This window comes from Bacillus sp. WP8 (assembly GCF_000800825.1).
Lineage (GTDB): Bacteria > Bacillota > Bacilli > Bacillales > Bacillaceae > Bacillus > Bacillus safensis.
In genome coordinates, this window is record NZ_CP010075.1 from 1,900,171 (window position 1) to 1,957,593 (window position 57,423).

Here is a 57,423-nt window from a genome sequence, read left to right on the forward strand (position 1 = left end):
GGGGTTAACACTTGTTTACATTATCGGATATGTGGACATTTTGCTGGTCGTTTTTCGTCATTCTTCCTATCGTTGCCATCTTGCATCAGGTTGGCCATATTATGGTCGCGTGGATGTTTGGCGCAAAGGTTTCTTTTGCTCTTGGCAGAGGCAAAAAAGTATTGAAAATAGGCGTTGTTGAAATTAGACGTATCTATTTTCTAGATGCATTTTGCCATTATGAAGAAATGAGGAAAAATAACCGATTCTCGCACATTCTTGTCTACCTAGGCGGATCATTATGCAACCTGCTCAGTGTTCTCATCCTGAATACAATGATCGCCAATGATATCCTGCCAGAACATCAATTTTTCTATCAATTTGCTTACTTCTCTGTCTACTATGTATTTTTTGCACTGCTGCCAGTCCAGTATGCAGATCATCATCCGAGTGATGGGCAAGCGATTGTGAACATCATTCGGCACGGTGAACCATGTGACATCATTGACTAACAGGATGGCTTCCGGCTGTCAATTTGATAATGAATCGTTAAAAAGGGAATACCGAATAGCTTCATTTGATGAACTGCTGTGAGACTTTTATCTGTCTCCGGCTTCATATGAAAGCTTTCTTCCATTGGCAGTTTCATGGTGATAAAAGGCGTATGCAAATACAATCCTTCGTCACCGGTACTGCCTTTTGGACATGCACTTTTTAAGAGAAAGTCTTCCTTTTCATTAAAAGGTTTTAAAATGGCGGTCATCTGAGAATATGGAAGCGGCAGCGCAATATTCATATAGCCCGCAGCTGCATCGTGATGATGAGCATAAAGTGCAAAAAAGACCTGCTCCCCTTTTTCGTTGTGACGAATCCACGCCCTGACTTTCTTTCGCTCTTCTTTAGGATGTTGAAATGTAGTCAGACGTCCCTTCATTTCATATGGGATACGAGATGTTCCTAAATAGAGCTGCCCTATTTTCTTAAACATGGGCTGAAGTAAAAAAACAAACGGCCTCACCCACCAATGAAAACAGACTGCTGATTTTAACGTAAATGCCGTCGGATTTTCATAAAACCTCCGAATCACAGGTGATACCCTTTCAGCTGAAAACGTCGTTCCATTTAAATCATCAAGTGAATCGACTAAACCGAGCTTCTCGCGATCATGCATTCTTTCCTTTTGAAAAGAGATCTTATGAAAACGGCCATGCACGCTTGATATCGGAAAGTTCTTCTGTTTCAATTGATCCTTTGGCCCTTCGATCAGCCATCCAATCAGACCTGGTAAAATCACAAAAAAGGCATTGATACTGCCATGAAACCAAATCATCTGATCAATGCTGATATAGGTCACGTGCATGAGCATGCCGGCAGAATATAGAAGAGATAGCACGATCGTCGCCATTAAGATGCAGCTAGAAAACACAACCAGCCTTTTTGCCACAGTCGATCGAAACCTTGTTCTCATACAAAGAATGCCGTACAAATAGAGTGCAATGACATATAGCATAACGCTGAACGTATCAAATAGACGGGAGAAGCTAATCCCAACAGCAATCATCACAGGCGACAGCAAAATCACCCAGCCTGCCCCTTTGTATAAAACTGTCTCTTTTTCTCTCTGTCTCCCTAATAATCCATAGAAAAGCGGGATAAAAAAAGCAGAGTAATGAAAATGAATAGCAGTCAAAAGCACGATGATTGGTGAAAAGGTCATCACCTGTATATCTGCTGTATACAGCCAAAACCAAAGCCCGCCTAAAGCGAGATACATCCATGCACCATCAATCATCAATTCATGAAGCGGAACGGTTCCCCTTTTCAGCAAACGAGTAAAGCCATATAACGCCAAAATGATCGTATACAAAAACCATCCCGATGCAAACAAAGCAGAATGATAGATAAATGCAGCCGTTGCACAAAAAGCAGCTAATGGAAAGGCTTTCATTAAAATACCGAGCAGTACTCCCGGCTTACTCTCACTCTCTTCCTTCGCAAAAAAAGCTAACACTGCAGGAAGGAAAAACAGAATCGCTATCAGTACAAAAAACTCTGCTATCGGACCTGTCATCAAACGGGCGGCGATAAAACAACACATGAAGAGAAGGCTTGATATCAAGTGCCATTTATTCATCATGAGACTCCACCCTTTCAGTAAATCGGCCTTTATATGTAAAAAGAGTGCCAAACAGTCGATTTTTCACATGCACATGAATCGTATACTCATCTGTACGCTCGTCGTAGCCTTCTGTGACATCTGACTCACCATAAAGCCATGAAGGCAGCGGCCACTCACGTCCAAACATCAACAGTTTCTGCTGGCCGGATTGAATGTGAAGGAACCCATACTTTGTTACTGTAAAATGAAGCTCTGACATAAGAAGTCGAGGCTTTCCAAAATAGTCTAGTACTTTATGACTCTTCTCATCAATGATCATATCTGCATCAAAGTGCCTTTCCTTCTTTGGGAAATAAAACGTACGGAACCAGTGCATGCCTTCCTCTCCCTTATTTGTCATAAAGGGTTTATTCACAATTCGGAAGGGAATGTTTTTTCCTCTCTCGGGGAAAAAACAGCGAAAGTGTGGACCAATTTTGAAGAAAAATCGAATGAGCCTCGTTCCGCCGCCTATTTCCTCCATAGTGCCTTCAGCGGTAAACGCACGGTTGTATCTCTCTTTTAATTTTGGATGAAGCTTATCGTAATCCTTTACTTGATGACGATGAACGACCATGTCTACCTCCCCTTTTCCGTTTGATCGAAAATACATCTATACAATCTTTTAAATTAATCATTCCTCCAATGGATAGAATCAAAAATGCACTCATCACAAGCGGCTCATGAAGTGTCGATTGTGGGGATACAATCCCGATACAAAGCATCATCAGCAGAAACACGCTTTGAAGAATGAACAGATATTTCTTTGATAGCTTAGGTATCAGCCACGATACGCCTATCAGGGCATAAAACAACCGAAATCCGGTGCTATGATCAAAAGCGGAATGTGAAAATGGGATGACCGCTTGGCATAGCCAGACGATGGCAAACAGCAAACAAATTCCATAATGGGCAAGGGTTCTCTCCAGTAACAACCGAGGGTGCGTTCCCTTTTCAAGCCACGTCTTTAGTGCGCCAAAACTAAAGGCCGTCATAAATCCCATCATCGGGCGAAAAAGAAATCGATCTGCCCACGCCCATCCTTTTCCTTCTTTCGTTTTGTAATCAAATTGAGTTTGAAACACAATATGATCGTTCGTTTTCACATATTTCCAATAGCCGCCGCCTTCTTTGATAAAAGACAACGGGTGTGACGATTTAAATTTCAGCGAGGATGCCCGTTCATTCCGTTCATCCATCATTCTAGTTCGATATGCTCCTGTCCCTGTGACACTTACACCAAATCCAAGATGCTTTTCATACAAAAAGGTTTGGGGCTGTTCATCTTGAGGTTCATTTAATGAAATGGTTGAAAAGCGCAAATCCCACTGTTCATGAAGCTTTGGATTTTGCGTATATTCCCATACTTTCTCTAAAGGTGCATGAATGGTTGTTTCCACATAAACAGGCTTTCTTTTCATCTGCCTCTACTCCTCTATGTGAATTATTTCACATAATAAGCATACCATGTTTCACAAAACTGTCAAATCTTTATTCGTTTTCTCTCAAAAAAATTATTCCAGAAGGATGCTTCTCTATGATATCGGTTCGCTATAAAAAAAGACCTGTCAAATAGACAGATCTTCTTTTTGCAATACACCCGTGATATAGAGCCGAACCGCATAGCTCACACTCTCTTCAAGCTGTTCTTTTCGTTGAAATCCCTTTTTATTAGAAATATCACCGAAGCCATGCAGTAAGCTTCTCAGTCCTCTGACGACATGCGTCATTTCCTCTTCCTTTACACCAAAGCGTGACATAATCGATTGAACAAACTGAACAAGGCGCTCTGCTGCAATACGTACTTCTTTTTCGTTCATATGTGAAAAGGCAGCTTCATAAAGACCGGGGTGTGTTCGGACAAATTGCACATATTGTGTGGCAAAGGCCAAAACAGCTTCTTCTTTTTCCAGCCCCTCTGTGACTTGCATCCCTTCCTCACAAAGCATGGAGAGCCCCTTTACTGCGAGTGCTGCCTGAATCTCATGAAGGCCGGATACGTGATTGTAAAGAGAAGGCGGCCTGATATTCAGCCTTTTAGACAATGTAGCAATGGTCAAAGCGGAGAAGCCCTCTTCATCAACAAATGCAGCCGCGGTATCCATAATTTTTTCTTGTGTAATTCCCATTCTTGGAGACACGGTTTACTGCCCTCCTTTTTTTAGCTGGTGCTGCCTTTTACGGACGGCAGCTTGAAGCTTTTCATGAGGTTCAATCATAAGGTCACCATGTCCGGCAGCAAGACAGGATAAGCGCAGTGCTAGTAATTTTTCAGCGCTTTTTAGTGCGGTTTCTGCATCCCATGTGGCAAATGCCGGGAACGGAAAGCTCCACCGAAACTCACCCGTTACCGATAAGCCGCCTTTTGTCACAAGTGCATCACCTGCAATGACAACTCCTGACCTTTCATCGTATAAAGAAATGCTGCCAGGTGTATGCCCTGGTGTTGCAATCACTTTGAGCGGCCCAATCTCATCTCCTTCTTCGACAAGCACATCTGGTTTTGTATGAATATTTTTCATAAAACTGCCTTTGATTTTTTGTTGGGGTTCGCCAGGGAGCAACGAAAAGTCACCTGCAAACAAGCGGGCATCACGTTTTGATAAATAGACGACTGCCTCGGGAAAAGCCTTTTTCACCTCATCTAATGCACCGATATGATCCATATGGCTATGAGTGAGAATAATCTTATGAATTGGTTTGTTCTTTTTACGGGCAAATTCGATGATCGAGTTCGCCGCCATTTTTAAAGCAGCATCAATTAAAATGAGTCCTTCCTCTTCCTCAAATACATAGCAATTTACCGGAAATAATCGCGGCATCAATGTAAGCTGGTGCAGACGGTCAAAAGTTGTTAATCTCATGATTGCCCTCCTAAAACTAATGTCGTTAGTTTTATATTAACTAATGGTATTAGTTTTAGCAAACATTTTTTCATCAACCGCAATATAAATATCAATTTGCGCTTCTTTTGGATCAATAGATCTTTCATCATACCATTCAAAATCACCTGTATAAGTGCGGTATTGTCGCTGATCCCACGTCCAAATCTTGTGCCATGCTTCAAGCACAACCTCTTCAATTGGTCCCTTTCTCGTTTGAAATCTTGCGTAGGTGGACGCAGGAATCTCTATGACATGATCTCGATGCTGCCTCGCGAACTGCCCAGCCGTGAATAAATACGAGCCATGTTCATCTTTTTCATAATCTGAATAAAGCCCTATGACTGGGGCTTGTCCCCCATGAAGCTGCTGCGCAAAAAATTCCTGCCAAAGCGGCGCAATCTTCCGCTCTTTTGTTTGCTCTATTTCGTTTGTAGTTCGAACAGACAACCCTTTGATCCATTGTTTTTCTAATGTCACGATATCGTACATACATTCTCATCTCCTTTTCTCCCATCATATAAAAAGAAACCTGACAACTGTGTGTCAAGTTTCTAATCTCTTCATAAATTGTTTTAATTTGAGATCAAACGCTTCCTTGATGTGCTGAGGTGAAAGAATGTCGACGTCCGGTCCTAAATGGAATAGGAAACTGGGCAGCCAATCATCTTGCGGCACGGTCAATGCTGCCAAATAGGTTCCATCTGAACTGACGATCAATTCGTTCTCATCCATCCATTCCTTCACTTTGCCAACTGATGCTTCCGTTAACCTGAGCGTGAGCGTTGTGACTGAAGGTTCTTCATGCCAAGAGTCATTCCAAGGCTTCTCTTCATTTTTGATTCTTTTCGGCCTGAAATATGCTGAAATGGTGATGAGGTCTGTCATTCTTGTCAGCTTGAACAGACGAAAAGCTTTTTTCACACAACAGAACGCATACAAATACCAATGCCTTCCTTTTAAGACAAGCGTATAAGGCTCCACTTTCCGTGGAAGTGTTTCACCTTTTGCATTGCGATAAGTGAACTGGATGAATTGATGCGCGGAGGCAGCGGTATGGATCAGCTGCAGCTTCTTCTCAGCCTGGCTGTCTTTCCCCCATGAGCTTAAATCAATAAAGACATGGTGCTGTTTCTCACTTTCATGAGTTTGTCGCGGAATAAGAGATTTGATTTTTTTCAGTACATGTTCACTTTCTTTAAAGGAATATGCACTCGTCATGCTTTCAAGAGCTGTTAAAATAAGTTCAATGTCATCATCGGTAAATAATTTTTTCTCTAAACGATAGTCGTCAACAAGCGAAATGCCTCCACCTGCTCCTTGTGTTGTCACAACAGGAATCCCGGCTTGATTGATGGTGTCAATATCGCGATAAATCGTCCTCACGCTCACTTCATGAAGTTCAGCAAGGTCTTTCGCTTGAACTTGCTGCTTGCTAATAAGCAGCATCACAATAGATAAAATACGATCGATTTTCATGCCTTTTCCTCTTTTTCATAAATGTAGGTTTTGATTTGATAAAAAAAGAAAGAATGGTAAAGATAAGGAACAGCCAGCATTCGTTTACATCCCTGCACATGCAGGAGGAGGTTGCATCATGACACATCACGTGTGGCAGTTATTCATAATTGGAGGCATTATGCTGATCTGCATCATTTTTCGAATGAATCGTATGAGACGCTATCAGCTTGTGCGCCCAATCAGTCTTTTGATGAGAATGTATGTATTTGGACTCACTGCTCTTATTCTCTTATTAGAAGGCTGGCAAAATCACAGCATTTTCATCTATGCCGCTATTGGTATGCTCTTTGGAAGCAGTCTGGCCGTTCATGCCTATGAGACGATCCGGATGAAAGAAGAAAATGGCCGTCTTTATGTGAAAACGAGTAAATGGATTGAAAGCTTCATTTTATGCTTATTTTTATCTAGACTTAGTTTTAAGATGGGTGAGCTGACAAACTATTCGCTCACAAAGATTGGTGTCGTTGAACTGTATCAGCATATTGTGAGTGATGATGCCATGACCATGCTCAGCTTTTTTCTGTTAGCTGCTTACTATGTCGTTTTTTCTTATCAAATGATGAAAGCAGGTAAACGATCAGCACATATGCATCATGCGTAAAAACCTTCCTATATGAGTAGGAAGGTTTTTATTAGTCATGCTGCGCATGGTGAATCATTTGTTCAAGTACTTCCATCACATGCTGATCTTCAGGGCTGTAAAAAATCGATGTCCCTGCTCGTCTAGATTTCACGAGACGAAGGTTTTTTAAAAAACGGAGCTGATGAGAAACAGTTGATTGCATGAGATTCAGCGTTTCCGCGATATCATTGACCGAGTATTCACCTTGAGACAGCAGGTGCAGAATGCGAATACGTGTCGGATCAGATAAGGCTTTAAACGTTTGGGAGACAAGAAATAAGCTTTCTTCATCCAGCTCCATCCGTTCCTGTTCTTGATTTGTATTCAGTTCTTCCTTCATTTCGCTTCACCTTTCTTGTTAGTCAAATCACGACTTATTCTATGTATCATCATATACTAAAACGTGCGGCGTGCAAAGCGGGCACACTTTAGAAAAAAGATTTATTCAAATAGCATTGACACTTGGTAGCATTCTTTTTAAAATGAGCATTATTTATTCATTTTTTTAGAGGAGCTGATAGGCAAATTGACTGAAGAGCCAAGACTAAAACGCAGCCTGACTGTCTTTCCACTTGTTGTGATCGGGCTTGCTTATATGGATCCACTTGTCGTATTTGATTCATACGGCATTGTTGCTCAGCTGACGAAAGGACACGTAGCTGCAGCTTATATATTTACGCTGCTTGCATTACTATTGACAGCGCTTAGCTATGGGAATATGGTGAAGGCTTTTCCAAAAGCAGGATCTGCTTATACATATGCGCAAAAAAGTATTCATCCTCATGTCGGCTTCCTTGTGGGCTGGACACTTTTACTGGATTATTTATTTCTGCCTATGGTGAATTTTGCGATCGGAAGTGCTTATTTAACTGCAGCCTTTCCTGATGTACCTCATTACATTTGGATCATCATACTTGCTATCGCCATAACGACTGTCAATGTAATCGGTATTCGGCTTACAGCCAACATTACGGCGCTATTTGTGACGTTTCAGGTCATTGTCGCCGTCACCTTTGTTGGGTTTGTTATTTATGGGCTCACGCAAAACGCTGGCAGTGGAGAGTTATTGTCAGCCCGGCCTTTTTATTCAGCGAGCTTAGATCCAGCGCTTATTTTTTCAGGAGCGACCATTTTATGTTTCTCCTTTCTTGGATTTGATGCCATTTCGACGATGTCTGAGGAAACCATTAAACCAAAAAAGACGATTCCGCTTGCCATTTTCTTAACAGTTGCGATTGGAGGCGTACTTTTTACGTTGACGTCTTATTTTTTGCAGCAGGTGTTTCCAAATTTTCATCAGTTCAAACATCCTGATGCAGCCTCACTTGAAATTGCAGAATTCGTGGGCGGCGCATTTCTCCACTCGTTCTTTTTAGCTGGCACAATGGTCGCTGTCATTTCTTCCTCCTTATCGTCACATGCGAGTGCAGCAAGGCTTTTATATGCAATGGGAAGAGATCAATCGTTACCGAAGCGTTTCTTCGGGTATATTCATCCGACATTAAAAACCCCTGTTTTTAATATTTTATTAATCGGGGCTTTCTCCTTAACCGCAGTCGTTGGCGAACTTGAAGTCATTTATTCCTTTATCAGCTTCGGCGCGTTAATTGGATTTACCTTTGTGAATTTGTCTGTTTTTGCGTACTTTTTCGTCAGACAAAAACAAAGAGGTGTTCTGAATACATTGAGATATGCAGTGATCCCTCTATGCGGGACGGCGTTTTGTATTTGGCTGTTAACGAGCATCAGTACAAATGCATTAATCATTGGCATGATTTGGCTGATGATCGGTTTTATTTATTTCTGCTTCAGGCTGAAAACAAGGTCTGAATTTACGTTTGGATATGATTGATTATAAGGTTTTCACTTGGTATCCTGCTTAGGATATGTCATAATAAAAAGGCTGTACTTCCCTTTTAAAAGCGGGGCAAAACAGGGGTGAACTGACCTTGAAAAAGAAAAAAACAGGATGTTTTGCCATTTCAGGCTGTTTCACGATTTTTCTCTTTGTTTTCGTATTAGCAGCCATTGCCATCTCCTTTAATCAAAAGGAGTTAAAAAAGCTGCCGATTGATACGGAATCAATTGTTTTGTCGAGATTGGATGATTACAAACCGCTTGTAGAAACAGAGTTAAGAGATCAAGATTTAGATCAGTATACCGCGTTAATCCTCGGTATGATGTATCAAGAATCAAAAGGCAGAGGCGGAGATCCAATGCAGTCCTCTGAATCTCTTGGTTTGAAACGAAATGAAATCAATGACCCTCAGAAAAGCATTAAACAAGGAGTCCATCATTTTTCGACTATGTACAAGCATGGGAAGAAAAAAGGCGTTGATTTGGAAACCATTATTCAAAGCTATAACATGGGAATCGGCTATATTGATTTTGTTGCAAAAAACGGGGGAAAACATTCCGAGAAATTGGCAAAGCAATACTCCAAAAAGCAAGTGAAACGAAACCCCAAGGTCTATACGTGCGGCGGCAACAAAGATAACTTCCGCTATCCGTATTGCTACGGTGATTTCACTTACGCTGAAAAAGTAAAAGAAAAAACGAAAACAGTTGAAGAAAAGATGAAATTGGCTTCATCATCCACACCATCATCGTAAAAAAAGCACTTCCGTCAAGGAAGTGTTTCAAATTGTTGACAAAGGGCTAAAATGATCTTGATTTTAGCCCTTTGTCTTCTTTTCAGCGTGATAGAAAACCTTTGCAGCTCTAGGAAGGACGAGTACCGGAGCGGAGCGAATTGTACATTCGTGAGCACCGGCACGCAGACCTGACACCGAATGCGAGGGTTTGTCTACATGCTGAAGCACTTCCGTCAAGGAAGTGCTTTTCATTTTATTGCTGTTCTTTCCCAATTTCCGGAAGGATCGTTTTTGCTAAATGCTGATCCATTTCCTCATACTCATCATAATGAATCGTTTCATAAAGCTCTTTTCTCGTTTGCATATCCCCAAGTATCCCCTGCTGCGTTCCCTTTTCCATGATTTCTGTAAATAAACGCTCATACGCTTTTGCAGCGACTCTGAGTGATGACACAGGGTAAATGACCATTTGAAAGCCAAACATTGAAAATTCGTCTGCATGATAATAAGGCGTCTTGCCAAACTCCGTCATATTTGCAAGGAGCGGACCTTTAATATTGTTTGACGCATGCGTGAAATCCTCTGCTGTGATGAGTGCCTCAGGGAAAATAGCGTCAGCTCCTGCTTCTACGTAAAGATTGGCCCTGCGGATGACATCCTCCATTCCATTTACGGACTTTGCATCGGTTCTCGCAATCACCAAAAGCGTTGGTGCCGCTTGTTTGATGGCTTTGATTTTTGCGACCATTTCTTCTACTGGAACGAGTGATTTCCCATTTAAATGCCCGCATTTTTTCGGCATTTGCTGATCTTCAATTTGAACAGCTGCCACCTTGCTCTCAACCATTTCTTTTGCTGCTCTTGCTGCATTTAAAACACCGCCATAGCCTGTGTCCATATCGACCAAAAGCGGCAGCTGGGAAGCTCGAATTATCTCTTTCGCTTTTTCTGCCATTTCTGTTGAATGGATCATGCCGAGATCAGGCAGTCCTTTGCTGGCACAAAAAGCGGCACCTGATAAATAGAGACCTTGAAAGCCCATTTTTTTTGCATAGAGCGCAGACATTCCATCGTGAACGCCTGGAATTTGAAATAAAGCTGATTTGTTCATTTGTTCTTTAAAGGCTGCGGCTAAATCAGCCTGACTTCTTTCTTCATTCACGATCCACACGCTAGCTCCCCCTTATATGACGAATAGGTCCATAAATGCCGGTACTGTTGTTGTTTTTAATTGATTTGGATTTTGGCAGAGTGACACAATTTGATCTACTTGTTTTTGTGGAAATCTTGTCTTTAAATGATAGAGCCATTTCTTTTCAAGCAGCGGAATGCCTTCCTGTCTTCTTCTACGATGACCAAGCGGGTATTCAATTTCAATTCGGTCTGTCATCGTCCCATCCTTAAAGAAAATTTGTACACAGTTTGCAATTGATCTCTTTTTCGGATCTAAATAATCCTCTGTATAACGCTTATCCTCTTTCACAACCATTTGATCACGCAGACGATCAATGGCTGGATTTTGCGCCGTTTCTTCTTCATAATGGTCAGCTGTTAGCTCACCATAAATCAGTCCAATGGCTGTAATATACTGCAAGCAATGATCACGGTCTGCCGGATTATAAAGCGGCCCTTTCTTATCAATAATTCGAATTGCTGACTCATGTGTCGTAATCTCTACCCGGTCAATTTCATCTAAACGATCTTTTACAGCTTCATGCAGCATCACAGCCGCCTCTGCAGCAGTCTGCGCATGGAATTCAGCAGGATAAGCAATTTTGAAAAGAACATTTTCTATGACGTATGATCCAAGAGGCTGGGCGAGCGTAAGTGGTTTTCCTTTCATAAGAACATCTTCAAAGCCCCACTTCTCTGCACTAAGCGGCGTTTGATAGCCCATTTCCCCTTTTCGTGTCATCATTGCCAGTCTCACTCCGCGGCTTGTTGCATCCCCTGCTGCCCATGATTTCCTAGATCCTGTGTTTGGGGCGTGGCGATATGTTCTAAGCGGGGAATTATCAACAAACGCTTGTGATAACACATGCTGGACTTCTTCCTTTGTTCCACCAAGCATTGCACATACAACTGCACTTGTTGCCACTTTGACAAATAGCACATGGTCCAATCCATTTCGATTCAGACAATTTTCTAAAGCGAGCACACCTTGAATTTCATGTGCCTTGACGATTGCATGCAGTACGTCATTCATCGTTAGCGGCTCTTCTCCGTTTGCAAGGCGAGTTCTGCTGATATAATCACTTACAGCTAATATTCCGCCTAAGTTATCTGACGGATGGCCCCACTCCTGTGCAAGCCATGTGTCATTATAATCTAACCAGCGAATCATACAGCCAATATCAAAAGCCGCTTGAACAGGATCTAGCACAAACGAAGTGCCGGGAACTCTTGCTCCGTTAGGTACGACTGTTCCAGGTACGATGGGACCAAGGTGCTTCGTACATTCTGGAAAATTGAGCGCAAGCATTCCGCACCCGAGGGTGTCTATGAGCACATAACGCGCGGTTTCAATGGCCTCTTTGCTCGTAATTTCTCCGTCTACTGCATAGGCAGCAATTTCTTCTAATAGCTGATCTGTTTGATTGGCGACTGCTGTTTTGTTCATGTTCATTCCCCCGTTTTTCCATCATCATTTGAAACCTTTAATCCTCTAGGCCCTAAATACCGGACTCTCGGTCTAAAAATGCGATTATGCAAATGCTGTTCAATAACATGAGCGGCTAATCCGCTAGCTCTTGCAGCAAAGAAAATGGGTGTATAAAGTGAAATAGGAATTCCAAGCACGTAATAAATAGGAGCGGCGTAATAATCAAGATTCGGATAGAGGTTTTTCTGCTCTTTCATGTATGCCTCTCCTGCTACACACATGTCATATAGCGTTGTATCTCCCTTTGATTCAGTAAGCGTTTTCAATGAACGTTTTAAAAGAGCGGCGCGCGGGTCCATTTTTCTCATGTATACTCTGTGGCCAAAACCCATCATTTTTTCTTTTGCGGCTAATTTTCGTTCAATGAGCGCAAGAAATCCTTCCGTTGTTTTTCCTTCAAGAAGCATGTGCATGACAGCTTCATTTGCTCCTCCGTGGAGGTCACCTTTTAATGAAGAGATCGCTCCAGTAAAAGCACCATACATGTCAGAATGCGTGGATGCAATGACTCTAGCTGCAAACGTTGAATTCGGCAGCTCATGTTCACTATATAATGTAAGTGTTTGGTCAAAAGCGGTGATTTCGTCTTCGGTCGGGGTGCGTCCAGTTAGCATGGATAAAAAGTTTTCAGTGTAGGATTTGGTCTGATCTGGAGAAATAGCGGCGTCTTTTGTGAGAATATGATAGCTTCCAGCAACAATGGCCGGCAGCTGGCCTAGTAATCGAACTGCACGCTTCACTTGGCACGCTTCTGATCGATCATGTAGTGCATCATCGTACCCTGCAAGAGCAGATAAGCATGTTCTCATCGCATCCATAGGGTGAGTGGTTTTTGGCAGCTTCGTTAAAATGGTTTGAATCGTTGGATGTAAGTTCGTTTGTGAGGATATATCTTGCTGAAATTGGTGATATTCCATCGCATCTGGTAATCTTCCATAAATAAGCAGATAGGCTGTTTCTAAATATGTCTTGTTTTGTGCTAGCTCAATGAGGTCGTACCCGCGAATCACAATTTCCTCTTGCTCCACATCTAAGTATGATATGGACGTTTCGCTTGCCACAATGTCTTCAAGCCCCGGTTTATACTGCAATTGTTCAGTCATCATATAACCCCCGTTTCGTCCAATTGTTGATCTCCAAACGAGCAAACGGCCAGAAATGATGTGAATCTATAGATGGGAAGATACCGTGCAAGTCGGATATCCAATTTCCATTCTATCCAAAGCACTTCATCTTGTAAATAAAAGAACGTATGTCCAGTTGGACATACGTTAGCTGTAGTATGGAGAAATCATGATATAGACAATGACGCCAGTGAGACTAACATAGAGCCAAAGCGGCATCGTCCAGCGGGCAATTTTACGGTGACGCTCGACCTGCATCTGTGCGCCTCTAAATAGTGTAATCAATGCAAGTGGTACAATAATTGCTGAAAGCAAAATATGTGTAATCAAAATAAAGAAGTAAATTGGACGGATGATCCCTTCTCCGCCGAAGTGTGTATCAGCTGCCATTGAATGATATGTCACATAGGAAATTAAAAAGACAAGTGTTGTTGAAAATGCAGCAAAGATAAATCGTCTATGTGCTTTAATGTTCTTTTGTTTAATCATAATGAGTGCTGAAAGTAAGAAGATAAACGTAAAGCTGTTCATCACGGCATTCAGTAAAGGAAGAAATGTAATGTCCAGATGACTAAATTTATCTGTTTTTGGCATTAAAAATAATAAAGCGATTAATCCGTTTATGGCAATTGTTAAAATGACAACAATGCCGGTGAAATTTTTCGGTTTTTGATTCTGTTCGTTCATGTTTGAAAACCTCTCTTTATTAGTTCCGACTAAGAGTATGTTATTTAACTTTCTCTATAAAGTCAATGAATTCGCTGTCTTCGTCGAATTTTAGACAAACTTGCCGATTACTGGCGTTCTAACGGCTTGAAAGATCTATCCACTTCCTTTAGAATTGGAATTTATGTGGTTTTTATGATTTCTTATATGAAAGGAGTAATGGACTTGTCAATCTTACAGGAAACAACCAAAGATGTGAAGACGTTAGAGCAAGAATTACAGCAATTGCAGTTTCAAATGTATCGAATGCAAGAAAATATGAAAGATATTTCGAAAAAAGCAAAGATCATTGGCATTGATCAGGCGAAAGAAGACGAATGGATGATTGTCTCTGCCATTGAAAGTGCGGATACATGCAAAATCATGCTCAGCGATTGTGAAAAAGCTTTTCGCGGACAATCTGATTTTTCCTTAATCGCGGAATATCCTGAAGAAGGAAAGATTCACATTGCTGATATTAAAGGCCCTCCCGATAATGGATACGGCTCAATCTGTATGAAGCATTTAAAAGAAATCGCAAGAGAGCAGAACATTCCAGTCATCACAGGTGACCTCGTCAAAAGAGATTGGAATCACGTGGACCGCTTGATTCACTTTTATGAAAAGCACCAATTTGATGTCCAAATTAATTGGGAAGAACAAAGCGGGGAAATTTATTGGGTGGACAGCTAACGCCAAAAAACCAGCGTGTGTGATAGAATATACGCTGGTTTTTGTCGAAAATGCAAATTTTTCTGAAAAATATGTGTTTTTTTGACCAAAAAAAGGGTACAATAAAAGCATCAGGCCGCCACCTGATGCTTTCTTCCAAAAAACAATAGATTACTAGTTAAGTACTTTCACTTTGACTGATTTTACGCCCCAATTTTTTGCTTGGGATTTGCTTGGTACATGTACATCAATTTTGTTACCTTTAATTGCGCCGCCAGTATCTGCTGCGGTAGCTTCACCGTAGCCTTCAACATAAACCTTACTTCCTAATGGAATGACATTAGGATCTACTGCAATGACTTTCGCATTTGGGTTTTTGTTTAAGTTTACCCCTGTTGCAGTGATACCTGAGATGCCACCATCATTTGCTGTATAAGCCGTAGCCGTTACAGTCAATTCTTTTTGTACACTTTGACTAGCAGAAGATGATTCTGCTTTAGCTGTTTCCTTTTTAGGAGCAGCTTTTTGTGTTGTTTGCTCTTTTTGGACAGGCTCCTGTTTTTGTACAGGCTCTGAGCTTACCGGAGCTGAGCTTTGACCAGCAACACTTAGTGTTGAACCAGTCACAATTATATCTGAGTTTAAGTTATTCCAAGACTTAATATCGCTAATTGACACATTGAATTTTTGAGCGATTTTCCAGAGGCTGTCCCCCTTCTGGACTTTATACTGCTCCTGAGTTTTCTCTTTTGAAGAGATTGTCAATTTATCACCTACATAAATCATGTCTGTAGATAAATTGTTCCAACCCTTTAGGTCCTTTAGAGACACATCATTTTTTTGAGAGATTCCCCAAAGTGTATCACCTTTCTTCACAGTGATTTCCTTTGCAGAAGCTTGCTGTGCTCCAAATGCTGTTGTTGAGATTGCTGCAACAGCAACCAAGGACATAATAGTCTTCTTCATAAAGTAAATCCTCCCTTGTTAGCTTTTTATGGCGGCTAACGAGTGCTATCGTAACATATGTAAATGTCAATTCAATAACAAAACGATATGTTTTAGATTACAGTTCCTTTACATGAAACATCTCTCTCCATTGGTAAATCAGACCACAAAACAGCTCAATTACCCGCCATATCAAGGTTTTGAAAGGATCAGAAACCTCCTGTTGAAAACGTGTCCAAACGTAGCGAAAAAAAATTATTTTTCTTCTTCAACCTCTTTATTTTTCTCTTTTTCTATAAATAAACGGATTTCTTCTAGAAAAACATCCCCGTATTTCTCTCTTTTTTGAGCGCCTATTCCCTTAATATGGAGAAGTTCTTCTTCTGTTTTAGGCTGAACTGCTGACATTTCCTTCAAGGTTTGATCAGAAAATACAACAAATGGCGGAACGCCCTGCTCTCTCGCCAGCTTCATTCTCACCGCTCTCAGCTGCTCAAATAATGCATCGTTTTCTTGAATCGCCTCTCTTTTAACTGCCTGTTTTTTATACACAGCCTCTTGTCCGACTAACACTTTCTTCCCTTTATGTGTCACTTTTAATGTTGGATAAGCCCCTTCAGACATGTGCAAATACTCTTCTGTAATTAGGAATTCGATGAAATCACTGATTTGCTGGGCTGATTGCTGCTTCATTAAAGCGTATGTAGGAAGACGGTCGAAACCAAGATCAAGCACTTTTTTATTTTTAGAGCCTGCCAGTACTTGAGCAATCATCATTTTTCCAAATCGCTCGTTCATTCTAACCGTACACGATAAAACCATTTGCGCTTCTCGAGTGACCTCTTCACGCTCTCTTTCATCAAGGCAATTGCTGCATTTTTGGCAAGGAGTACTTGTTGATTGATCAAAGTAGTCCATCACAAATTGCTGCAAACATTGCTCAGTATGACAGTAATCCACCATTTGTCTTAGTTTAAGCAGTTCATGCTGATAGCGCACTTCATCTTCTGTTGACTGTTCAATGAGGAAGCGCTGCATTCGTACGCCCTGCGGCGAAAACAGTAAAATACATTCACTTTCAAGACCGTCTCTACCTGCGCGCCCAGCTTCTTGATAGTAGCTTTCAATATCCCTTGGAATTTGATGATGAATGACAAAACGGACATTTGATTTATTAATTCCCATGCCAAATGCAGATGTAGCGACCATGACCTGGATGTCATCATTTAAAAACAGGTTTTGCTGCTCTTCTCTCACATCGTCATCTAACCCGCCATGATAAATGCCAGCTTTGATCTTTTGTTTCTTTAGCCGATTGTAAATGTTTTCAGCTTCTTTTCTTGTAGCTGTATAGATAATGCCGGACTCAAGCTTGTTTTTCTTCATATAATGTGTGATAAAGCGGTCACTATTTTCTCCTTTGACCACCTGAAAAGACAAATTCTCTCTAGCAAACCCAGTAAAAATGGTTTCTTCTTCGTTCATGCCAAGCTGTTCACATATATCTCGGTGGACCTTTTTCGTGGCTGTAGCCGTTAGCGCGACTATCACTGGCCTTTTTGTCAATTTATCTAAGCATTCTTGAATAAAGCGATAGCTTGGCCTAAAATCATGCCCCCACTCAGATATACAGTGCGCTTCATCAATTGCGATTAAAGGGATCGTTAACCGATCAAGGAGCTGAAAAAAACGTTCATTTTGTAAACGTTCAGGTGTGATATAAAGCAGCTGATATTCCCCATCTGCACATTTTTTCAGCCTTTTATTCATTTCAGCTGCAGAAAGTGTGCTGTTTAAAAAGGACGATCGTATGCCCATTTCATTTAGTGCATCGACTTGATCTTTCATTAAAGAAATTAGCGGGGATACAACGATCGTTGTTCCTTCCATCATCAGGGCAGGAATCTGGTAACAAACCGATTTCCCTCCGCCTGTCGGCATAATACAAACGGTATCCTTCTGTTTGTTTACAATCGATTCAATGGCTTGTTTCTGTCCCTGCCTAAAGGTGTCAAAGCCAAAGTATTGTTTCAGGAGTGCTTCTGCTTGTTCTAACATCCAATTCCCTCTCCGTCTTTTGTTTTGTCTATTTTAACATACATTCCTTCTTCATCCGGCGGTCTGTGCAATTTCGTTTTTTCACAAAATAAAAAGCCATTTTCCGAAATGGAAAATGGCTTGAATCATCCTAGGAAAAGCTGCGGATGCCGTAATCTAAGTAAGAAAGTTTTAAACCACCACTCCTCAAAGTGGGTGTTTGCAGAAACGTTCCTGTCTTCCTCTCTAGGAGGCATGACATTCCGGCTTCAATATAAAACTCCCTATTACAGCTTAAAGGTTAAAACTTAATTAACATTACGCGCATCGCAGCCTTTAAACTATACTACACGAAAGTTAATTAAATTTCAAGAGATCTTTTTTCTTTGAAATACTCATGTATACAAGATTTTTGTCCACGAGTACATATGGAAACATTATTCTGAAAAAATTTAACCTTCTCATATATTGCTATTTTTCTTCCTCCACATCAATATCCTGCTCTTCCTCGAGTCTTTCATACGTATCTGAATGCATTTGATCCATTGTTTCTCTATTCGTTAAGTCACGCATTTGATCGGAGAATGAACGGTCAAACTCGTTTGGATCTTGAGTTGTTTCCTCATTTTTCTTTGCACCAATTGAAAAGCGTGTATATGGAACTGCTTTTAAACGCTCATATGGGATCTCTTTTCCTGTTTTCTCACAAATCCCATATGTTCCGTCTTCCATTCGTTTCAGTGCTGCATCGATTTCACCTTCAAGTTGATCATCGACTTGATCCAGCGTTTGTTCTGTCATGCGGTCTAAATAGATGCTCCCATGATCAGCGATATGATTCCCAACACCATTTGATATCTCACTCGATTCAACGAGCATAGATTCTTCTTTCTTTTTTGATCCCTTCACATCTTCTTTTAGTTGAATCAATCTTTCGTATAAATCAGCTTGTTGTTCTTTCGTTAAGCCCACGGTCAATCACTCCTTTCTCATTACCTTCCCGCTGGAAGGGAAAAGAAAACATCAAAAAAGCCGCCGCCTATTTGGCAGCAGCTTTTTTCTCTTACAGATGGCGAAGTGCTTCTTCGATTGGTTTATCTCCTTTAATCAAGTCAAAGGACTTATTTTTCACATTCGATTCTGTTAAGCTCTCCACAAGAACAATGGCTACGTCCTCTCTTGAAATCTCGATGTTCTGATCATCTGGAATATGCTCGGCAGCTTCAATCTTTCCAGTCTTCTCTTCATGCAGCAGGGCACCCGGGCGGACAATCGTATAGGAAAGACCAGACTGTTTTAAGTGTTCATCAGCTTTTCTTTTCGCTTCATAATAAGTTTCCATACTTCCTTGCCCTTTTCCCTGGTTCGGGTCATCGGCATTATAGGAACTGAGCATAACAAAATGCTGGATGTTTTCTTTTTTCGCTGTATCAACGAGGCGTTTTGCCCCTTCTTGATCGACCGCAATGGTCTTATCCGCACCTGTTTTTGAGCCTGAACCAGCTGCAAAGATGACAGCGTCTGCTTGTTTCACAGCATCTGTCACATCTTTTTCAAGATCACCGATGACAGGTGCTGCACCAAGTTCTTTTAGCGCATCAGCTTGTTTTTCATCTCGAATGAGAGCAAGCGGCTCATGTCCTTTTTCTTTTAAATAACGAACGACAAGTCTTCCTGTATGTCCATTTGCTCCTGCAACTAACACTTTCATAGTTCATTCTCCTTTCTGTATCTGTTTCATCTTTAACCTTTTTTGCTATCATTCAAACACTTAAGCAGAAAAAAGCCCTTCCCATCAGATGGGAAAGGCTCAGAAATGTGCGATCTATGAAAATAAGAACGAAGAATGAGAAAAGTGCATATGATCTATGTAATCGCAAGATTGATCAGCAAAGATGTTTTGTCAAAATGGCTTGCACATCACTCAAATCCGTCTCTTTGGAAAAGTCGAGTTCAAATACTTTTGAGCTTGTGACAAGCAGCATACCTGTGTCCTGATCAAACACGCCAGCTTCTTGAATGGCAAAACTTTCAATTGATCGATACGGCAAGGAGACCCTGACTTTCTTCTTAGAAAATACGCGGTTATCGCCAAAGATCAGTCGTTTATTTGTAAAGCAAATTTGGTCGTGACGCAGTCTGTAAACAGCCTCAATTCTTTCCCCTTCAATCAATAAGGATTCGAATTTCTTATCATTTTGTTTACTGACAGAAAAAATACCCACGTAAACCCCCTCTTCCTGCATCAAATTCCTTTATGACAAAACGGCCACACGGCTCTGTGGGTACGTTTTATTCTCACTTATAGAATACGCTATAAATGATCGTTATTCCATTACGAATAGATTAAATTTCATTTAACTTTTTCTTTTTGATCCGATGCTCTTTCCTCTATTTATTTAGACTGTTAAAGCAGGAAAAAAGTTTCAGTTCTTTTCGAGAAAAAATGCTGAATCATTCCAATAAAAAAACAGTGATTATGCCAAATCACTGTTTTTAAATACCTATTCGTCTTTTGGTGTATCAATCGTTCCCTCGGCATACACATCGGAAATCTGTTCAAGCGTAATCGCCATATCAGCATCTTCGTGTTCATGCCATGCATTTTGATTTTGCTGCTCGTCATTTTGCTGCTTTTTCATCATCATCACCCTTTACTGTTTTTCTTAGTATGAGTGATGACCCTCAAAATCATTCAGCCGAAATATCTTCGAAATACTCCTTGTAATACCCGCCTACTTTACCCGTATTATCAACGACAAACAGGAATTCCTCTGTTTCATTTTTCACTTCATATGTGCTTCCAACCGTTAATGCCCGGTCGACCATATATTTTTTCGCATTTGTATGTACACATTTTACTTGTTTTAACGTTTGAGCTGTTTGCCAGTTTTGATGGATCATGATTTAAAAACTCCTTTTTTCATCTATACATTTATTGTAGCCAAATTTTCGCGAAATGCAATGAGTGTTATGGATTGCTTTCAAACATGTCGTGTAATATGATAATTGTATACGTTTACATTTTTGTGCGTATACTGTTTCGTTGCATGTCCGCTTTTCTCACCTAGAACTCGCAGAAAACAATCCATATCTTTAAGGAGGTTTGTTTATTTATGAGCTCTACAACACTTCAAATTAGTTCAAAACTCGAATCTTTTCTCCAAGGGACGAAAAAACTCTACATTAACGGTCAGTTTGTCACAAGTCACGATAATAAAACCTTTGCTACTCCTAACCCAGCCACAGGCGAAACCCTTATTGATGTATATGAAGCAGGTGAAAAAGATATTGATGAGGCAGTAAAAGCTGCAAAAAAAGCCTTTCATGGTCCTTGGCGCTCAATGTCTGCCGCTGAACGCGCCCGCCTCATGTTCAAGCTTGCTGATTTAATGGAAGAAAATCAAGAAGAGCTTGCACAGCTTGAAACTTTAGATAATGGAAAACCGATTAATGAAACAACAAATGCAGATATCCCCCTCGCTATTGAGCACATGCGCTATTATGCAGGCTGGACGACAAAAATGAATGGACAAACCATTCCTGTCAGTCAAGGATATTTTAATTATACCCGCCATGAGCCGGTTGGCGTTGTAGGACAAATCATCCCATGGAACTTCCCGCTGCTCATGGCCATGTGGAAAATGGGTGCCGCACTTGCAACAGGATGCACCATCGTTTTAAAGCCAGCCGAACAAACTCCACTCTCTGCTCTTTATTTAGCAGAATTAGTGGACAAAGCCGGCTTCCCAGAAGGCGTGATTAACATCGTTCCTGGATTTGGCGAAACAGCCGGAAATGCCTTAACTGAACATCCTGATGTGAACAAGCTTGCCTTCACAGGGTCAACAAGCGTTGGAAAATTAATTATGGAGAAAGCGGCTAAAACCATTAAGAGGGTCACATTAGAGCTTGGCGGAAAATCACCGAATATTATTTTACCTGATGCTGATTTAAAGAAAGCCATTCCAGGTGCTTTAAATGGCGTCATGTTTAACCAAGGTCAAGTATGCTGCGCGGGCTCCAGAGTCTTTGTTCACCGGAGCCAATATGATGAAGTGGTCGATCAAATGGCCAAATATGCAGGATCCCTCAAACAAGGCGCTGGTCTTCATCAAGATACACAAATTGGACCTCTTGTAAGTAAAGAACAGCACGAACGCGTATTAGGCTATATTGAAAAAGGTAAATCCGAAGGGGCAACAGCCGTTGTCGGTGGCGATTGCCCTTATGAGGCTGGCTATTTCGTCTCCCCTACTATTTTTAAAGATGTAGAAGATGAAATGACCATTGCCAAAGAAGAAATCTTCGGACCTGTTTTATCTGCAATTCCTTACGATTCCATTGATGAAGTGGTCGAACGGGCCAACCAGTCTGAATATGGATTAGCAGCAGGACTTTGGACAGAAAACTTAAAGCATGCCCACGATATTGCTGCACGTCTTGAAGCAGGAACAATTTGGGTCAACTGCTATAATGTCTTTGATGCCGCCTCCCCGTTTGGAGGATATAAGCAATCAGGTCTTGGCAGAGAAATGGGGTCATATGCCCTTAACAACTATACAGAAGTTAAAAGTGTATGGATTAATCTCCAAGACTAATGACGTCAAGAAAGCCTTTGACCCTGTCATCGGCTCAGATCGTTGACAAAGTGCTAAAATGATTTTTATTTTAGCACTTTGTCTTCTTTTCAGCGTGATAGAAAACCTTTGCAGTCTAGGAAGGACGAGCACTGGCGCGGAGCGAATTGACATTCGTGAGCACCAGCGCACATACCTGACACCGAATGCGAGGGTTTGTCTACACGCTGAGCCGGTGACCCTGTCATCGGCTTTTTTTGTGTTTGCATGTGACAGGCCGGCTCCTGAATATAGTATGAAAGGAAAGGAGCATGGCCGCATATGCAAGATTTTCAATTGAAAGTAAACGAATTTATCGAAGAATTGCACATACAAATGCAGCGAAGACAAAGAGAAGATGGCGCCTTTGTTTTCTGCTTTGAAGGTCCTATGATGACAAATGCTTTTTTGATTATGCTGTTAAAGGCTGTCGGTGATTCAGATCAGGCGTTGGTTCATCAATTAGCAGAAGCGATACGCGAAAAACAAAATGAGGATGGGTCTTTTTCTTTGTATCATGATCAAACGGGACATGTAACTGCCACTGTGCAGGGCTATTGCGGAATGCTCGTATCAGGCAGGTTTCAACAAGATGAGCCTCATATGGAAAAAGCAGCGCAATATATACGTTCAAAAGGCGGATTAAAGAACGTTCACTTTATGACAAAGTGGATGCTCGCCGTCAACGGCATGCACCCTTGGCCGTATTTCTATGCACCACTTTCCTTTTTACTCATCCCTACATACTTTCCGCTGCACTTTTATCATCTTAGTGCATATGCAAGAATTCACTTTGTACCAATGATGATTGCACTCAACAAACGATATACCTCTCATGAGACATTTCCAAGTTTGGCACACCTTGATGCAAACATGTCTAAGAATCCATTTGACTGGTTTATGGCAAGAGAAGAACGTTCCGCTCAACACTTTCTGACTTACATGCGATCGTATACAGCACTCGACAGCCGGCTGGACTTTTTCGGATATGAAGCAGCAAAGCGATATATGTTTGATCGCCTTGAAAAAGATGGCACGCTGTACAGCTATTTAAGTGCCAGTATTTTTATGGTCTATGCACTTATGAGTCTTGGGTACTCCCCGGGACATCATCTCATTTTAAAAGCAGTCAAAGGCATGAAAAAGCTAGTCACTGTCTGTCAGGGCAGAATGTATGCAGAAAATTCCACATCCACAGTTTGGGATACAGCGCTTGTCAGTTACGCTTCTCAAAAAGCTGGCAAAAAACAAGAAGACCCAGTCATCACTAAGTCTTTCTCATACTTGCTGAACCGGCAGCAAATGAAGAAAGCAGATTGGGCGATTCATAACCGTCATGCTGCCCCGGGAGGCTTTGGTTTTTCAGATATCAACACAAATAACCCTGATTGTGATGATACGCAAATTGTCTTAAAAGCCATTCCGCGAACATACGCACCAGTTCAATGGAAACGAGGATTTCATTGGCTTCTTTCCATGCAAAACCGTGACGGCGGATTCTCTGCTTTTGAAAAAAATCAAGATCACTTCCTGCTTCGACATCTGCCGCTTGAATCTGCGGAGGATGCAGCGATCGATCCATCGACTCCCGATATTACAGGCCGGGTGCTTCATCTCATTGGTCTTGAAGAGAAAAACATGTCACCTCCTCTTCACAGGCAAAAAGATCGATGTGTCAAGTGGCTCCTAGATCACCAAGAGAAAAATGGATCATGGTTTGGCAGATGGGGTGTTTGCTATATTTATGGAACGTGGGCAGCATTAACAGGACTAAAAGCGGCCGGCATCCCCTCCACCCATCCTGCTGTTCAAAAAGCGTGCCAATTTTTAAAGCAGATTCAACGAGAAGATGGCAGCTTCGGAGAATCGTGTAAAAGTGCAGAGGTAAAAACGTATGTCCCCCTCCCGTTTGGCACAGTGGTTCAGACGGCTTGGGCAGCAGAGGCACTTTTACAATATGAGAAGCCAGATGACAAAGCGATTTTAAAAGCCATCTCATTTTTGATCCATCATCAGCACACGAGTGAAGCCTTGCACTATCCAGTGGGCATTGGCCTGCCAAAGCAATTTTACATCACCTATCATAGCTACCCATTTGTCTTTCCCATGATGACTTGTTCTACATTTTTAGATGAAATGAGGCGTAAGAATGAATAAGGAACAGTATCGAATGCAGCTCAAAGAGTGGCTTAGCTCCATTCAACCCGCGATTCAAGATGACAACATCCGTCAAAAAGTAGACCATTTATGGTTTTCAATGGATGATGAACATTCCAGTGAACAAGAGTGGTACGAACTGGCAGAACGTATTTCTGAGGACATGAAACCACAAGAAGACATGCGAGTGGTAGCAGCGGGAAATCATAAGCTACCTCCTCTCCCTTACCGGTATGATGCACTAGAACCGTTTATTTCAAAAGAAATTATGTATTTGCATCACCAGAAGCATCATCAATCATATGTTGATGGTTTGAACCAAGCTGAGCTTGCATTAAAAAATGCAAGAAGAACCAATGATTTTAAAATGATCAAGCATTGGGAAAGAGAGCTTGCCTTCAATGGTGCGGGGCACTATTTACATTGTATTTTTTGGTTTTCCATGAGTCCTTCAGGAAAACGAAAGCCCACTGGACAAATGCTTCGTCTCATTGAACAATCATTTGACAGCTATGACGCATTTAAATCTCAATTTTCAGCAGCGGCCAAACAAGTAGAGGGTGTCGGCTGGACCATTCTCGTTTGGGCGCCCAGATCCCAGCGATTAGAGATTTTACAAGCAGAACGCCATCAATTTTTGTCACAATGGGACGTAATCCCTCTTTTAGCCCTTGATGTATGGGAGCACGCCTACTATCTTCAATATCTGAATGAAAAACCGAAATACGTAGATCGTTGGTGGAATGTAGTTGACTGGCGTGAGCCAGAAGCAAGGCTTAAGCAAGCACAGCAAGTGAAGTGGACCCCTTTTTAAGACGATGCTCCATATAGGCTCATGCTTATATGGGGTATTTTTAGTTTACATAATTAAATTATCAACACCTTTATAAAGAACGGGTTGTTTTTTCAGAAAATTCGTTTAAAATAGGAAAGATATGTGAGGAAAGTGAGATGAAGCAATGAATGAACATTCTTTTAACCATTAGTCAATTTGCAGGAAGAACCTTCGCAATCTGGGTCATTATCTTTGCATGTCTTGGATTTGCTTTTCCTGACGTATTTTCTCAGATTGGACCGTATATCCCTTTTTTACTAGGAATCATTATGTTTGGGATGGGGCTTACGTTATCAGGTGAAGATTTTAAGGAGCTTTTTCGTAAACCTCTCTATGTGCTAATCGGGGTTTTGGCGCAGTACACACTCATGCCGCTGATCGCCTTTCTATTAGCTTACGGATTACGGCTGCCATCTGAAATTGCAGTAGGAGTTATTCTTGTGGGCTGCTGCCCAGGCGGTACTGCATCCAATGTCATGACCTTTTTAGCAAAAGGCAATATGGCCTTATCCGTAGCGGTCACAACTATATCGACCCTTCTTGCTCCCTTTTTAACGCCTCTTTTTATTTTTATCTTTGCAAGATCATGGTTACCTGTATCACCGGAGGCATTATTTTTGTCGATTGTCCAAGTTGTGCTTATTCCTATTATCTTAGGGGTTATTGTTAAGGTGTTTTTCAAAAAACAAGTAAACTATGCGGTTCAAGCATTGCCGCTTGTATCTGTTGCTGGAATTGTGGTGATCATTGCAGCGGTTGTCAGTGCAAATAAAGAGCAGATTCTTCAATCTGGTTTGCTGATATTGGCCGTTGTCATTTTACATAATGGGCTCGGTCTTTTATTTGGTTACCTGATCGCAAAATGGTGCAAAATGGATATCCCTTCTCAAAGAGCGATTTCGATTGAAGTAGGCATGCAAAACTCCGGGCTTGGTGCAGCCCTTGCAACAGCACATTTCTCGCCTCTCGCAGCCGTACCAAGTGCGATTTTTAGTGTATGGCATAACTTATCTGGTTCATGGCTTGCGACATATTGGTCAAAACGAGGACAACCTGACAGTGAAAAGAAAAAAAGCTAGCACCTTAACAGGTGCTAGCTTTTTATAATGGAAAATTATCCTTCAAGCAATAGCTGCTCAGGATCTTCAAGCAGGTTTTTAATCGTAACGAGGAATCCAACTGCTTCTTTACCATCGACAATACGGTGGTCGTAAGAAAGAGCTAAATACATCATCGGACGGTTCTCAAAACGTTCTTCATCAATCGCCACCGGACGAAGCTGAATTTTATGCATTCCTAAAATTCCAACTTGCGGGCTGTTTAAAATCGGTGTTGAAAGCAGAGAACCAAATGTTCCGCCGTTTGTGATCGTAAATGATCCACCTTGTAACTCACTAAGAGCCAATTTGTTATCTCTTGCTTTTTTCGCAAGATGACCAATTTCTTTTTCAATCCCTGCAAATGACAATCTGTCTGCATCACGGACAACTGGTACGACAAGACCTTCGTTTGCAGCAACAGCGATGCCGATGTCATAGAATTTCTTCAAGACAAGCTCATCACCTTGAATTTCTGCGTTAAGCAGCGGATATTTCTTCAGTGCTGCTACAACTGCTTTTGTAAAGAAGGACATGAAGCCAAGCTTGACATCATTTTGTTCTAGGAAGGCATCTTTACGACGCTTTCTTAAATCCATCACAGCTGTCATATCGACTTCATTAAATGTCGTCAGCATCGCAGCCGTTTGTTGAACTTCAACTAAACGTTTTGCAATTGTTTGTCTGCGGCGTGACATTCTTTCACGTTCAACTGGCTTTCCTGGTTGTTCAGTTTGCACCGCCGCATTTGCTTTTGGCGCGGCTTTCGGTGCACTTGCAGGTGCTTCATTCTTTTGATAAGAAGCGACATCCTGCTTTCGTACCCTGCCCAGCGGATCTACGGTTGGAATCTCAGATAAGTCTAATCCCTTCTCTCTCGCTAGTTTTCTAGCTGCAGGAGAAGCGATGGTTCTGCCATTACCAGCTTTCGGCTCTTCTTTCACTGCTTCTTCTTTTTGAGCAGCTGCCGGTTCTTCTTTCGAAGCTGGTGCAGAAGCTTGCTCAGGTGCTGGAGCTGCGGACTCGCTTCCGCCAGCTTCACCTGCTGCAATCGTTCCGATGACCTCTCCAACTTGTACAGTGTCACCAGAATCTTTGAGCACTTCTTTTAATACACCAGATTCTTCAGCAGTCAGTTCGACATTGACTTTATCTGTTTCAAGTTCCAGCAGGTACTCCCCCTGCTCCACATAATCGCCCGGCTGCTTTAGCCATTGAGCAATCGTTCCTTCCGAGATTGATTCCGCTAATTCAGGTACTTTAATTTCCGCCATTTTTCATTTCCCCCTTAGTTTTTGCGAGTCAAGCTATCAGATACAATTCGTTCTTGTTCTTTTTTATGCACAGTTGGATCACCCTCAGCCGTACTTGAACGTCTTCTTCGGCCGATGTAACGTACTTTTACTTTTTCAGGCGCAATTTCACGTAAATATGGCTCAATGTATCCCCAAGCTCCCATATTTTGCGGTTCTTCTTGCACCCATACGATTTCTTCTAAGTTTGTCAGCTTTGTTAAAATTCCTTTAATATCTTTGGCTGGGAACGGATACAGCTGTTCCACTCTTGCAACGTGAAGCCAATCTTTCGGCTCTTCCATTTGAGTAAAACGATCACTAATATCAATGGATACCTTCCCGCTAGATAGCACGAGACGCGATACTTTTTCGTGATCATGTACAAGACCTGGCTGTTCAAGAACTGGACGGAACTGTCCATCCGTTAATTCTTGGACCTCAGACAATGTGTTCGGGTTACGAAGCAGACTCTTCGGTGTCATAATGACAAGCGGACGAATCTCTTCACGAAGCAGCATTTTCGCCTGTCTTCTAAGAATATGGAAATATTGCGCTGCACTTGTCAGATTCGCAACTGTCCAGTTATTCTCAGCAGCTGATTGCAGGAAGCGCTCTGTTCTTCCACTTGAATGCTCAGGACCTTGTCCTTCATATCCATGAGGCAGCAGCATCACTAAACCTGATTTTTGTCCCCATTTTGCACGGCCAGCTGAGATAAATTGATCGAAATACACTTGAGCCGCATTTGCGAAGTCTCCGAATTGAGCTTCCCAAATCACTAACGTTTCAGGAGAATAGACATTATAACCATATTCAAATCCGATGACTGAGCCTTCTGACAGTGGACTGTTATGAACAGTAAACGATGCATTTGCATCACTCAGTTCATGAAGAGCAATAAATTCATCACCCGTTTGACTGTCGTGAAGCACAAGGTTTCTTTGAGCGAAAGTACCACGCTCTGAATCCTGTCCGGTCATTCGAATTGGCGTACCGTCTTTTAATATAGATGCAAATGCGAGTGCTTCCCCAAGTGACCATTCTACTTTACGGTCATCTGTAAACACTTTTGCACGTTTTTCAAGGATCCGCTTCAGCTTACCAAATACTTGGAAATCATTCGGCCAGCTGATCAATTCTTCATTCAGCTTTCGCAATACATCAAATTCTACTGATGTATCCACTGCTGGGAAGCCGTTTGATACAGGCTCCGGCAGTTCGATTTCTTGAATCGTATGCTCTTTCTTTGAAGGCACCTTTTTATAGGCTTCTTCTATTTTTGCCGTCACAGCCTGCTCGATTTCTTCACGCTGCTCTTTTGTCAAAAGACCTTCTGAGACAAGTTTATCTGCAAAGATATTCTTGACCGTTTTGTGCTTTCTGACCGCATCGTACAGCATTGGCTGAGTTGTAGAAGGCTCATCCATTTCGTTATGACCATATCTGCGGTAGCCGATCAAGTCAATAAGGAAATCCTTCTTGAAACGTTTGCGGTATTCTACAGCTAGCTGAACAGCCGCTAAACACGCTTCTGGATCATCTGCATTGACGTGAACAATAGGAATCTCAAACCCTTTTGCAAGGTCACTTGCATATTTCGTCGAACGAGATTCATTGCTTTCCGTTGTAAACCCGATCATATTGTTGGCAATAATATGGATGGTTCCGCCCACTTGATAGCCTACAAGTTGACTTAAATTTAATGTTTCTGCCACAATTCCTTCTCCAGGGAATGCTGCATCCCCATGAATTAAGATGGCTAACGCTTTTTCAACGTCTTGAACTGGATAGCCTTTTTGAGTACGTGATTCCTGAGCAGCACGCGTGCTTCCTTCAATGATTGGATCAATGAACTCCAAGTGACTTGGGTTATTAGCAAGCGTGACTCTCGCACTCTTTGTATCTTCGTCTTTGATTTGACGGTCAGCTCCAAGATGGTACTTAACATCCCCGGTCCATCCATAGCTGATGCCGATAGAGCCTTCTGATGGAACAAGCTCTTTATTTGGCGCATGCTGGAATTCTGAGAAAATGATCTCATATGGCTTCCCTAACACATGTGCTAATACATTTAAACGGCCTCTGTGTGCCATTCCAATGTTAATATTTGAAGTCCCTTGTGTTACGGACTCTGAAATAATTTCATCAAGTACTGGGACAAGTGCGTCTAAACCTTCTATAGAAAAGCGCTTTTGCCCAACAAATGTTTTATGAAGAAACTGCTCGAACTGCTCAACTTCTGTTAATCTCTTGAATACAGAAACTAGTTTGTCTGATGGTTTTTTCTTAAATAGTTCACCAGACTCAATTGATTTTGAGAGCCAGTTTCGCTCTTCGAAGTCATGTACGTGATCAAACTCAAATGAAATGGTACGCTTATACGTATTTCTCAAATGGTTAATGGCTTCTATGCCGTTTGAAATGTGTTTTGGTGCATCCGGACTAATAATAGATATCGGAATATTCTTGACATCTTCTTCTGTTAAACCGTACTCCTTTAAAGGAAACAGTTCTTGTAATTCCTTTTCTTTGCGAAGAGGATTGACGGAAGCATTTAAATGGCCATACGTTCTGATGTCTTCTGCCAGTTTAACGACTGATGCTATCTTTTGGATTTGTTCAGAAGTAACTACGCTATTTTCTTTTTTCCCAATTTCCTCCTTCATTTCACTCGGTGGTGCACCAAGTTCATCAAATATGCCTCTTAGATCTTCATCAACACTAGTAGGATCCTGGACATACTGATCGTAGAGCTCGAGCACATAGCCGAGGTTCGGACCATGAAATTCTTCCCAACTCAACGGTTGTTTCACATCATTTTGAAACATTTTGAACACTACCCCCAACTTTGATCATCAAGTGATTGAACACTATCTCGATATAACTTCCAGAACACAATGACCAAATTTATGTAATAAAACGCTTCCAATAATATTCTACCACTGTTTTGGATTACTTTCTACATTCTTTGTTCAATTAAAGATAAAAAATTCACAGAAAAACAAAAAATTTAAATCATTCCGAAAAATAATTTAAAGAAAGGGGCAAAACCTTATGCCCCAATGCTTTTATGCAGCAGTTTCTTCAGTAGTGGATATAAAACATCTGGCAATGTATCGACATCTGGTACAAAAATGCTGAACTTGCCATACATATCTTGAATGGTTTTCATCTGTGCTTCTTCTATCGGCGAATTGGATAAAAACACATTGATCACCTCAATGCCCTTTTTCCTCGCTTCAAGAACTGCTTCATGCGTATCGACAATCCCATTTTGTTCGTAGCTGAATGCAGCTGGCTCTCCGTCTGAAAAGACAATCAGAAACTTTTGCTCTTCTCTTCGCTTTAAAATCATCTTTGTCATTTGGCGGATCGCATAACCATCCCGGTTATCCTCTTCTGGCTCAAGAGACATAATAGAAGGCCCTGCATCAAATAAAGAATCTTTGAACGACACGACTGTGTTGAAGTAGTTTGGCTGACTTGTTTCTGTTGCGTCGTTTGTATCTTCCCAAAACCCAACAATTTGATGTGGGACTTGTACGGATTTTAACGCTTCATGAAATAGAACAATGCCTTTTTTCGTCTCGTCCATCTTGTCAAACATGCTCGCTGAACAATCTACTAATAAGGTGAAAACAGCATCAATCTGAGAAGACGGTGCTTGTTTTTTATAGAAAAGGCGCGGATTAGACTCTGTAAAGTAGCGAATCAGCTTTTTGCTGAGACGTCCTGCATGAAGGTCCGTTTTAGGCCAAGATTTTTTATGTTCAAGAGTTTTTTGGATCATTTGTTTTAAGCGTTTTTGGTAAGGCTCAATTTCCTTCGCATGCTGCTTGTATACATTGATTTGTTCTGGCATAGGCGGATCTGGTGAAATCATGACTGGAAACGCATATTTGTTCTCTTTTCCATTTTCATGACCGTCTGCTCCGCTTTCTTCACCTTCAGCCTCTTCCAGCGCCTCAAGCTTTGAATAATCTTTTCGGTGTGTTTGCTTTGCAGAACCTTGAACAGTTCCGAGTGCCTGATCTCCGTCATCGCCTTCTCTTGCTGCATCCTTACCAAGATCACTTTTACCGCCGTGCTCTAAATCAAATTGAAGGAAGCTTTTTGATGGCGCTTCTGTTTCTCGATGCCACACTTCCATGTACTCTTCGTGAATGTCTTCATCGCCTTCTTTTTCCCGGTCGACTTTGATGTCCTCACTTAATTTAGGTTTTCTTTTTAAGTCATGGAACAGCGGTTCTTTTGCCGCTTGTTCATAGTCCAATTCAGGGAAGAAAAAGTACGTATTCAGCATGTCCTTTTCAAGCAGCTCATCAAAGCCTTCCATCAATTCTTTGACAATAGCTGCAATGTCTGCTGTTGAACCCGCATCATACACACGTTCAAGACTTGACTCAATAAACGGAATCATCGGATTGATCTGCTCATGAAGAGGCGGAATCTCTTCGAGCGGAGAATCAGCTGTCAGCTTCACATAAATCGCACAAAAGAGTGCATCCGTTAATATGCTTCGTTCTTGGTTAATCGTTAATTGTGTCTTAAAGTGACGCCGGTACAGCTCTCTTCTTCGTTTAAATACCTTTTTTGTTCCTGGGCGGCCATGTTTAATCCGCTCTTCAATCCGGATATCTTCAAACAGCATAAACAATTGTTTACATATATCAGGAATGGATAATGTGTGCGCATGGCGAACGATCTCCTGAAATACAGTAAGATCACTATAAACGGTCCCTACTGCACGAAGGAACACATCACTTTTCAGCCCTGCTAGCATATCTTCTTGTTTACGATCATCCCAAAAATGACTGATGAAAATTTTCTTTTCGAACGGTTCATAGTAGGACTGGACACCGTATTCAAGCTCGACATCATCACTTTTTGCTAACGTTTTAGCTAAATCCGTTAATTCCATAAATAGAAATGAATCGATTCTGCTGTCATTAAATTTGATAAATTTCACAAGTCAGAACCTCACTCGAATAATGTTTGGGCGATATTTCTTACCGCTGCTTTTTCCCGGTCATCTTCCAGTTTTTCAACAATCCCTCGTTCAACGGCACGAAGCGGCGGGATGTATTGCGCAAGATCACAAGTATCTAGGAGCGCGCGGATGGATGCTGCTTCTTCACTCACCTGTCCGTTATGAGCTTGTGTAATAAGGTCTGATGAGAGCTGAACGAATTGATCAATTAACCGCTCATCCTTTAAAACAGATTGAGATTGCAGCACATCTTTCAGGATACCGCCGCCGATATATGGAACGTCAATGACAACAAATCGGTTTTTTAACGCTTCATTTAGAGGCACTGTGCCGACATACCCTTCATTGATTGCCGCAATGACGCCAAAGCCTTCCTCTGCTCGAACAACCTCACCTGTAAATGGGTTTGTCATCATTTTTCTGTAGTCGAGTACACCATTTAAAATAGGAAGTGTTTCTGGCTTCGCCATGTTAATTTCATCAATATATAAAAGATGGCCTTTTTTCATTGCTTTTGTCACAGGTCCTTCGATGAATTCAATCGAAGCCACCTGACCATCATTATGAATGGTTTTATAGCCAATCAAGCTTTCTGCATCAAGATCAACCGAGCAGTTCACACTGTGCATCGGCTGCTGAAAGAAAGCGGATAATGTTTCTGCTAGTTTTGTTTTACCTGAGCCGGTCGGCCCCTTTAAAAGAACGTTTTTTCCTAGTGCTAATGCAATCATGGCATCTTGAATGATAGAAGTATCCTGTGATTCATAGCCGCCTGTTCCAATAAGTGGACGAAATTCTTCTTCCAGCCCTTTTGCTTTTGCTTCAATCATTGCTTGAATTTCTTCTGGGAGTGATTGTTCGTTAAACATGTATGATTAATTCCTCTCTTCGATCATTTTCCTCACCAAGTATACTAAAAAAACCTTTATGCACTCAATACATAAAGGTTAGACTTCTGTTATTTTACCATTTCTTTTGTCATTGAACCGCAAGCGATGCGTTTCCCTGAGTTTCCAGAAGGGTTACTTAAATAATCATCTGCTTCTGCATGAATGATAAAGCTTCGCCCATTTTGATCGATTAATTGATTTGGGCCTCCCTTTAACGTCACATCTGGTACGTTCACGACAACATCGATTTGTCCATCTGCCCCTACCTCTAAATTAGGCATATCTCCAGCATGGTGCCCTTTTGGATTGTCAAAACCATGTTCTCTATGGGTTGGATTAAAGTGAGCTCCGGCCGTTTCAAAATCTGGCGTTTCACATATTCCTGTTTCATGAATATGAAAACCGTGAGGACCTGGCGGCAGCCCTTTCGCCTTCACATGCAAATCCAGCCCATTTTCTGAGGATTCTCTGATTTCAATGCTTCCTATTTTTTGCCCGCTTTCGTTTATGAGTGACGTCGTGACTGGTGATTGTTTAGGTGCGGCAACTTCGCTTGTTTCTTCTGTCATTTCTTTTTTCGGCGGTGCATGACATGCTGACGCAGTAAAGACCAAACATATCATGATCATCCACACTGACTTTTTCATTTATGACTGCCCCCTTTTGTTATCAGTATGGACAATCACAGCAGCGGGCAAACAAAAAAAGCCGAAAATCGGCTTTTTTTAGAAGAAACGTTTTGCACCTAAGTAGGCTTTTTTCCAATATGGGTTGCTTAGGTTCGAGATCCCTACTCCATTGTCACTTGCATGAAGGAAATCTCCCCCGCCAAGGTATAGTCCCATATGAGAAGGGCCCGCTTTATACGTTGTAAAATAAACAAAATCTCCAACTTGTGGTGTGCTAACAGAAGTCATCATATTCCAGTAGCCTGCTGTGCTTAGTCTGGATACAGATGAAACTTTGTTAATGAGATAGTAAACAAAGCCGCTGCAGTCAAATCCTGCTGGAGTATTACCACCCCATCTGTAAGGAACGCCTGTCAGCTTTTTCCCCTCTTGGATCATTGTCGTGATCTTTGCGTTCATTGGTACATCGTTTTTGTTATTGTTGACCGGAGTTGTTGAACCGTTAGACGTAGATCCGTTCGATCCAGTTGAGCCGGAAACTGCACCATTAATTTTTAATACTTGTCCAATTCTAAGCACATCACTTTTCAAGCTGTTGGCTGTGCGGATGGATTGAACCTGTACTTTGAATTGATTCGCAATTTTCCATAACGAATCGCCTGATTTTACAGTATAAGATGTTGTTTTCCCGCTAGAAGACTGGTTACTGTTTGAATTGCTTGGTTTAGTAGGTTTTGACTGACTTGGTTTTGATGCAGCCGTCCCTTTGACTTTCAATACTTGATTCGGATAAATCATATCAGATTTTAATCCGTTCAATGTTTTGATTTCACCAATCGACATATTTAGCGAATTCGCAATTTTCCAAAGAGAATCCCCTAATTTAACCTTGTATGTACTTGAAGACGATGAACTATTTGAGTTCGTTGTCTTATTGCTTGAGCTGGAGTTTGAAGATGAGTTTGAATTTGATGACTGGCTTCCGCTCGTCTTCGTGCTGCCAGATACCTTTAGCTTTTGACCAGGACGAATCAAGTCGCTGTTTAAGCTGTTTAGGCTTTTTAAGCTCGCAACTGACATTTTATGATTTTTTGCAATCAGCCATAAAGAATCTCCAAGCTTTACAGTGTAGCTGGAAGTCGTTGAAGCACTTGATTTCTTCGTTGCTTTTGATCCTGTTGATGAACTGGATTTCTTGCTTTTTTCGCCAGGAATTTTCAAGCTTTGTCCTGCGAAAATCATTGTCGTTTTTAATTGATTAAGAGATTGAAGCTCCGAAATACTTGTATTGTACTGTTCGGCAATCTTCCAAAGTGAGTCACCGCTTTTCACCTTGATCGTCTGTGCTTCTGCCGGTGCAGCAAACACAGCTGAGCCAGCGATCGCTGAAACTGTGAGGCCGGTTACTACTTTTTTCTTCATAAAGAAATCTCCGCCTTTCGTATTTTGGTTCATTAAGACTTATGTACTAGTTTCGAGTTTAGCATTTAATGGTTCTGCTTCTCTTGCACTATTTTATCTTTATTTCTATTATATTACTCGACATGAAGACGTTGGGCAATAACAAATAGGCTAAAGCAGCCAACTCAAAATGCTAAAAAACAAAGCCATATCGTTTCTATCGGCTGTTTGTTTTATTTATAAACATTTTTTAAGGAATTTTTAAGTTGACGTTTAGAAATTTGTCAAAACAAGCACGCTGCTAGTTTCATAGTTCTATTCTACATGACAAATTTTTCTGTATCAAATGACTTTTTGCTTAATTGGCTATTTTTTCTCCACAAATAAAAAAGCATCCTTCCGAATGAAGAATGCAGCGTTCGTTTTTATTTTCTTATTTCCGGATCTTTTACGGTAAGCGGATAAAGCACGCCTTCTTTCGCAAACGACATTTTTCCCGTTTCTTCTGATACGACAAGAACAAGTGCATCGGTCATACCAGAGAGTCCGATCGCTGCCCTGTGCCTTGTGCCGAGCGACGGGCTCACTTTTTTTGATGTAAGCGGCAGCACGTTTGCAGCAGAAACAAGTGTATTTTCTTTGACTAAAAGAGCCCCATCATGAAGTGGATTTCCCGGGTAAAAAATGCTTTCTATTAAGGAAGCACTAATTTTCGCATGAAGATTTGTCCCTTTTTGAATAAAATCCTCAACCTCATCCCTTCTTTGGATCACAATGAGTGCGCCATGCTTTTGTTTTGATAAATGCTCAATGGCTAAAGAAAATTGAGCAAATCCTGGTGTGAATTCTTCCATATACGCTTGTAAATAAAACGACGAAGCCTCTGCATGCATTTCATTAAACTGATCATGCAATGATTCGAGATCACAAAGTAAGCACTGCTCTGTTTCATCAAGAGAATCAATGATGTCACTTGCATCCTTCATAATGTTCATCAAGTGTGTTCTCATTCCTGCTTTAAATATGACTTCTTCGTTCGTCCGGTGGATCATCTGACCTTTTCCCTCCTTCTTTCGCTTGTTGTTATAAAATAGCAAATTGTGCACATTCTATTTGTATGGAGGTGAGCTTAATATGACCATTCAGAAAATCATCCAATATGCTTGCAGCATTTTAGGTGTTGTCAGTCTTTCTTTTATTTATGCCCAAATGTTTAAAAAAACGAAGCCATCTAAGAAAAATAATCCGACGGAGAATTGATTTTTTTACATAGCATGATATAATTCCTCTCGTTATTTCTGTTCAGAGAGGAACTTATGATGAGAGAAACGAATAGCATTCGAGCAAAGCTGACACTATTTTTAACCATTTTGATTCCGATTTTAATCACCCAAGCAGGTCTTTCACTTATTACCTTTTTAGATACGGTGATGTCTGGAAAAGTAAGTGCAGAAGACCTTGCGGGGGTTGCGATCGGTTCTAGTATTTGGACACCTGTTTATACAGGGCTTGCCGGTATTTTGATGGCTGTTACTCCGATTGTGGCTCAGCTGATGGGGGCTGGGCATAAAGAAGATGTTCCCCGGGCTGTCTTTCAGGCGATTTATTTATCCTTTCTTTTAAGTATCGCTGTGATTGTCATTGGTACGATCAGCGTTCCTTACATACTCGGAGGACTTGGACTCGAGCAATCTGTAGAGGATATTGCCCGGCATTTTCTCAGCTTTCTTGCGTTTGGCATCATCCCGCTGTTTGGTTATTCGGTACTAAGGTCATTTATTGATGCATTAGGGAAAACACGAGTGACGATGTTCATCACGCTCACAGCACTTCCTATTAACTTTGTTTTAAATTACGTATTGATTTTTGGGAATTTTGGCTTTCCAAAGCTTGGTGGTGCGGGTGCCGGCCTTGCATCTGCAATGACGTATTGGGCGATTTTCATCATGAGTATTTGTATTGTCATTAAAGCAGAGCCATTCGCCTCATTTCGTTTGTTTCAAAAACTACCTCGAATGAATATCTCCCGTGTAGGGCAAATACTGAAAATTGGCCTTCCTATCGGGTTTGCGATCTTTTTTGAAACGAGTATCTTTGCAGCAGTGACGCTTTTAATGGGTCACTTTGATACCATTACAATCGCCAGTCACCAAGCATCGATGAACTTTGCTTCTATTCTTTATATTTTACCGCTTAGTATCTCAATGGCGTTAACGATCGTTGTTGGGTTTGAAGCGGGGGCTAAGAGATATAAAGACGCGCAAAGCTACAGCTATATCGGCATTGGTACGGCGGTATTATTCTCATTATGTACGGCCGCACTTATTTTGTTATTCAGACCTGAGATCGCTGGTTTATATACAGCTGAATCTGCTGTTTTACAAATGACACAGCACTTTTTGATTTACGCGATCTTCTTCCAGCTGTCAGATGCGATTGCTGCACCCATTCAAGGGGCTCTGCGCGGCTATAAAGACGTGAATTATACGCTGATTGCTGCTTTTGTTTCTTACTGGGTCATCGGTCTTCCTGCCGGTTACCTCATTGGCACATATACCTCCTTTGGTGCGTTTGGTTATTGGATTGGGCTGATTGCCGGGCTTGCCGCAGGTGCCATCGTCCTCTTTATCCGTCTCAGATTGATTCAAAAACGTCAACTTCGATATGTATCGAACCACTAAATACAACAAAAAAGCAGCTGATCTATGTCAGCTGCTTTTGCGTTTAATCATTCCATTGGTACGTCCAGAAAATTTCTTCATCAAACCATTTTTGGACGACTGGTTCTTTGTTTTTCAGTTTTTGTTCCAGTTCTCTCAGCATGCCTTCTGTTTGCGTTCTATGCGCTCTCAGTGCATTTAATTTGATATCTGCAACATCTGTAATATCAATGACAATATCCGCATTTCCAAGCACTTCTTCTCTATTTTTCGTAATGGCCATGCAGTATGTGACAGGCCGGTCTTCTTTTTTCTTGCGGTATAGAGCACGAATGACAGCTTCGCCTGTGGCATCATGATCAGGGTGTACACCGTGTCCTGGATAAAACGTCACAATGAGCGTCGGTTTGACTTCATCAATGATGGATTCCATCACATCTGCCAAATACTCGTCGTCTTCAAATTCCAATGTTTTATCACGCAAGCCAAGCATACGTAAGTCTGTGATATCCATTTCTTTGCAGGCATTGATTAATTCCTGTTTTCTTAATTCCGGAAGTGTTTCACGGTTAGCATATGTTGGGCTTCCCATATTTCTGCCCATTTCCCCAAGTGTCCCGCATGCATATGTGACGGGAATTCCGCGTTTTCTGCTTTGTGCAATGAGACCTGCAACCCCAAAGGATTCATCATCGGGGTGAGGCAGCATCACTAGTACATGTTCGTTCATGACTCGTCACCCTTTCTTCTACACCTGAAATGGTGTTTCACTAATTTGTAATGAGATCGCTAGTTTCCCGTCAGGCAAGTGCCCAGCTAAAAGCAGGCGGCCTTGGTCATCAAACACATAATCGGTTAATCCTTCTGCGTAAATCCAGCCGTCTTCTGTTTTCATTCCAACACGGTATGGACCTTGTCCTTTTATTTTCGCCTGTGAATAGACGACTTTCGCGTTGCGGATATACGCCACAACCGTCATATTTTGTTCGTTTACATGAGCTGAATAAGAACCAGTTGTCGTTTCAAGATGAACGAAGACTGGACGATTTAAAAACGATTCAAGATGTGCTGTGACATCTTCCGTTTGAATTGGTTTCATGAGTGGTTCCTTCCTTCATTTTGAATTAATTCTCGCAGCTTTTTTGTATGTAAGCTGATCAGCTGCAGCTGATGATCATGCTTAAGCTCACTTTCTAAAATTCTCTCCACAGCAAGCACATACTTTTGGTGTAATGATTTCCTCGCCCTCGGATGAGTTCGTGCATCAAGTAAATCATCACATATGGCCTCGTGTAAAGAAGACATATCATCAACATCAAGCTGACGATTTTTCCATAAAGATTGATAGGCGGCTGCAAGCTCATGAGCTGACGACATATGATCACCTCTACAGTTTTGGTAACAACTTATTATGACATGATCCGCCTGCAAAAAAAAGCAAACTGCTCGTTTGGCTTAATGAGAATTCGCTGTTTTCTTCATGCGTAATTGAGAGGTGGTAAACAGTAAAATCGCCACCCAAATACAAAGAAACGTCACAATTTTAGCTGCGGATAAGTGTTCGTGATAGACAAACAGCCCTAAAAACAGCGTAATTGTCGGTGCAATGTATTGCAAAATGCCCACTTGATAAAGAGGAATTCTTTTTGCGCCTTCTGAAAATAAAAGAAGCGGCACGGCTGTAAAAACACCTGCAAAAAATAAGAGACCGAGGGACCCGAAGCTGTTAGGATTCATAGTCACAACAGGTTCTTTTAAGAAAAATAATAAGTACACTAGTGCAGCCGGTGCGAGAAGCAGCGTTTCAATCGTCAAACCAATCGCGCTCGTGAAGCTCATCCTTTTTTTAATCAGACCATAAAAACCGAAGCTAAAGGCTAATAAGAAAGCAACGACAGGAAATGACCCGTATTGAACTGTTGAAAGGATTACCCCAAATGCGGCAATGAGGATGGCAATGGTTTGTAATTTATTAAGTCGTTCTTTTAAGAAAATAATCCCTAATAGAACGGATACAAGCGGATTAATATAGTACCCTAAACTTGCTTCTAGCATAAGACCATGATTGACTGCCCAAATATATACATACCAGTTGACCGAAATTAAAATAGCAGATAAAAGTAATGAAAAAAATGCTTTACCATCCAGTATGAGACCCTTTACTGTCTGCATCGCTGGGCGGACTTGTTTTAAATACAAAAGAATACCGCACATAAACACAAATGACCATACAATTCTGTGCGCTAAAATTTCGCCTGACGAAATATGCTCCATCAGCTTCCAATATAACGGGAATAAACCCCAGAGTGTAAAAGATGCTGCCGTGTAGAGAACACCTTTTGAATGCTGTTCGTTCAATGTAACCATCCCTTTCTAAAATCTAACGTATATTATAGCACGCACGCTGGCGAATGGGCATATACTAATTCAGGGCATTTAGAAAGGATGATTCGCATGTTCGACTGGAACCGATTATTCCCTTTTCAAAAGCAGTTCTCAAAAGAAGCCTTAAAGAATTCAGATCCTAAAGACGTTGAGCAGTATGTCAATCAAGTCATGGAAAGTGTATTCGGCTCCAATTATCCTGCTCAGTTCCCATTTCAGGACCCCCTATCTCAAAATCAAAAAACGAGAGAAACTGACGTTCAAAAAGAAAAAGAGCCAGAAGTCGAAGTGTTCGAGACGACTGATCATGTGTTTGTCAAAATTGAACTTGCTCGTCCAAACACAGAAAAAGTCAAAATCAAACATACAGCCAATCTGCTGTTTATTGATCATTTTCCTGAAGAAGGGGCGCAGAAAAAAGTCGTCCTCCCTGCTGCTGTGAAGCGAAAAGGAACGAAGGCGTCGTATCAAGACGGTATATTGGAAATTATGTTTTTAAAGCATGATGATCCAGGAATTTCTGAAATTGATATTCCATTATAAAAAGCCTGCTTTGGAATGGAAGCAGGCTTACTCTTTTTTCTTAATAATATGGTGGATATCCGCCGCCATAAGGTGGTGGAGCAGGCGGTGGTGGCGGGGGGTAATATGGACGGGGATAATTAAAAATCGCACTTCCTAGAAATCCGCCAAGCAGTCCGCCGACCAAAGGAGCGCCAAAACCAAAAAACAAAGGGACTCTGGATTCATATGGCGGAATGCCAGGGGCGCCGCCTCGAAAATACGGAGTATGAGGGTACATGCATTTCTCCTCCTTTGTCATGTGCCTAACATCAGCATATTCATCAAGAGTCAAAATGTTTGGGCAAACCTGAAACTAGGCTTGCTCCTTTTTGCCGTGAGAGTCTGTATACTCCCCTGCCCACCGAGATACCTCATGAAACACATCATGTAACGCATTCCCTTTTTCAGTTAAGCTGTAAATGACTTTGACAGGCGTCTCGGGCAGGACAGTCCGCTCTATAATTCCTTCTTGCTCGAGCTCTTTTAAACGCTCTGCAAGCATTTTTTGACTGATAGATGGAATCGTGTCTGTGAGGTCTTTAAAACGCTTTGGACCATCAAGCAATACATGTATAATAAGCCCATTCCACCTTTTGCCTAGGAGTAAAAAAGCTTGCTGAATGTGTGGACATAATTGGAATTCCATAAATTTCAGCCTTTCTTTTCATGATTGTTTGACAAACTAACGGTGTACAATTTAAAATATCTCTAGTTACAATAAGTAAGTTTCTCACTTTTTAGTTATTGTACCATACTATTTGCAAAAACGGGAGGAAATATCCATATGGCGACCGATCAAAAAACGATTGACATCTTAAAACAAAGAGCTTCAGTAAAAGAGTATGATACTACTCATGAAATGACAAAAGAAGAGTTAACAGAGCTTCTTGAAATCACAACAAAAGCACCATCTGCTTGGAACCTTCAACATTGGCACTTCACTGTTTTCCATAGTGCTGAAGCAAAAGCGAAGTTACTTCCAATCGCGTACAACCAAAAGCAAATATCACAAGCATCAGCTGTTATTGCAGTTCTAGGTGACCTTGAAGCTAACCAAAATGGCGAAAAAATCTACAGTGAGCTGGCTGAACAAGGCTTTATTACTGAAGACATTAAAGAAACATTGATGACTCAAATCAATGGCGCATATCAAAGTGAGCAATATGCACGAGAAGCAGCGTATTCAAATGCTTCATTAGCTGCTATGCAATTAATGATTGCGGCAAAAGCAATGGGCTATGATACGTGTGCAATGGGTGGCTTCAGTAAAGAAGCATACATCAAAGAATTCAATGTAAGCGGCCGCTACGACCCAGTGATGCTGATTTCTGTTGGTAAAGCAGCAAAAGAAGCTCATAAAAGCAATCGTTTCAACATCGAAGAAGTATCTGATTTCCTTTAAAAATTGGCATGGTCTCAGCTTTTATGCTGGGGCTTTTTTATTTGCTTCAAATATTATTTTTACATACTTTCTTTCCCCTTCTCCCTCTTTACATCTTCACTCTTTCTCCTTTTTAAGAATGAAAGCGTTATATTAGTATGATATTCACCAAAATGATTGTTTTTTCTGAAAATGGTCTTGTGATCTAATCTGACAACTGCTATTATTATGAAATTACAAAATATTCAGGAGGAAATCATGAACAAAAAATTGATGCTGGCACTACTTATCGCGATTCCATTCATTGGACAACTCGCATTGCTGCCATTTGCGAACCGCATTCATCCATTTGTCATCGGCCTGCCCTTTTTCCACTTCTGGCTCTTACTATGGATTGTACTCACACCAATTTGCACATTTATCATTTATAAGATGCAACATTCAAATGGAGGAACTGACTAATGCAAGGAAATTTAACAGCTTTATTGATTACTGCAAGTATTATTTTCATCGTCGTGGTCATCGGTTTTGCCGCTGGTCGTGACAAATCATCAAGACAGTCAGTAGAAGAATGGTCTGTCGGCGGGAGAAAATTTGGCGGACTGCTTGTCTGGTTCCTCGTTGGCGCAGACTTATATACAGCTTATACCTTTTTAGGGCTTACAAGTACAGCTTATACAGCTGGAAGTGTCGCTTTTTTCGCTATTCCGTATTCAGTCCTAGCTTATTTTATTGCTTATTTCTTTTTACCGAAACTATGGACGGTAGCGAAAAGTCACAACCTTACAACACTTGCCGATTATGCACGTGAGCGGTTTGACAGCAAGCTGTTATCTAGTTTGATTGCGATTGTTGGGGTACTTATGCTGATTCCTTATATTTGTCTTCAGTTGAGCGGGATTCAAGATACATTAACTGTCGCTGGAACGAATTATATTAATGTCAATGCAGTTGTTATCATTTCATTTATTTTAGTCGCACTTTATACATTTTTCAGTGGTATTAAAGGTCCTACATATACAGCCATTATTAAGGATATTCTCGTTTGGGTGATCATGCTGTTTATGGTGGTTTCACTGCCAATTATTCATTTTAACGGCTGGACACCGATGATGAACACGTTAGCCAAAGAAGCGCCTCAGCTTCTCACGATCCCTGAAGGCGGTCCTAAGGGCATTTTATGGTTCATTACTGCTTCAGGCGTTTCTGCCCTTGCTTTGTTTATGTGGGCACATGCGGCAACTGGGGTTTTTACAGCCAAAAGTGCAGATGCCATCCGTAAAAACAGCATGTTTTTGCCTCTTTATAATATTGTATTGATTTTGGTCATCTTCCTTGGATTTATTGCCTTTTTAGTCTTACCAGAAGATACAAATCCAAGATTTGCTCTTCTTCATTTAATTCAAACATCATATGGCGGCGTGATGCAGGGGCTCGCTTATTCAACGATTGCACTGGCTTCCCTCATTCCATGCTCCATCATGGCTATTGGCGCATCGAATTTATTTGCCAATAATTTATACCGTGACTTAATTCATCCGAATGTGTCACCTAAAAGATTGACCATCATTACACGTTCGATGGTGTTTATCGTTATCGGGCTCGCTCTTTTATTCGGGATGCTGTTCCCAACTGCACTTGTCACACTTCAGCTCATTGGTGTTTCAGGAATGGTTCAAATCTTCCCAGCTATTGCCATCAGCTTGTTCTGGAAAAAACAATCGAGAGAAGCAACGATTGCTGGGTTAGTCATTGGAATCATCGTCACCTTTACAGCGAATATCTCACAAGTCACGTTCGGTCTTTATGAAGGTTTTCTTGGTTTACTAGCAAACGTCGTAGTCATCTTGATTTTAAATCCATTCTTCCAAAAGAAGGTCACATCCAATTCTGTCATGAATGAACTATTTGAAAAGGATGATGAAAAAACAGAAGCGATTACAAGATAAGAAAAAGCAGTCCCCTGATGAGGACTGCTTTCATCTTGTAGACAAAGTCTACAAGATTTTTTGTTTAACACAATTCCAATGTACATGCTGGAGTTTTATTTTTTTACGGCATGAATGTAATGAATGGTCTCAAAAGCTGATAGGTAATCTTCTCTATTGTTAAAATACAGTTTATTAATTTTTTCAGGTGATAAATGTTCATAAATGAGTAAATCTGATTTCTCTAACACCTTTTCGATTTCAAAGTACGAAAAACATGATTTCATCGGTTCTCCGCCTATTGAAGCCATTTTCACCATATTTTCAACTCTATTAGAGGTTCCTTTTTCTTCGAATAGTTTTTCATCTGCATAATCAAAAACGATTGAACTCCCTGATGGAACCTTGGTGAATAAATAATCTATTAAGCTTGAAACTTCCTCTTTCGTTAAATAGTAAGAAACACCCAGAAGACTAAAGAACGTCTTTTTGTTATCAAATCCTTGACCTATTAGGTTTTGATAGGACAAATTTTTGGTGAAGTCCATAGAAACAAAATGAAGATTACTTGGGATTTTTAAGTTAGCCTCGTCCAATCTTTGCTTTTTAAATTCCTGTGTAGTGGGATGATCAATTTCAAATATTTCTAAGCTATTTTCCAATTCTGAATGTCGGAAGCTAAAAGTATCTAATCCAGCGCCAAGTATGACATATTGTCTTAATCCTAACGCTACCTCTTGAAGCAATACTTTTTCGCAATACGCAGCACGTGATAAGGTTATTGGAGACAGCTGGACTTGTGTAATCCATTTTAATATTTCTTCTGTATTTCCTTCGAATTTTTGTGCGATATCTTTGTTGAAGAAATGTATGCCTTGAACCATATTTTCTTTGATGTCATTGAATTCTTTTTCAGAAATTAATTCTTTAGCTATATAATCATTAAAGATTTTAGGCGTATCAAATTGACTATGATAGGATCTAGCAAAAGCTGATATTAACGAAGTGACACTGGACTCATCTTTCTTCATACAAACACACTCCTTTATTTTAGAACAAAAAAATAGGATTCTCCTGGCCAGAAGAATCCTATTATATATTCTAAAAATAAGAAAGTAAATTATAGCATAATCACATTTTTTTGTCAAGTTTAAAACAGTCTTTTTCCATACAAATAGTAACACCTAACAGCGTTACATGGATCAAAAAAGAAAGTATACTTACTTTCATTGCCATGAATTTTAAAAGGAAGCAAACTAGACATGGAAAGACCCGTGTTCAGCTTAAAACTCTATATGTTTTTATCAAAAAACCCCACTTCACTTAAAATAAAGGTGGGGTTTTTCTACAATCTTAAAGCAGTCCCCTGATGAGGACTGCTTTTTCTTTATTTCATTTCTTTTTTCAAGACTTCAATGGCTTTTTTCATTTGTGTATCGTTGTTCTTTAACTTATCTTGGATCTTTGTCATCAGAACGGTCGTTGTATCTCCTGTCAGAATACCGTCTGCCTTTAAATCGTTGTCTGTTTGGAAGCTTTTGACGATAGACTGGAATGCTTGATCGTATTCACCGTTTGCTTTTGCTTTGTAGCCGAGCGCTTGGAACATTTTTTGAGCCGCTTTGACTTCATCTCCATTGTCATTTAGCTCATACGATTTTTTCGGGCTTAAGTACGGCAGCTTTGCATAACTTGGAAGAGCTGCTTTGACCTGTGGTTCGATTCCTTTTTTGTGAATCCAAGAACCGTCTGGAGTCAGCCATTTTGCAATGGTTAACTTGACACTAGAACCGTCATTATAGTTTTGCGCATTTTGAACAGTTCCTTTGCCGAACGTCTTTTCACCCACAATTTGAATGCCTGAAGATTGGTGCAGAGCCGCCGCCATGATTTCAGCAGCGCTGGCTGAGCCGCCATTTACAAGAACAACTGCCGGCTGATGGACTTTGCGTTCTTTTTCAGCCTTGTACACTTGTTTCTTCCCTTTTTCTTCAACCTGCATAATGACTTTCCCTTTATCGATAAAGTCATTGCTCATTTCAATAGCTTCTGTCATAATGCCGCCTGGATTATCTCTTAGGTCAATGACAAAACCTTTTGCCCCTTTTTTCTCGAGGTCATCAATCGCTTTATCCAGCTCTTTCGATGTAGTTTCAGCAAAGGACGTAATCTGGATTTCTCCTATTTTGTCTTTTGTGAGTTTGGCATACACTGTTTCAAGCGGAATCGTGTCTCTTGTGATGGTCACATCTACATTGCCCACTCCTTGACGGTTGAGATGCAGCTGGACATCCGTTCCTTTTTGTCCTCTGATGAGAGAGACTGCTTTATTGACCGACATGCCTTTGGTGCTTTTTCCATCCACTTTTAAAATATGATCATGAGGTTTCAAACCAGCTTTTTCAGCAGGAGAGCCTTTAATCGGCGCGACAATTAAAATTTGTCCATCCTTCTCTTCTACTTGTGCACCAATTCCTTCAAATGATGAAGAAATGGTGTTGTTAAATCCTTCGGCTTCCTCCTGATCCATATATGTAGAGTATGGATCATCAAGTGATGCAATCATTCCTTGGATCGCACCATCTACTAGTTTTTGATCATCCGTTTTTTCGTAATACTCATCCTTTACCTTCGTATACGCAGCCATGAGTTTACTAAACTTCTCGTCTCCAGAGACGCTGACAGCACCTTGTTTTGTGATCACAAATGTAATCGCAGAGGACAGTGCAGCAGTCACCAGAATGGCTACCACGAACTTCATTTGTTTTTTCAAAAAAACACCACCTTTATCTCCTTTCATTATTATCAAGGACGATGCTTCATCCGTCAACCAAAGGATCAACTTCTACTTGAAAAGATAAGCCATTTGCTCCTTTATTGCATAATCTTTAGAGAGGAACAGGATAAGGAAAGAAGGGATGATATGAGTGATTATGTAGAAATGCTTGCCTATTTTGGCGTATCAGGTGCCCATCCTGGCGGAATTGAGTTAACAAAAACGATGATTGAGCATATAAAACTGCCGCCTCATGCACGTATACTGGATGCCGGATGCGGTACAGGACAGACGGCCGCCTACTTAGGAAATATAGGTTATCAGGTGGAGGCCATTGATACGCATCCATTGATGATTGAAAAGGCGAACCTGCGATTCAAGCGGGAAGAACTGCCAACCCGCGCCTTAGAGGCATCCATTGAGCAGCTGCCCTTTCCAGATCAAGCGTTCTCTCTACTCATCAGTGAATCTGTTTTAAGCTTTACCAAGCTGCCTGTCGCACTTGCTGAGATCAAACGGGTCCTTGCTCCTGGCAGTCAATTGATTGCAAATGAAGCTGTGTTAAAAGCCCCTCTTACACGTGAAGAGATGGCCGTTGTTCGAGATTTTTACGGCTTTCACTCGCTCTTGTCGCTTGAAGAATGGAAGGAGCAGTTAACAGCAGCAGGCTTCCGTGACATTCAGATTCTCTCATTCGATGAACATATGGTGCAGGAGGAACCAACAGAAATGGAATTATCTGAACACATACCGCCTTCTCTTTACGAGACGCTGCAAACACACTACGATCTCATTCAAGCACACCGCAAGCAGCTAAGTCACATTCTATTTGAATGCACTGTATAAAATGAGCGAATCCCCTATATGTTTTGTCCAAACTCTATGAGGTCTCTCGCATAGGATAAGAGTGAAAAGAGTTTGTCATAAGGAGGAAAAACATGGAGCGCTACTACAAGCTTTGTCAGCAGCACATGGGGAAAGTCGCTAGAATCACTGATCGTAATGGCAGAGTACATGTCGGACGCATTGAGCGTGTGACAAACCGCAAAGTTTATATTCGTCCAGTCGGCGGGTCTCGCGGGGGCTTTGGCTTTGGCTATTGGGGCGGATATTATGGCTGGGGTGCAGCGTATGGCATCGGCCTCGGGTTCATTACCGGCTTCGCACTAGCAGGATTGTTCTTTTTTTAAAAGAAGAATAAGAGAAGGCCTCCCGAATAGCTGGGAGGCCTTTTACTTGTTTAGATTTTCTTTACTTTGTTCATGTATTCTTCAAATGTTAAATCGTGATCATGCATCGCTTTAGCAGCTTCTTTTCCCACATAGCGCAAATGCCACGGCTCATATTCATATTTCGTAATGTCTTCTTTTCCTTTTGGATAACGGATGATAAAGCCATATTTATAGGCGTTTTTAGCCACCCATTTGCCATCTGGTGTTTCACCAAACTTTTCAGAGATCTCAAAGCCGGCACTTTTTGAGGAAATGTCCATGGCAAGACCTGTTTGATGTTCACTTTCGCCTGGTAAAGCGACTGCTTCTTGTGCTTTTTCTTTGCCTTTTAATTTGACCTCACTATCAAAAATGACTTTTTGACGGTCATAGGAGCGATAGCCAGATACTGCAGCAAGCTCGAAGTTTTCCTTTTTTGCACCTTTGAATAACTTCTCAAGCGCTTCCGCTGCTTCTTTGCGAATATATCGCTTTTCAATATCTTCCGAAAAAGAGAATTCTACTTTTGGCACAACGAGATCAGAAGGTTTATAGGTTCCTGGTAATGCATATTCTTTGTTAACAAGTGCTAGCACATTTTCAGGATTTTGAATGGTTTTCAGACCGCTCACAACCTTGATGTCATTGAAATATTCACTCTTTAACGTCAGCTCTTGATTCGATGAATCTGCCGTATCGTTTGAGTTGTGCTGGGGAGATGAACTTGCTGCGTTTTTTTGTTCGTTTGTTTTGTTTGATTCAGATGTACCGCTTTTTTGATCCAGCAACTGGCAGCCTGATAGTGCGGCTGTCAAACCAAGAATCGATGCGATTGAGAGTATTTTGTAGCTTTTCTTCATGACATACCTTCCTTTTGCTCTTCTAAAAAAATAAAGATGCGCTACATAGTAGCACACCCTTTATACTATTATAAAACGGAGTCTAGCGCAATTAAGATCATTTCATCAAACGTTGTTTGACGCTCTTCAGCCGTTGTTTCTTCTCCTGTTAGAACATGATCACTCACTGTCAAAATGGATAACGCTTTTCGATCAAATTTTGCTGCAAGAGAATAAAGAGCGGTTGTCTCCATTTCGATCGCTAGGATACCATATTGAGCCATGAGCTCAAGTGGTTTTTCATTATAAAATTGGTCTGCTGTAAATACATTTCCGACACGTACAGCGACATTTTTTGCTTCCGCTGTGTCATATGCTTTCTTAAGCAGGCCAAAATCGGCGCATGGCGCATAATCAATCGGCCCAAATGCCACACGGTTCATTTGTGAATCTGTTGATGATGTCTGCGCTAAAATGACGTCACGTACATTGACATCCCTTTTTATAGCTCCGCAAGATCCAACGCGGATTAAGTTTTGAACATCATAGCTTTGAATGAGTTCATTCACATAAATCGAAATAGATGGTACGCCCATCCCAGTGCCCTGTACAGAAACACGTTTTCCTTTATAGGTTCCAGTATAGCCATACATTCCGCGCACTTCGTTATAGCACTCAACATCTTCTAAATATGTATCTGCAATATATTTCGCACGAAGCGGATCGCCTGGCAGCAATACCGTTTCTGCAATTTGTCCTTTTTCTGCTCCAATATGTACACTCATTTTTTAGCCTCCACTTACGTTTACTATGTATTTTATCCTATTTATTATAAACGATAGAGCTTAAAAAAGAAAATACCAGCTGGACCTCAAGCTGGCATCATTCATCATCTATTTAGCCTATCGTCATTAGTCGTTCACTGCGTTTCCATCCTGCCGGAGAGAGCTGATAATAGCACTTCCCCTTTTTCCTATCATCAATCACAACAATATCGCCAGTTGTGATAAACCGCGCATTGTAATCATTAGGGACTGTATCATGTACATTAAATGTCGAGAATGCTTTTTCCAGTACATCAAGGTGTGTTCTGCCGCCAATCTTTGTCCGGTACACAGGCTGATGCCCACTTGCAGCGCCATATTCAGGTGTTTGATAAATGGTTAAGTGAAATGCTGAAGGTTTCTTTTGAAAAAATCTCAACGTCAATTGCATTCAAATCCCTCCCCTTTTATATAAAATTGGCTGGGATCTGTCAATTTCCTTCTTCTATTTTTGTCGAATGACAGGCAATCTTTCGTCAATCTTTTTACAAATGAGAAATAAAGCGAGCCCTATCGCAAAGCCTCCAGCGACATCTGTCAAATAATGCACGCCAATATACATCCGGCTGATGCCAATGACTAGGACACCCAGCCCTGTGAGCAAATAGACGATTTTCTGTCTTTCTTTCAGCCATGGAATCATCTCAACTAATAGATAAGCCATAAAAGGATAGATGGTGGCTGCATTCATCGAATGTCCACTCGGAAAGCTGTAATACGTTTCACTTACAAGGTGATCAAAGGCCGGACGCTCTCTAGCAAACAGCCCCTTTAATTCATGATTGATTGTTTTTTCTGTGAGATATAATAGAAAAAGCATCATGATAGAGTAGTAGCGCTTATACATAAACAATACCACACTAAAAATGAGCATGATTGGAACGAGCAGCGCGCTGATGCCAAGGTCCGTCAAAGCCAGCATGACATCATTTAAAAAAGGGAGTCTGATGCTTTCAAACCATAAGATGATCTGGTTGTCCAAATCTTGAAAAGCCCCAGATACCATGAGCGCAGCAATGGCGCCAAATAAAATGAAAAGAAATAGGATGTACACGCGAAGGATTCCCCTCCCTCTCTCTTCAGAATCTCTTCAAATTATAGTGCCTACCACGCCTCTTCTTCAACTATCATTGCTTTTTTCAGCATATATTCAAATGTAATGTCAGCCAGCTCAAATGTTTCAAGCTCAGCAGGTATGTACCCTCTTTTGATCAGCTCCATGTAGAAGAACTCCGCAATTTCCTCTGTATCAATCACCAAATCTGCTTCTTTCATTGCATTCCGCCTCCTTTTTTATGATGTATGAACGCCGGCTGTTTTTTATTACAGTTTGTCATAATGGCTCATTCCATACATATAAATGCAGTAAACAAAAAGAAAAGGGGCTTGAAAGAATGAAATGGTTAAGCATATTAGATGGAGAAACATTTGATCAGGTGATGGGCCGTATCTTGAGGGGATGGTTTTATGTGATTGCATTTTTCTGTGTGCCTTATTTTTTATTCGTGTTAGGACAAGTCTTTCTTTAACCAAAATGTTCGTGTAAACTTTCCAAAATAAAATCCATCATATCCTTATATTCTGGATCTTTGAAAAATTCGTAGAGAATTTTATAATCGTTATAAATATCAAGAAGCTCATCCACTATAGATACAGCGAGAAATTCAAGTGAAGCTTCGCTTTCTTGTTTCTCTTCTAGCTGCAATAGAGCCGTTTGAACCATATCTTCTTCTAACTCTTTTGAGGTTTCTCCGACGTAATGCACAAAAAGAAGCTGATGAACAAACTGATCCATCTCATATTTCCTTAGGACAAGCGTTAAATCCTCCTCTTCTGTTTCCAGCCACTCTCCGTCTTTCAGCCTCGTAAGTTCGTAAATGACATCCTCCCAGCCATCTTCAAGGTAGCGCCAAATTTCGGTCCGATGACCGATGATTTTAAATAGCTCTTTTCCGTAATCTTTTACATATACAACATCGCCAATGAGGAACTCATATTCAATGTCCAGCTTTTCTGTATCGACAATCACCCCGCTATACTCATCGTAAAGCTGAAGTGATGTTTCAAAATAAAGCACCTCATTATGATTGACCTCATATAAATAGTGCTGGTCAATTTGATGGACTTTTGTAATCGTTCCGACTGTGCCGTACATGACAACGACGACAATATCCCCTACTTGATATTTTGGTGCTTTCGCCTTCATTCTGTCTCCCCCTTGCCCGACTTTTGGTCTTAACGTATCGTATGCCGGCGCAAGGAATTCTGCATGGGCAACCACACCATGCAAAACGCCATTTTATTTCTTATAAAAAAACCGCTTCTCCCATATGGAACAAGCGGTTGTGTGTTATTTTTTTTTGACTTCTACTTCGTATTGCTCAAACGCTTCGTCAAATGTTGTCATTGAGCTTAGATAATCACCATTTAATTCTAAATAAGCACACAGCTCATGATAATCTGTGGAAGCTTTAGGAAAGCTGTGATCCTCATACGCAGCATTTGCAAAATGGCTGATTTCATCTTTCGGTTTTGGATGTCTGAACTTCATTAAATAATGGTAAAACGACTTCACCTGTTTTTCCCTCCGCGACACACTATTTTGTTGTTATATTATACAGCAATTTGATGACTTGTATAGGCGGAGGTACAACTTATGAAGAAAAATCAAAGTAATTTCGCTTTAATAACCGCTCCATGCTCATTAATTCTTCATAGGAGATTTTTTCTGGAAGTTTTGTCTGGTCCACTAAAATTAATTGATCTTCTATCTCTTTGACCGTCTCATCCTTTTGATAAGTCATACCGCAGTGCTTGCAGGAGATGGACGGCGTTTCGATGATTTCAATTGATTGTGTGCCCGTGATCAGTTCCCAATAGACTGTTGTCTGCTCAGCATTTGCTTTGTTTTCCTCACACCAATCACATGTCAACAAGGCTATTTCTCCTCCTTCACGGTTTGTTCTTTTTTGAGCTGCGCTTGATATTTCTTCTCTTTTAATTCATCTCGTTTTTCACGTTTGTTTTTGAGTGTGTCATGCTCAGGATTTGTTTCATATGCTTCTCTTCGTTTCATCCGGCTTAAATTCTCTGGCGTAAACGATTTCGCTTCATCCTGAAATAGTGCAGTAATACCAATTGCCGGGTCTTGTTTCTCTTCATAAATTTCATTAAAATACGCATCTGCCTGGCCTGCAACGTAATGCTCTGGTTCAGGGTAAGAGGTGATGACACCTTCAAAGTTACGAAGGACGACTTTGTCAGGACTTTGCGATAATAAATAATTTGGCTGCAAGGCGATCTTTCCTCCGCCTCCTGGTGCATCCACAACAAAGCTTGGCACGGCGTAGCCGCTCGTATGTCCTCTTAAGCCTTCGATGATTTCAAGACCTTTTGATACTGGTGTTCTAAAGTGGCCAATCCCCTCAGATAAATCACACTGATAAATATAATAAGGTCTGACCCGTATCATCACGAGATCGTGCATCAGCTTTTTCATAATCGGCACACTGTCGTTAATTCCTGCAAGAATGACGGCCTGATTACCTACAGGCACGCCAGCATTTACAAGACGTTCGCACGCTTCTTTTGCTTCTTTTGTAATTTCAATACTTGTGTTGAAGTGAGTATTCAGCCAAACTGGGTGATATTTTTTCAATATCTCGCACAGCTCATCTGTTATACGCTGCGGAAAGACAACCGGCGCGCGGGTTCCAATCCGAATGATCTCAACGTGCGGAATGTCACGTAAGTTTTTCAAAATGTATTCAAGCACTTGATCATTGATTAACAGCCCATCTCCGCCAGAAATTAACACGTCCCGCACCTCAGGTGTTTCTCTAATATATCCAATGGCAGCATCTAACTGCTTTTTCGGCACACCCATACCAATCTGACCGGAAAAACGTCTTCTCGTACAATAGCGGCAGTACATCGAGCACTGATTTGTCACAAGAAACAGCACGCGATCTGGATACCTGTGTGTGAGCCCCGGGACAGGTGAGTCCTCATCTTCATGCAGCGGGTCTTCCAGATCATATTTTGTTTTATGAAGCTCTTCTGCAATTGGCACAGATTGCATACGTATTGGACATCTTGGATCGTCTGGATTCATCAGTGAGGCATAGTAGGGTGTAATGTTGAGTGGAATGGTTTTGGTGGAAATCTTCACCCCTTCTCGTTCCTCTTCTGTTAAGTTTACGATTTTTTCTAAATCCTCAAGCGTTTTCACGGTATGCGTCAGCTGCCAAATCCAGTCGTTCCACTTTTCCTCAGGTACATCCTTCCATAGCTCAATGTCCTTCCAGTGACGTGCCGGTTCATACAATTTCTGATTCATATCCATTCCCCCTATCAGCATTCACTTTATACTATGCAAGTTATGTGCCAACATGGGAAAATGCCCCTATTCTTTACAAAAGGAGCTTTACCCGTCATATTCAATTGGATGCTGTGCCTAGATTTCGGCATCTGCATATTTCTTCAGTTTATATTGCAGCGTTTGTCGAGGGATTTTTAAGGCGGCGGCGGTTTTTTTAATATTCCCATTATGCTGATGTAAAGCTTCTTGAATCAATGTTTGTTCAAATGAAGACACTTGATTTTTTAAGGAGGGTTCAGATGTTTTCCTTTCCAGCTTTTGCTCACGTAAATGAGCCGGAAGGTATAGAGGGGTGATCTCTTCCGCTTCCTTTGGCATCATCAACACGGCATGCTCTATCGTATGTTTTAATTCTCTAACATTCCCAGGCCAGTGGTGCGCCATAAACAATCGTTCCGTTTCTTCAGAAAGGCGTGTGACGTTTTTTGAAAACTGCTGATGATAGGTTTGAATGAAGTGGCGGGATAGCAGCGTGATATCTTGCTTTCTCTCACGAAGCGGCGGAATATGAAAAGATGACACATGCAGTCTATAAAATAAATCTTCTCTTAAAATTTGCTTTTTCACTGCTTCAAATGGGTCCATATTGAGCGCAGTAATGAGCCGAACATCCACTTGAATGGACTTTGCATCACCGATGCGGCGGACAACGCCATCCTCTAACACACGTAATAATTTCGTCTGAAGCGTGAGCGGCATCGCTTGGAGCTCATCAAGAAAAAGCGTGCCCCCATCAGCTAATTCGAAAAGTCCCTTGCGATCAATTGCGCCCGTATAGCTCCCTTTGACAGATCCAAACAATAGACTTTCAAGTAATGTTTCTGGGAGTGCTGCGCAGTTTTGCGGAATAAACACTTGGTTTTTTCGGTCAGATTCATGGACAATGGCTTGAACAAGCACTTCTTTTCCTGTCCCAGTTTCTCCGTAGACAACAACTGATGACGGATAAGCAGCTGCTTTTTTTGCCCTTTCAAGCATTTCTTTTAAAAGCGGATCATTTGTTAAAAATGAAGCAAAATCATGCATTTGTTCTACCCCAGCCACGTCATATGTTCGCTTTTTTTGATCTAAACGATTGGAAAGGGCTGACAGCTTGGATACATCTTTTGCGACTTCGACCGCACCTATTAACTCGTTATCTTCAATAATAGGCAATGTCGTGTTCACTGTTTCAATTTTTTCTCCGTTTTTATTCAAATAGGTTTGCAGCGAATGATAAATGGGCTTTCCTGTTCTCAACACATGCATAAGCGTACTTGTTTTTTCAGTTAAAGAGGGATACACATCAAGGATGTACTTGCCAATCACCTCTTCTTTTTGTAAACAGTCAAACTTAGCGGCATTATGATTGTAAAAAATCGTCATCCCTTGATCATCTACAACGTGAATGGCTTCATCGATGGCTTCTAAAATTAATTCAAACCAATCTGCTCTTTCGACAACTTTCCCCATTCTTTCCCCCTCACTTTCAGTGCCAAAAAACCGGCATCAATTGCCGAGTTTTCAGCGGCTTGATCATTTCTAAATGGTTCCCTGTCTTTTTCATGTTTCGCTTTTTCCTTTCTACTTCCTGCAAAAATTTTAAAAAGCACCCCTCTTATGAGGAGTGCTTTCGCCCGGATGTCTGATAAAGAGACATATCGAATTCTTGCAGCGATTCCCTATACAGCGGAACAATCGACTTTCCTTCCTGAAATAACGTAAATTGGGACGGGTACAGCTTAATCGGCTGATGATAAAAAGCAAACCGCTTCACCACCTCAGGATCAATACGGCAAAAGGCATGATGCACAAGTAAATAAACATCTTGTTTCCATTTAAACAGCCGCCTGTTTGGCGGACTGAATACAGGAGAAACTTTGATGATATCGCCATCCTCAAATGACTGAAGCTGGTCATTTGAAATCGTATAGATCTCCTTTGGGTGAAACTGAAAATATTGCACGTCACGTTTTGAAGCAAACCTTCTTTTTTTCTGTTTTTCAATATAAAAGAACGTTTTCCCCTGATCTGCGGTGACGACTGTATAATTGGGTACTGATAGCTTCTCTTTTATTTCATATTTCATCTCACATAATAGCGGAACACGGATCGCACGCCTGTTCTTTTCATTGATCCAGCGCTTTTCAATTCCATGAAGTTTCCCGTCTGCGATTTGATAATAATCCCCTTCTTTTTCAATGATCGTTCCGTCAATTAAATCATACGGCATACTCGAAAACTGATGATGAAAGGAATGGGGCGTTTTATACGTTGTATCCAGTACAGCTTTTAATGGAAAAAACGAAGCGAAATGATTCAGCCTCATCCAAAAAACAGAATCTGCATGATGCCAGTGCTTTGGCTCATCATCCCAATATTGTCCGTATTTTTCATAAATCAGTGGAAGCAAGCGGCTTCTGTGCATGACCGAACAATGGTCCACTTGAAAGGACGCATGCTCTAAGATTTGATTTGCTTCTCGAACAAAACTCATCGTTTCCACTAAATGCTGATTCACATGCACAACCCGCTGCGAAGAATACACAATATCTATATGAGGCTTCGACCGAAAAACATCTACCATTTTAAGCAAACGATCTTTATGGTACACGGTATCATCGGTTAAATAACAAATGAGCTCACCTGTTATACGGGTTAATGCTTCATTAATAAGCGTC

64 protein-coding genes and 1 other RNA gene (1 of these 65 only partly in view) are annotated in these 57,423 nt (G+C 41.1%); 18 read left to right on the plus strand and 47 right to left on the minus strand.

The genetic code is table 11. The features are described from left to right. Positions 1-11 precede the first annotated feature (11 nt). Positions 12-491: a hypothetical protein gene (locus QR42_RS09335; protein ID WP_039179231.1), complete on the plus strand. Its 480-nt coding sequence runs from the start codon at positions 12-14 to the stop codon at positions 489-491. Here the strand turns inward: QR42_RS09335 and QR42_RS09340 are convergent. The 7 genes from QR42_RS09340 to QR42_RS09370 all read right to left on the minus strand — a co-directional run bounded on the left by QR42_RS09340 (position 488) and on the right by QR42_RS09370 (position 6,498). Next, positions 488-2,116: a YndJ family protein gene (locus QR42_RS09340; protein WP_235354760.1), complete on the minus strand. Its 1,629-nt coding sequence runs from the start codon at positions 2,114-2,116 to the stop codon at positions 488-490. The two genes, QR42_RS09335 and QR42_RS09340, sit on opposite strands and share 4 nt — an antisense overlap. Continuing rightward, entirely contained in the window at positions 2,106-2,714 is a 609-nt protein-coding gene (locus tag QR42_RS09345) for a DUF4166 domain-containing protein (RefSeq protein WP_039179234.1), read from the minus strand. The genes QR42_RS09340 and QR42_RS09345 overlap by 11 nt, the downstream gene beginning before the upstream one ends. Further along, on the minus strand, positions 2,677-3,558 hold the full coding sequence (locus QR42_RS09350) for a membrane protein (RefSeq protein ID WP_039179237.1): 882 nt from the start codon (positions 3,556-3,558) through the stop codon (positions 2,677-2,679). Before QR42_RS09350 ends, QR42_RS09345 begins: the two co-directional genes overlap by 38 nt. 147 nt (positions 3,559-3,705) lie before the next feature. After that, positions 3,706-4,278, minus strand: a complete 573-nt coding sequence (locus QR42_RS09355) for a TetR/AcrR family transcriptional regulator (protein WP_039179239.1) — start codon at positions 4,276-4,278, stop codon at positions 3,706-3,708. A gap of 3 nt (positions 4,279-4,281) precedes the next feature. Beyond that, complete coding sequence (locus QR42_RS09360) at positions 4,282-5,001, minus strand: MBL fold metallo-hydrolase (RefSeq protein ID WP_039179243.1); 720 nt, start codon at positions 4,999-5,001, stop codon at positions 4,282-4,284. 36 nt (positions 5,002-5,037) lie between these two features. Then, positions 5,038-5,511, minus strand: coding sequence for a GyrI-like domain-containing protein (locus tag QR42_RS09365; RefSeq protein ID WP_039179246.1), 474 nt, complete (start codon positions 5,509-5,511; stop codon positions 5,038-5,040). Positions 5,512-5,565: 54 nt separating this feature from the next. Further along, complete coding sequence (locus QR42_RS09370; protein WP_039179249.1) at positions 5,566-6,498, minus strand: helix-turn-helix transcriptional regulator; 933 nt, start codon at positions 6,496-6,498, stop codon at positions 5,566-5,568. A 118-nt stretch (positions 6,499-6,616) separates the two neighbouring features. Between QR42_RS09370 and QR42_RS09375 the strand changes: the two genes are divergently transcribed. After that, entirely contained in the window at positions 6,617-7,141 is a 525-nt protein-coding gene (locus tag QR42_RS09375) for a CcdC protein domain-containing protein (RefSeq protein ID WP_039179252.1), read from the plus strand. A gap of 31 nt (positions 7,142-7,172) precedes the next feature. On the opposite strand, the gene czrA is transcribed toward QR42_RS09375, so the two are convergent. Next, complete coding sequence (gene czrA / locus QR42_RS09380) at positions 7,173-7,502, minus strand: Zn(II)-responsive metalloregulatory transcriptional repressor CzrA (RefSeq protein ID WP_024422670.1); 330 nt, start codon at positions 7,500-7,502, stop codon at positions 7,173-7,175. Positions 7,503-7,688: 186 nt separating this feature from the next. Between czrA and QR42_RS09385 the strand changes: the two genes are divergently transcribed. After that, on the plus strand, positions 7,689-9,014 hold the full coding sequence (locus tag QR42_RS09385) for an APC family permease (protein ID WP_039179257.1): 1,326 nt from the start codon (positions 7,689-7,691) through the stop codon (positions 9,012-9,014). Between the two features lie 97 nt (positions 9,015-9,111). Further along, positions 9,112-9,774 carry a lysozyme family protein gene (locus QR42_RS09390; protein WP_039179260.1) on the plus strand — a complete coding sequence of 221 codons (663 nt, stop codon included), beginning with the start codon at positions 9,112-9,114 and terminating at the stop codon, positions 9,772-9,774. A 235-nt stretch (positions 9,775-10,009) separates the two neighbouring features. Here QR42_RS09390 and prpB read toward each other — a convergent pair whose 3' ends face one another. The 4 genes from prpB to QR42_RS09410 all read right to left on the minus strand — a co-directional run bounded on the left by prpB (position 10,010) and on the right by QR42_RS09410 (position 14,229). After that, positions 10,010-10,927 carry a methylisocitrate lyase gene (gene prpB / locus QR42_RS09395; RefSeq protein ID WP_039179262.1) on the minus strand — a complete coding sequence of 306 codons (918 nt, stop codon included), beginning with the start codon at positions 10,925-10,927 and terminating at the stop codon, positions 10,010-10,012. Positions 10,928-10,939: 12 nt separating this feature from the next. Continuing rightward, a complete protein-coding gene (locus QR42_RS09400) occupies positions 10,940-12,376 on the minus strand; it encodes a bifunctional 2-methylcitrate dehydratase/aconitate hydratase (RefSeq protein WP_039179264.1) in 1,437 nt (478 codons plus the stop codon). Positions 12,377-12,378: 2 nt separating this feature from the next. Continuing rightward, the gene (gene mmgD, locus QR42_RS09405) at positions 12,379-13,521 is read right to left on the minus strand and encodes a citrate synthase (RefSeq protein ID WP_039179267.1); all 1,143 of its coding nucleotides are present in this window, start codon (positions 13,519-13,521) and stop codon (positions 12,379-12,381) included. Positions 13,522-13,689: 168 nt separating this feature from the next. After that, a complete protein-coding gene (locus QR42_RS09410; protein ID WP_039179270.1) occupies positions 13,690-14,229 on the minus strand; it encodes a DUF420 domain-containing protein in 540 nt (179 codons plus the stop codon). Between the two features lie 198 nt (positions 14,230-14,427). Here QR42_RS09410 and QR42_RS09415 point away from each other — a divergent pair, with 198 nt between their 5' ends. Beyond that, positions 14,428-14,940, plus strand: coding sequence for a GNAT family protein (locus tag QR42_RS09415; RefSeq protein ID WP_039183160.1), 513 nt, complete (start codon positions 14,428-14,430; stop codon positions 14,938-14,940). A 153-nt stretch (positions 14,941-15,093) separates the two neighbouring features. Here the strand turns inward: QR42_RS09415 and QR42_RS09420 are convergent, their stop codons facing one another. The 8 genes from QR42_RS09420 to QR42_RS09445 all read right to left on the minus strand — a co-directional run bounded on the left by QR42_RS09420 (position 15,094) and on the right by QR42_RS09445 (position 20,805). Continuing rightward, positions 15,094-15,885: a LysM peptidoglycan-binding and 3D domain-containing protein gene (locus tag QR42_RS09420; RefSeq protein ID WP_039179273.1), complete on the minus strand. Its 792-nt coding sequence runs from the start codon at positions 15,883-15,885 to the stop codon at positions 15,094-15,096. A gap of 234 nt (positions 15,886-16,119) precedes the next feature. Beyond that, positions 16,120-17,922, minus strand: coding sequence for a DNA helicase RecQ (recQ, locus tag QR42_RS09425; protein WP_039179275.1), 1,803 nt, complete (start codon positions 17,920-17,922; stop codon positions 16,120-16,122). Positions 17,923-18,055: 133 nt separating this feature from the next. Then, positions 18,056-18,240: non-coding RNA, 6S RNA (ssrS, locus tag QR42_RS18990), on the minus strand. Between the two features lie 132 nt (positions 18,241-18,372). Beyond that, complete coding sequence (locus tag QR42_RS09430; protein ID WP_039179277.1) at positions 18,373-18,873, minus strand: TraR/DksA family transcriptional regulator; 501 nt, start codon at positions 18,871-18,873, stop codon at positions 18,373-18,375. Positions 18,874-18,964: 91 nt separating this feature from the next. Further along, on the minus strand, positions 18,965-19,612 hold the full coding sequence (locus tag QR42_RS09435; RefSeq protein ID WP_039179280.1) for an SDR family oxidoreductase: 648 nt from the start codon (positions 19,610-19,612) through the stop codon (positions 18,965-18,967). Between the two features lie 175 nt (positions 19,613-19,787). Next, positions 19,788-20,126: a PH domain-containing protein gene (locus QR42_RS09440; protein ID WP_024422682.1), complete on the minus strand. Its 339-nt coding sequence runs from the start codon at positions 20,124-20,126 to the stop codon at positions 19,788-19,790. A 279-nt stretch (positions 20,127-20,405) separates the two neighbouring features. Next, positions 20,406-20,543 carry a YozQ family protein gene (locus QR42_RS18995; RefSeq protein ID WP_080967843.1) on the minus strand — a complete coding sequence of 46 codons (138 nt, stop codon included), beginning with the start codon at positions 20,541-20,543 and terminating at the stop codon, positions 20,406-20,408. 49 nt (positions 20,544-20,592) lie between these two features. Further along, on the minus strand, positions 20,593-20,805 hold the full coding sequence (locus QR42_RS09445) for a DUF6501 family protein (RefSeq protein WP_024422683.1): 213 nt from the start codon (positions 20,803-20,805) through the stop codon (positions 20,593-20,595). Positions 20,806-21,017: 212 nt separating this feature from the next. Here QR42_RS09445 and QR42_RS09450 point away from each other — a divergent pair, with 212 nt between their 5' ends. The 4 genes from QR42_RS09450 to QR42_RS09465 all read left to right on the plus strand — a co-directional run bounded on the left by QR42_RS09450 (position 21,018) and on the right by QR42_RS09465 (position 26,591). Then, positions 21,018-22,502, plus strand: a complete 1,485-nt coding sequence (locus QR42_RS09450; protein WP_039179283.1) for an aldehyde dehydrogenase family protein — start codon at positions 21,018-21,020, stop codon at positions 22,500-22,502. Positions 22,503-22,802: 300 nt separating this feature from the next. Continuing rightward, a complete protein-coding gene (locus tag QR42_RS09455; RefSeq protein WP_039179285.1) occupies positions 22,803-24,677 on the plus strand; it encodes a terpene cyclase/mutase family protein in 1,875 nt (624 codons plus the stop codon). Next, positions 24,670-25,491 (plus strand): superoxide dismutase, encoded by an 822-nt coding sequence (locus QR42_RS09460; RefSeq protein ID WP_039179288.1) that lies wholly within the window; start codon positions 24,670-24,672, stop codon positions 25,489-25,491. Before QR42_RS09455 ends, QR42_RS09460 begins: the two co-directional genes overlap by 8 nt. A gap of 149 nt (positions 25,492-25,640) precedes the next feature. Continuing rightward, positions 25,641-26,591: a bile acid:sodium symporter family protein gene (locus tag QR42_RS09465; RefSeq protein ID WP_039179291.1), complete on the plus strand. Its 951-nt coding sequence runs from the start codon at positions 25,641-25,643 to the stop codon at positions 26,589-26,591. 35 nt (positions 26,592-26,626) lie between these two features. Here the strand turns inward: QR42_RS09465 and odhB are convergent, their stop codons facing one another. The 7 genes from odhB to cdaS all read right to left on the minus strand — a co-directional run bounded on the left by odhB (position 26,627) and on the right by cdaS (position 36,866). After that, complete coding sequence (gene odhB, locus QR42_RS09470) at positions 26,627-27,883, minus strand: 2-oxoglutarate dehydrogenase complex dihydrolipoyllysine-residue succinyltransferase (protein WP_039179294.1); 1,257 nt, start codon at positions 27,881-27,883, stop codon at positions 26,627-26,629. Positions 27,884-27,897: 14 nt separating this feature from the next. Then, a complete protein-coding gene (sucA, locus tag QR42_RS09475) occupies positions 27,898-30,732 on the minus strand; it encodes a 2-oxoglutarate dehydrogenase E1 component (RefSeq protein ID WP_039179296.1) in 2,835 nt (944 codons plus the stop codon). A gap of 224 nt (positions 30,733-30,956) precedes the next feature. Continuing rightward, complete coding sequence (locus tag QR42_RS09480) at positions 30,957-32,873, minus strand: vWA domain-containing protein (protein ID WP_039179299.1); 1,917 nt, start codon at positions 32,871-32,873, stop codon at positions 30,957-30,959. A gap of 11 nt (positions 32,874-32,884) precedes the next feature. Then, a complete protein-coding gene (locus QR42_RS09485) occupies positions 32,885-33,763 on the minus strand; it encodes an ATP-binding protein (RefSeq protein WP_024422689.1) in 879 nt (292 codons plus the stop codon). Between the two features lie 89 nt (positions 33,764-33,852). Further along, positions 33,853-34,431, minus strand: a complete 579-nt coding sequence (locus tag QR42_RS09490; protein ID WP_039179302.1) for a superoxide dismutase family protein — start codon at positions 34,429-34,431, stop codon at positions 33,853-33,855. 78 nt (positions 34,432-34,509) lie between these two features. Continuing rightward, positions 34,510-35,835 carry a C40 family peptidase gene (locus QR42_RS09495; protein WP_039179305.1) on the minus strand — a complete coding sequence of 442 codons (1,326 nt, stop codon included), beginning with the start codon at positions 35,833-35,835 and terminating at the stop codon, positions 34,510-34,512. 404 nt (positions 35,836-36,239) lie between these two features. Next, positions 36,240-36,866, minus strand: coding sequence for a sporulation-specific diadenylate cyclase CdaS (cdaS, locus tag QR42_RS09500; protein WP_039179307.1), 627 nt, complete (start codon positions 36,864-36,866; stop codon positions 36,240-36,242). An 82-nt stretch (positions 36,867-36,948) separates the two neighbouring features. Here cdaS and QR42_RS19715 point away from each other — a divergent pair, with 82 nt between their 5' ends. Next, positions 36,949-37,074: a hypothetical protein gene (locus QR42_RS19715; protein WP_008359993.1), complete on the plus strand. Its 126-nt coding sequence runs from the start codon at positions 36,949-36,951 to the stop codon at positions 37,072-37,074. Positions 37,075-37,133: 59 nt separating this feature from the next. Beyond that, on the plus strand, positions 37,134-38,495 hold the full coding sequence (locus tag QR42_RS09505; protein WP_039179309.1) for an MATE family efflux transporter: 1,362 nt from the start codon (positions 37,134-37,136) through the stop codon (positions 38,493-38,495). Positions 38,496-38,538: 43 nt separating this feature from the next. On the opposite strand, the gene bshB2 is transcribed toward QR42_RS09505, so the two are convergent. The 4 genes from bshB2 to rarD all read right to left on the minus strand — a co-directional run bounded on the left by bshB2 (position 38,539) and on the right by rarD (position 40,841). Next, complete coding sequence (gene bshB2 / locus QR42_RS09510) at positions 38,539-39,204, minus strand: bacillithiol biosynthesis deacetylase BshB2 (RefSeq protein WP_039179311.1); 666 nt, start codon at positions 39,202-39,204, stop codon at positions 38,539-38,541. An 18-nt stretch (positions 39,205-39,222) separates the two neighbouring features. Beyond that, a complete protein-coding gene (locus QR42_RS09515; RefSeq protein WP_008359999.1) occupies positions 39,223-39,573 on the minus strand; it encodes a YojF family protein in 351 nt (116 codons plus the stop codon). After that, positions 39,570-39,851 carry a hypothetical protein gene (locus QR42_RS09520; RefSeq protein WP_024428326.1) on the minus strand — a complete coding sequence of 94 codons (282 nt, stop codon included), beginning with the start codon at positions 39,849-39,851 and terminating at the stop codon, positions 39,570-39,572. Before QR42_RS09520 ends, QR42_RS09515 begins: the two co-directional genes overlap by 4 nt. 78 nt (positions 39,852-39,929) lie before the next feature. Then, positions 39,930-40,841 carry an EamA family transporter RarD gene (gene rarD, locus QR42_RS09525; protein ID WP_039179314.1) on the minus strand — a complete coding sequence of 304 codons (912 nt, stop codon included), beginning with the start codon at positions 40,839-40,841 and terminating at the stop codon, positions 39,930-39,932. A gap of 87 nt (positions 40,842-40,928) precedes the next feature. On the opposite strand from rarD, the gene QR42_RS09530 reads away from it, so the two are divergent. Continuing rightward, the gene (locus tag QR42_RS09530; protein ID WP_039179316.1) at positions 40,929-41,402 is read left to right on the plus strand and encodes an Hsp20/alpha crystallin family protein; all 474 of its coding nucleotides are present in this window, start codon (positions 40,929-40,931) and stop codon (positions 41,400-41,402) included. Positions 41,403-41,442: 40 nt separating this feature from the next. On the opposite strand, the gene QR42_RS09535 is transcribed toward QR42_RS09530, so the two are convergent. Together QR42_RS09535 and QR42_RS09540 are read right to left on the minus strand one after the other, a co-directional pair. After that, a complete protein-coding gene (locus QR42_RS09535; RefSeq protein WP_024422697.1) occupies positions 41,443-41,661 on the minus strand; it encodes a hypothetical protein in 219 nt (72 codons plus the stop codon). A 75-nt stretch (positions 41,662-41,736) separates the two neighbouring features. Next, positions 41,737-42,069, minus strand: a complete 333-nt coding sequence (locus QR42_RS09540) for a winged helix-turn-helix transcriptional regulator (protein ID WP_024428324.1) — start codon at positions 42,067-42,069, stop codon at positions 41,737-41,739. Between the two features lie 138 nt (positions 42,070-42,207). Between QR42_RS09540 and QR42_RS09545 the strand changes: the two genes are divergently transcribed. From QR42_RS09545 to QR42_RS09555, 3 genes are all read left to right on the plus strand, one after another. Continuing rightward, entirely contained in the window at positions 42,208-42,825 is a 618-nt protein-coding gene (locus tag QR42_RS09545) for a nitroreductase family protein (RefSeq protein WP_039179319.1), read from the plus strand. A gap of 237 nt (positions 42,826-43,062) precedes the next feature. Further along, positions 43,063-43,266, plus strand: a complete 204-nt coding sequence (locus QR42_RS09550; RefSeq protein WP_024422700.1) for a DUF3311 domain-containing protein — start codon at positions 43,063-43,065, stop codon at positions 43,264-43,266. Next, complete coding sequence (locus QR42_RS09555; RefSeq protein WP_039179321.1) at positions 43,266-44,753, plus strand: sodium:solute symporter family protein; 1,488 nt, start codon at positions 43,266-43,268, stop codon at positions 44,751-44,753. The genes QR42_RS09550 and QR42_RS09555 overlap by 1 nt, the downstream gene beginning before the upstream one ends. A gap of 95 nt (positions 44,754-44,848) precedes the next feature. Here QR42_RS09555 and QR42_RS09560 read toward each other — a convergent pair whose 3' ends face one another. Continuing rightward, the gene (locus tag QR42_RS09560) at positions 44,849-45,763 is read right to left on the minus strand and encodes a class I SAM-dependent methyltransferase (RefSeq protein WP_039179323.1); all 915 of its coding nucleotides are present in this window, start codon (positions 45,761-45,763) and stop codon (positions 44,849-44,851) included. Between the two features lie 356 nt (positions 45,764-46,119). Further along, a complete protein-coding gene (locus QR42_RS09565; protein WP_039179325.1) occupies positions 46,120-47,505 on the minus strand; it encodes a S41 family peptidase in 1,386 nt (461 codons plus the stop codon). Positions 47,506-47,655: 150 nt separating this feature from the next. On the opposite strand from QR42_RS09565, the gene QR42_RS09570 reads away from it, so the two are divergent. Beyond that, positions 47,656-48,354 (plus strand): class I SAM-dependent methyltransferase, encoded by a 699-nt coding sequence (locus QR42_RS09570; RefSeq protein ID WP_039179329.1) that lies wholly within the window; start codon positions 47,656-47,658, stop codon positions 48,352-48,354. A 92-nt stretch (positions 48,355-48,446) separates the two neighbouring features. Continuing rightward, complete coding sequence (locus QR42_RS09575; protein ID WP_024422704.1) at positions 48,447-48,698, plus strand: hypothetical protein; 252 nt, start codon at positions 48,447-48,449, stop codon at positions 48,696-48,698. 50 nt (positions 48,699-48,748) lie between these two features. Here the strand turns inward: QR42_RS09575 and QR42_RS09580 are convergent, their stop codons facing one another. The 5 genes from QR42_RS09580 to QR42_RS19005 all read right to left on the minus strand — a co-directional run bounded on the left by QR42_RS09580 (position 48,749) and on the right by QR42_RS19005 (position 51,657). Beyond that, positions 48,749-49,579, minus strand: coding sequence for a M15 family metallopeptidase (locus QR42_RS09580; RefSeq protein WP_039179330.1), 831 nt, complete (start codon positions 49,577-49,579; stop codon positions 48,749-48,751). Positions 49,580-49,647: 68 nt separating this feature from the next. After that, positions 49,648-50,343, minus strand: a complete 696-nt coding sequence (gene deoD / locus QR42_RS09585; RefSeq protein ID WP_012010274.1) for a purine-nucleoside phosphorylase — start codon at positions 50,341-50,343, stop codon at positions 49,648-49,650. 112 nt (positions 50,344-50,455) lie between these two features. Then, on the minus strand, positions 50,456-50,773 hold the full coding sequence (locus QR42_RS09590) for a hypothetical protein (protein WP_039179333.1): 318 nt from the start codon (positions 50,771-50,773) through the stop codon (positions 50,456-50,458). Positions 50,774-50,827: 54 nt separating this feature from the next. Then, positions 50,828-51,436 carry a phosphatase PAP2 family protein gene (locus QR42_RS09595; protein ID WP_039179335.1) on the minus strand — a complete coding sequence of 203 codons (609 nt, stop codon included), beginning with the start codon at positions 51,434-51,436 and terminating at the stop codon, positions 50,828-50,830. A 50-nt stretch (positions 51,437-51,486) separates the two neighbouring features. Then, positions 51,487-51,657: a YozD family protein gene (locus QR42_RS19005; protein WP_064497481.1), complete on the minus strand. Its 171-nt coding sequence runs from the start codon at positions 51,655-51,657 to the stop codon at positions 51,487-51,489. A 119-nt stretch (positions 51,658-51,776) separates the two neighbouring features. Here QR42_RS19005 and QR42_RS19720 point away from each other — a divergent pair, with 119 nt between their 5' ends. After that, on the plus strand, positions 51,777-51,911 hold the full coding sequence (locus QR42_RS19720) for a hypothetical protein (RefSeq protein WP_255290989.1): 135 nt from the start codon (positions 51,777-51,779) through the stop codon (positions 51,909-51,911). Here QR42_RS19720 and QR42_RS09600 read toward each other — a convergent pair. The 7 genes from QR42_RS09600 to QR42_RS09630 all read right to left on the minus strand — a co-directional run. Next, positions 51,908-52,588, minus strand: a complete 681-nt coding sequence (locus tag QR42_RS09600) for a hypothetical protein (RefSeq protein ID WP_039179337.1) — start codon at positions 52,586-52,588, stop codon at positions 51,908-51,910. The two genes, QR42_RS19720 and QR42_RS09600, sit on opposite strands and share 4 nt — an antisense overlap. 144 nt (positions 52,589-52,732) lie before the next feature. Then, positions 52,733-52,957 (minus strand): YozE family protein, encoded by a 225-nt coding sequence (locus QR42_RS09605; RefSeq protein WP_024422709.1) that lies wholly within the window; start codon positions 52,955-52,957, stop codon positions 52,733-52,735. Positions 52,958-53,036: 79 nt separating this feature from the next. Beyond that, positions 53,037-53,318 (minus strand): YokU family protein, encoded by a 282-nt coding sequence (locus QR42_RS09610; protein ID WP_039179340.1) that lies wholly within the window; start codon positions 53,316-53,318, stop codon positions 53,037-53,039. 2 nt (positions 53,319-53,320) lie between these two features. Beyond that, positions 53,321-54,721, minus strand: coding sequence for a lysine 2,3-aminomutase (gene ablA, locus QR42_RS09615; RefSeq protein ID WP_039179342.1), 1,401 nt, complete (start codon positions 54,719-54,721; stop codon positions 53,321-53,323). Positions 54,722-54,838: 117 nt separating this feature from the next. After that, a complete protein-coding gene (locus QR42_RS09620) occupies positions 54,839-56,215 on the minus strand; it encodes a sigma-54 interaction domain-containing protein (protein ID WP_039179345.1) in 1,377 nt (458 codons plus the stop codon). After that, positions 56,176-56,355 (minus strand): hypothetical protein, encoded by a 180-nt coding sequence (locus QR42_RS19335; protein ID WP_039179346.1) that lies wholly within the window; start codon positions 56,353-56,355, stop codon positions 56,176-56,178. Before QR42_RS19335 ends, QR42_RS09620 begins: the two co-directional genes overlap by 40 nt. Before the next feature lie 5 nt (positions 56,356-56,360). Continuing rightward, positions 56,361-57,423: the 3' portion of a glycosyltransferase family 2 protein gene (locus QR42_RS09630; RefSeq protein ID WP_039179349.1), read on the minus strand. 233 nt of this gene lie beyond the right edge of the window; 1,063 of the gene's 1,296 nt are visible here — the last part of the coding sequence; the start codon falls outside the window, past its right edge; the stop codon is at positions 56,361-56,363.

Coding starts and splice junctions, on each gene's coding strand:
- QR42_RS09340 (WP_235354760.1), bottom strand. CDS start 2,116: ATGATGAATAAATGGCACTTGATATCAAGCCTTCTCTTCATGTGTTGT.
- QR42_RS09345 (WP_039179234.1), bottom strand. CDS start 2,714: ATGGTCGTTCATCGTCATCAAGTAAAGGATTACGATAAGCTTCATCCA.
- QR42_RS09350 (WP_039179237.1), bottom strand. CDS start 3,558: ATGAAAAGAAAGCCTGTTTATGTGGAAACAACCATTCATGCACCTTTA.
- QR42_RS09360 (WP_039179243.1), bottom strand. CDS start 5,001: ATGAGATTAACAACTTTTGACCGTCTGCACCAGCTTACATTGATGCCG.
- QR42_RS09365 (WP_039179246.1), bottom strand. CDS start 5,511: ATGTACGATATCGTGACATTAGAAAAACAATGGATCAAAGGGTTGTCT.
- QR42_RS09370 (WP_039179249.1), bottom strand. CDS start 6,498: ATGAAAATCGATCGTATTTTATCTATTGTGATGCTGCTTATTAGCAAG.
- QR42_RS09375 (WP_039179252.1), top strand. CDS start 6,617: ATGACACATCACGTGTGGCAGTTATTCATAATTGGAGGCATTATGCTG.
- czrA (WP_024422670.1), bottom strand. CDS start 7,502: ATGAAGGAAGAACTGAATACAAATCAAGAACAGGAACGGATGGAGCTG.
- QR42_RS09400 (WP_039179264.1), bottom strand. CDS start 12,376: ATGAACAAAACAGCAGTCGCCAATCAAACAGATCAGCTATTAGAAGAA.
- mmgD (WP_039179267.1), bottom strand. CDS start 13,521: ATGACTGAACAATTGCAGTATAAACCGGGGCTTGAAGACATTGTGGCA.
- QR42_RS09410 (WP_039179270.1), bottom strand. CDS start 14,229: ATGAACGAACAGAATCAAAAACCGAAAAATTTCACCGGCATTGTTGTC.
- QR42_RS09415 (WP_039183160.1), top strand. CDS start 14,428: ATGGACTTGTCAATCTTACAGGAAACAACCAAAGATGTGAAGACGTTA.
- QR42_RS09420 (WP_039179273.1), bottom strand. CDS start 15,885: ATGAAGAAGACTATTATGTCCTTGGTTGCTGTTGCAGCAATCTCAACA.
- recQ (WP_039179275.1), bottom strand. CDS start 17,922: ATGTTAGAACAAGCAGAAGCACTCCTGAAACAATACTTTGGCTTTGAC.
- QR42_RS09435 (WP_039179280.1), bottom strand. CDS start 19,612: ATGAAAGTGTTAGTTGCAGGAGCAAATGGACATACAGGAAGACTTGTC.
- QR42_RS18995 (WP_080967843.1), bottom strand. CDS start 20,543: ATGAAAAAGCAGCAAAATGACGAGCAGCAAAATCAAAATGCATGGCAT.
- QR42_RS09445 (WP_024422683.1), bottom strand. CDS start 20,805: ATGATCCATCAAAACTGGCAAACAGCTCAAACGTTAAAACAAGTAAAA.
- QR42_RS09450 (WP_039179283.1), top strand. CDS start 21,018: ATGAGCTCTACAACACTTCAAATTAGTTCAAAACTCGAATCTTTTCTC.
- QR42_RS09455 (WP_039179285.1), top strand. CDS start 22,803: ATGCAAGATTTTCAATTGAAAGTAAACGAATTTATCGAAGAATTGCAC.
- QR42_RS09460 (WP_039179288.1), top strand. CDS start 24,670: ATGAATAAGGAACAGTATCGAATGCAGCTCAAAGAGTGGCTTAGCTCC.
- QR42_RS09465 (WP_039179291.1), top strand. CDS start 25,641: ATGAACATTCTTTTAACCATTAGTCAATTTGCAGGAAGAACCTTCGCA.
- odhB (WP_039179294.1), bottom strand. CDS start 27,883: ATGGCGGAAATTAAAGTACCTGAATTAGCGGAATCAATCTCGGAAGGA.
- sucA (WP_039179296.1), bottom strand. CDS start 30,732: ATGTTTCAAAATGATGTGAAACAACCGTTGAGTTGGGAAGAATTTCAT.
- QR42_RS09485 (WP_024422689.1), bottom strand. CDS start 33,763: ATGTTTAACGAACAATCACTCCCAGAAGAAATTCAAGCAATGATTGAA.
- QR42_RS09490 (WP_039179302.1), bottom strand. CDS start 34,431: ATGAAAAAGTCAGTGTGGATGATCATGATATGTTTGGTCTTTACTGCG.
- QR42_RS09495 (WP_039179305.1), bottom strand. CDS start 35,835: ATGAAGAAAAAAGTAGTAACCGGCCTCACAGTTTCAGCGATCGCTGGC.
- cdaS (WP_039179307.1), bottom strand. CDS start 36,866: ATGATCCACCGGACGAACGAAGAAGTCATATTTAAAGCAGGAATGAGA.
- QR42_RS19715 (WP_008359993.1), top strand. CDS start 36,949: ATGACCATTCAGAAAATCATCCAATATGCTTGCAGCATTTTAGGTGTT.
- QR42_RS09505 (WP_039179309.1), top strand. CDS start 37,134: ATGAGAGAAACGAATAGCATTCGAGCAAAGCTGACACTATTTTTAACC.
- bshB2 (WP_039179311.1), bottom strand. CDS start 39,204: ATGAACGAACATGTACTAGTGATGCTGCCTCACCCCGATGATGAATCC.
- QR42_RS09515 (WP_008359999.1), bottom strand. CDS start 39,573: ATGAAACCAATTCAAACGGAAGATGTCACAGCACATCTTGAATCGTTT.
- QR42_RS09520 (WP_024428326.1), bottom strand. CDS start 39,851: ATGTCGTCAGCTCATGAGCTTGCAGCCGCCTATCAATCTTTATGGAAA.
- rarD (WP_039179314.1), bottom strand. CDS start 40,841: ATGGTTACATTGAACGAACAGCATTCAAAAGGTGTTCTCTACACGGCA.
- QR42_RS09530 (WP_039179316.1), top strand. CDS start 40,929: ATGTTCGACTGGAACCGATTATTCCCTTTTCAAAAGCAGTTCTCAAAA.
- QR42_RS09535 (WP_024422697.1), bottom strand. CDS start 41,661: ATGTACCCTCATACTCCGTATTTTCGAGGCGGCGCCCCTGGCATTCCG.
- QR42_RS09540 (WP_024428324.1), bottom strand. CDS start 42,069: ATGGAATTCCAATTATGTCCACACATTCAGCAAGCTTTTTTACTCCTA.
- QR42_RS09545 (WP_039179319.1), top strand. CDS start 42,208: ATGGCGACCGATCAAAAAACGATTGACATCTTAAAACAAAGAGCTTCA.
- QR42_RS09550 (WP_024422700.1), top strand. CDS start 43,063: ATGAACAAAAAATTGATGCTGGCACTACTTATCGCGATTCCATTCATT.
- QR42_RS09555 (WP_039179321.1), top strand. CDS start 43,266: ATGCAAGGAAATTTAACAGCTTTATTGATTACTGCAAGTATTATTTTC.
- QR42_RS09560 (WP_039179323.1), bottom strand. CDS start 45,763: ATGAAGAAAGATGAGTCCAGTGTCACTTCGTTAATATCAGCTTTTGCT.
- QR42_RS09570 (WP_039179329.1), top strand. CDS start 47,656: ATGAGTGATTATGTAGAAATGCTTGCCTATTTTGGCGTATCAGGTGCC.
- QR42_RS09575 (WP_024422704.1), top strand. CDS start 48,447: ATGGAGCGCTACTACAAGCTTTGTCAGCAGCACATGGGGAAAGTCGCT.
- QR42_RS09580 (WP_039179330.1), bottom strand. CDS start 49,579: ATGAAGAAAAGCTACAAAATACTCTCAATCGCATCGATTCTTGGTTTG.
- deoD (WP_012010274.1), bottom strand. CDS start 50,343: ATGAGTGTACATATTGGAGCAGAAAAAGGACAAATTGCAGAAACGGTA.
- QR42_RS09590 (WP_039179333.1), bottom strand. CDS start 50,773: ATGCAATTGACGTTGAGATTTTTTCAAAAGAAACCTTCAGCATTTCAC.
- QR42_RS19005 (WP_064497481.1), bottom strand. CDS start 51,657: ATGAAAGAAGCAGATTTGGTGATTGATACAGAGGAAATTGCGGAGTTC.
- QR42_RS19720 (WP_255290989.1), top strand. CDS start 51,777: ATGAAATGGTTAAGCATATTAGATGGAGAAACATTTGATCAGGTGATG.
- QR42_RS09600 (WP_039179337.1), bottom strand. CDS start 52,588: ATGAAGGCGAAAGCACCAAAATATCAAGTAGGGGATATTGTCGTCGTT.
- ablA (WP_039179342.1), bottom strand. CDS start 54,721: ATGAATCAGAAATTGTATGAACCGGCACGTCACTGGAAGGACATTGAG.
- QR42_RS09620 (WP_039179345.1), bottom strand. CDS start 56,215: ATGGGGAAAGTTGTCGAAAGAGCAGATTGGTTTGAATTAATTTTAGAA.